The 44,710-nt window shown below is 45.5% G+C and carries 37 protein-coding genes, 4 pseudogenes and 1 riboswitch; of the genes and pseudogenes, 19 read left to right on the plus strand and 22 right to left on the minus strand.

Going from position 1 to position 44,710, the window contains the following annotated elements; all coding sequences use genetic code 11:
* A pseudogene (locus K6G33_RS05880) lies at positions 1 to 282 on the minus strand (glycoside hydrolase family 11 protein); the annotation flags it as partial.
* A gap of 599 nt (positions 283 to 881) precedes the next feature.
* Here K6G33_RS05880 and K6G33_RS05885 point away from each other — a divergent pair.
* Positions 882 to 2,753, plus strand: a pseudogene (locus K6G33_RS05885) (GGDEF domain-containing protein); the annotation flags it as partial.
* A gap of 282 nt (positions 2,754 to 3,035) precedes the next feature.
* Here K6G33_RS05885 and K6G33_RS05890 read toward each other — a convergent pair.
* The 6 genes and pseudogenes from K6G33_RS05890 to asd form a co-directional block, all read right to left on the minus strand.
* Positions 3,036 to 3,437, minus strand: coding sequence for a PaaI family thioesterase (locus tag K6G33_RS05890; protein WP_296777284.1), 402 nt, complete (start codon positions 3,435 to 3,437; stop codon positions 3,036 to 3,038).
* A 3-nt stretch (positions 3,438 to 3,440) separates the two neighbouring features.
* Entirely contained in the window at positions 3,441 to 4,004 is a 564-nt protein-coding gene (locus K6G33_RS05895; RefSeq protein ID WP_296777285.1) for a GNAT family protein, read from the minus strand.
* Between the two features lie 50 nt (positions 4,005 to 4,054).
* The gene (gene dapB, locus K6G33_RS05900; protein ID WP_296777287.1) at positions 4,055 to 4,804 is read right to left on the minus strand and encodes a 4-hydroxy-tetrahydrodipicolinate reductase; all 750 of its coding nucleotides are present in this window, start codon (positions 4,802 to 4,804) and stop codon (positions 4,055 to 4,057) included.
* 107 nt (positions 4,805 to 4,911) lie between these two features.
* The gene (gene dapA, locus K6G33_RS05905) at positions 4,912 to 5,802 is read right to left on the minus strand and encodes a 4-hydroxy-tetrahydrodipicolinate synthase (protein ID WP_296777289.1); all 891 of its coding nucleotides are present in this window, start codon (positions 5,800 to 5,802) and stop codon (positions 4,912 to 4,914) included.
* 82 nt (positions 5,803 to 5,884) lie between these two features.
* Positions 5,885 to 6,205: pseudogene (locus K6G33_RS05910) on the minus strand (four helix bundle protein); the annotation flags it as partial.
* A 62-nt stretch (positions 6,206 to 6,267) separates the two neighbouring features.
* On the minus strand, positions 6,268 to 7,347 hold the full coding sequence (asd, locus tag K6G33_RS05915) for an aspartate-semialdehyde dehydrogenase (protein ID WP_173449461.1): 1,080 nt from the start codon (positions 7,345 to 7,347) through the stop codon (positions 6,268 to 6,270).
* Positions 7,348 to 7,447: 100 nt separating this feature from the next.
* A riboswitch (Lysine riboswitch) is annotated at positions 7,448 to 7,620 on the minus strand.
* A gap of 146 nt (positions 7,621 to 7,766) precedes the next feature.
* Here asd and tgt point away from each other — a divergent pair.
* The 9 genes from tgt to K6G33_RS05960 all read left to right on the plus strand — a co-directional run bounded on the left by tgt (position 7,767) and on the right by K6G33_RS05960 (position 17,724).
* The gene (gene tgt / locus K6G33_RS05920; protein WP_173449462.1) at positions 7,767 to 8,897 is read left to right on the plus strand and encodes a tRNA guanosine(34) transglycosylase Tgt; all 1,131 of its coding nucleotides are present in this window, start codon (positions 7,767 to 7,769) and stop codon (positions 8,895 to 8,897) included.
* Between the two features lie 33 nt (positions 8,898 to 8,930).
* A complete protein-coding gene (locus tag K6G33_RS05925) occupies positions 8,931 to 11,312 on the plus strand; it encodes a hypothetical protein (RefSeq protein ID WP_296777292.1) in 2,382 nt (793 codons plus the stop codon).
* A 50-nt stretch (positions 11,313 to 11,362) separates the two neighbouring features.
* Positions 11,363 to 12,394, plus strand: a complete 1,032-nt coding sequence (gene queA, locus K6G33_RS05930; RefSeq protein WP_296777295.1) for a tRNA preQ1(34) S-adenosylmethionine ribosyltransferase-isomerase QueA — start codon at positions 11,363 to 11,365, stop codon at positions 12,392 to 12,394.
* A gap of 30 nt (positions 12,395 to 12,424) precedes the next feature.
* Positions 12,425 to 12,802, plus strand: coding sequence for a hypothetical protein (locus K6G33_RS05935; RefSeq protein ID WP_296777298.1), 378 nt, complete (start codon positions 12,425 to 12,427; stop codon positions 12,800 to 12,802).
* Positions 12,803 to 12,808: 6 nt separating this feature from the next.
* Positions 12,809 to 13,117 (plus strand): GIY-YIG nuclease family protein, encoded by a 309-nt coding sequence (locus K6G33_RS05940; RefSeq protein ID WP_296777300.1) that lies wholly within the window; start codon positions 12,809 to 12,811, stop codon positions 13,115 to 13,117.
* A gap of 13 nt (positions 13,118 to 13,130) precedes the next feature.
* Positions 13,131 to 14,378 (plus strand): GTPase HflX, encoded by a 1,248-nt coding sequence (gene hflX / locus K6G33_RS05945; protein WP_296777303.1) that lies wholly within the window; start codon positions 13,131 to 13,133, stop codon positions 14,376 to 14,378.
* 333 nt (positions 14,379 to 14,711) lie between these two features.
* A complete protein-coding gene (locus K6G33_RS05950; protein WP_296777306.1) occupies positions 14,712 to 15,992 on the plus strand; it encodes a methionine gamma-lyase family protein in 1,281 nt (426 codons plus the stop codon).
* 135 nt (positions 15,993 to 16,127) lie between these two features.
* Positions 16,128 to 16,469, plus strand: coding sequence for a phenylpyruvate tautomerase MIF-related protein (locus K6G33_RS05955; RefSeq protein WP_296777307.1), 342 nt, complete (start codon positions 16,128 to 16,130; stop codon positions 16,467 to 16,469).
* Positions 16,470 to 16,479: 10 nt separating this feature from the next.
* On the plus strand, positions 16,480 to 17,724 hold the full coding sequence (locus K6G33_RS05960; protein ID WP_296777310.1) for a dockerin type I repeat-containing protein: 1,245 nt from the start codon (positions 16,480 to 16,482) through the stop codon (positions 17,722 to 17,724).
* 230 nt (positions 17,725 to 17,954) lie between these two features.
* Here K6G33_RS05960 and K6G33_RS05965 read toward each other — a convergent pair whose 3' ends face one another.
* From K6G33_RS05965 to K6G33_RS05990, 6 genes are all read right to left on the minus strand, one after another.
* A complete protein-coding gene (locus K6G33_RS05965; protein ID WP_296777312.1) occupies positions 17,955 to 24,878 on the minus strand; it encodes an Mbeg1-like protein in 6,924 nt (2,307 codons plus the stop codon).
* A 19-nt stretch (positions 24,879 to 24,897) separates the two neighbouring features.
* A complete protein-coding gene (locus tag K6G33_RS05970) occupies positions 24,898 to 25,713 on the minus strand; it encodes a hypothetical protein (protein WP_296777314.1) in 816 nt (271 codons plus the stop codon).
* A gap of 13 nt (positions 25,714 to 25,726) precedes the next feature.
* Positions 25,727 to 26,134 (minus strand): hypothetical protein, encoded by a 408-nt coding sequence (locus tag K6G33_RS05975; protein ID WP_296777316.1) that lies wholly within the window; start codon positions 26,132 to 26,134, stop codon positions 25,727 to 25,729.
* Between the two features lie 244 nt (positions 26,135 to 26,378).
* A complete protein-coding gene (ispF, locus tag K6G33_RS05980) occupies positions 26,379 to 26,855 on the minus strand; it encodes a 2-C-methyl-D-erythritol 2,4-cyclodiphosphate synthase (RefSeq protein WP_296777318.1) in 477 nt (158 codons plus the stop codon).
* A gap of 63 nt (positions 26,856 to 26,918) precedes the next feature.
* Positions 26,919 to 27,647, minus strand: coding sequence for a CPBP family intramembrane glutamic endopeptidase (locus tag K6G33_RS05985; protein WP_296777321.1), 729 nt, complete (start codon positions 27,645 to 27,647; stop codon positions 26,919 to 26,921).
* Positions 27,648 to 27,665: 18 nt separating this feature from the next.
* Positions 27,666 to 28,874 carry a cation:proton antiporter gene (locus K6G33_RS05990; RefSeq protein WP_296777324.1) on the minus strand — a complete coding sequence of 403 codons (1,209 nt, stop codon included), beginning with the start codon at positions 28,872 to 28,874 and terminating at the stop codon, positions 27,666 to 27,668.
* A gap of 285 nt (positions 28,875 to 29,159) precedes the next feature.
* Between K6G33_RS05990 and rpsF the strand changes: the two genes are divergently transcribed.
* Genes rpsF through rpsR form a run of 3 tightly spaced genes read left to right on the plus strand, consistent with a single transcriptional unit; the run spans position 29,160 to position 30,283 of the window.
* Positions 29,160 to 29,456: a 30S ribosomal protein S6 gene (gene rpsF, locus K6G33_RS05995; RefSeq protein WP_028519262.1), complete on the plus strand. Its 297-nt coding sequence runs from the start codon at positions 29,160 to 29,162 to the stop codon at positions 29,454 to 29,456.
* A gap of 29 nt (positions 29,457 to 29,485) precedes the next feature.
* Positions 29,486 to 30,001 carry a single-stranded DNA-binding protein gene (locus K6G33_RS06000; RefSeq protein ID WP_296777327.1) on the plus strand — a complete coding sequence of 172 codons (516 nt, stop codon included), beginning with the start codon at positions 29,486 to 29,488 and terminating at the stop codon, positions 29,999 to 30,001.
* Positions 30,002 to 30,040: 39 nt separating this feature from the next.
* Positions 30,041 to 30,283, plus strand: a complete 243-nt coding sequence (gene rpsR / locus K6G33_RS06005; protein WP_028519264.1) for a 30S ribosomal protein S18 — start codon at positions 30,041 to 30,043, stop codon at positions 30,281 to 30,283.
* A 94-nt stretch (positions 30,284 to 30,377) separates the two neighbouring features.
* On the opposite strand, the gene K6G33_RS06010 is transcribed toward rpsR, so the two are convergent.
* The gene (locus K6G33_RS06010; protein ID WP_296777329.1) at positions 30,378 to 30,596 is read right to left on the minus strand and encodes a DUF378 domain-containing protein; all 219 of its coding nucleotides are present in this window, start codon (positions 30,594 to 30,596) and stop codon (positions 30,378 to 30,380) included.
* Between the two features lie 136 nt (positions 30,597 to 30,732).
* Here K6G33_RS06010 and K6G33_RS06015 point away from each other — a divergent pair, with 136 nt between their 5' ends.
* Together K6G33_RS06015 and K6G33_RS06020 are read left to right on the plus strand one after the other, a co-directional pair.
* Entirely contained in the window at positions 30,733 to 31,380 is a 648-nt protein-coding gene (locus K6G33_RS06015) for a nuclease-related domain-containing protein (protein WP_296777331.1), read from the plus strand.
* Between the two features lie 32 nt (positions 31,381 to 31,412).
* Positions 31,413 to 32,954, plus strand: coding sequence for a glycosyl hydrolase 53 family protein (locus K6G33_RS06020; protein WP_296777334.1), 1,542 nt, complete (start codon positions 31,413 to 31,415; stop codon positions 32,952 to 32,954).
* A gap of 168 nt (positions 32,955 to 33,122) precedes the next feature.
* Here the strand turns inward: K6G33_RS06020 and K6G33_RS06025 are convergent, their stop codons facing one another.
* The 6 genes from K6G33_RS06025 to K6G33_RS06050 form a co-directional block, all read right to left on the minus strand.
* A complete protein-coding gene (locus tag K6G33_RS06025; RefSeq protein ID WP_296777336.1) occupies positions 33,123 to 33,767 on the minus strand; it encodes an HAD family hydrolase in 645 nt (214 codons plus the stop codon).
* A 4-nt stretch (positions 33,768 to 33,771) separates the two neighbouring features.
* A complete protein-coding gene (gene hslO, locus K6G33_RS06030; RefSeq protein WP_296777338.1) occupies positions 33,772 to 34,644 on the minus strand; it encodes an Hsp33 family molecular chaperone HslO in 873 nt (290 codons plus the stop codon).
* A 39-nt stretch (positions 34,645 to 34,683) separates the two neighbouring features.
* Entirely contained in the window at positions 34,684 to 35,451 is a 768-nt protein-coding gene (locus K6G33_RS06035; protein ID WP_296777339.1) for a class I SAM-dependent methyltransferase, read from the minus strand.
* Between the two features lie 46 nt (positions 35,452 to 35,497).
* Positions 35,498 to 36,487 carry a hypothetical protein gene (locus tag K6G33_RS06040; RefSeq protein WP_296777340.1) on the minus strand — a complete coding sequence of 330 codons (990 nt, stop codon included), beginning with the start codon at positions 36,485 to 36,487 and terminating at the stop codon, positions 35,498 to 35,500.
* Between the two features lie 99 nt (positions 36,488 to 36,586).
* The gene (gene secA / locus K6G33_RS06045) at positions 36,587 to 39,349 is read right to left on the minus strand and encodes a preprotein translocase subunit SecA (RefSeq protein WP_296777341.1); all 2,763 of its coding nucleotides are present in this window, start codon (positions 39,347 to 39,349) and stop codon (positions 36,587 to 36,589) included.
* 491 nt (positions 39,350 to 39,840) lie between these two features.
* Positions 39,841 to 40,002 carry a hypothetical protein gene (locus K6G33_RS06050; RefSeq protein WP_296777342.1) on the minus strand — a complete coding sequence of 54 codons (162 nt, stop codon included), beginning with the start codon at positions 40,000 to 40,002 and terminating at the stop codon, positions 39,841 to 39,843.
* 258 nt (positions 40,003 to 40,260) lie between these two features.
* Between K6G33_RS06050 and K6G33_RS06055 the strand changes: the two genes are divergently transcribed.
* Positions 40,261 to 40,806 (plus strand): 4'-phosphopantetheinyl transferase superfamily protein, encoded by a 546-nt coding sequence (locus K6G33_RS06055; RefSeq protein ID WP_296777343.1) that lies wholly within the window; start codon positions 40,261 to 40,263, stop codon positions 40,804 to 40,806.
* Between the two features lie 208 nt (positions 40,807 to 41,014).
* Complete coding sequence (locus K6G33_RS06060; protein ID WP_028516792.1) at positions 41,015 to 41,260, plus strand: IreB family regulatory phosphoprotein; 246 nt, start codon at positions 41,015 to 41,017, stop codon at positions 41,258 to 41,260.
* A 62-nt stretch (positions 41,261 to 41,322) separates the two neighbouring features.
* On the opposite strand, the gene K6G33_RS06065 is transcribed toward K6G33_RS06060, so the two are convergent.
* Positions 41,323 to 42,276: a glycoside hydrolase family 25 protein gene (locus K6G33_RS06065; protein ID WP_296777344.1), complete on the minus strand. Its 954-nt coding sequence runs from the start codon at positions 42,274 to 42,276 to the stop codon at positions 41,323 to 41,325.
* A gap of 218 nt (positions 42,277 to 42,494) precedes the next feature.
* Between K6G33_RS06065 and K6G33_RS06070 the strand changes: the two genes are divergently transcribed.
* The gene (locus K6G33_RS06070; RefSeq protein ID WP_296777345.1) at positions 42,495 to 42,755 is read left to right on the plus strand and encodes a TIGR03905 family TSCPD domain-containing protein; all 261 of its coding nucleotides are present in this window, start codon (positions 42,495 to 42,497) and stop codon (positions 42,753 to 42,755) included.
* An 8-nt stretch (positions 42,756 to 42,763) separates the two neighbouring features.
* Entirely contained in the window at positions 42,764 to 43,195 is a 432-nt protein-coding gene (locus K6G33_RS06075) for a MarR family winged helix-turn-helix transcriptional regulator (RefSeq protein WP_296777346.1), read from the plus strand.
* A gap of 477 nt (positions 43,196 to 43,672) precedes the next feature.
* Here the strand turns inward: K6G33_RS06075 and K6G33_RS06080 are convergent.
* Positions 43,673 to 44,710, minus strand: a pseudogene (locus K6G33_RS06080) (phage tail tape measure protein); the annotation flags it as partial.

The raw sequence follows: 44,710 nt of genomic DNA on the forward strand, positions 1-44,710 counted from the left end.
TCCGAAAGCCTTATAGTTCTTCTTCTGACTATCATAGTTCTTTCCCATACGTGCAAGGAAATTCTCGATGCCGCTCCATGAGCAGGTGAAAGAACCTGCGGAAGGCTTCCAAGAGAAGTTGCCCTGACCGTTCTGATTCCAAACTTCCCAGTCGAATCCGCCTATACTGCCTTTATCCTGATAGTCGGCAGCATGAACAGCAGGGATCGCAGGAACACTTGAAGCGATCATAAGTGCTGTAACACTTGCACTGACCAACTTCTTAAAGATGTTCTTTTTCATGTAGATCATTCCTCACTTTCATTACGTCATAATAATGATTTCCTTAAACAACTAAGGAAAAGCGCAGGAGCACGATCCTGCTCCTGTGTCCCTCCTCTTCCTCAGCTTCTGCTTCTATTTTATTACTTTTCTGTGAACTATTCAAGTCAAAATTTGCTAACAATTTGAGCTCTTGCTCATTTTTTGCTCTTTTTGTACATATTTATCTTCATACATTGCGCATTTTTATACATTCTAATGTGAATCGGCTCCAAATAGGCGTTTTCAGCTATATATCGGCGTTTACATATTGTATTTTTGTTCCAAGATATTACTGTTTCGAGCCTGTTTATCATGCCGAGGATATAACATTTTATGCTAAAAATTTCCTTTGAAATACCATGATTATTCACATTTAGAGCATAATTGGCTGTACAAATCAAATGATTAAATACGAGTTGTAGTACTTTTAATTATTATATATTTTTCTCTGTCGGTCTGCACAAACAAAAACTGCATTTCATGTGACTTTCTACAAAATTCTCTCAAACTCTTTATTTTTCACATAAAAGTGTTATAATATAGATAGGTGTTTAAACTATTTATTATGAGGGGATAATATGGCTTATGACAAAATAAAAAAGGTTGCTGTTGTCGTTTCAGCTCTTGACGAAGAATATCAGTACAACATTTTGCGCGGCATAAATCGCTTCGCCCACGAAAAAAAGCTGAATATCTCCTACTTCGCCGCTTTCGGCGGAATGGTCAGCAGCAAAAAATTCGACATCGGCGAATACAGCATTTACGATCTTATTGATTATGCCAAATTTGACGGCATCCTACTTATGCTCAATACCTTCGGCGACGCTGACATGAGAGCTAAAATAGTTAGCAGGATAAGTGCCTCGGGCAAGCCTACTGTCGTATTTGAAAGCAAGGAAAATCCCGATTTCTACGATATAAGCATCGACAACTTCTCGGTCATGAAGAAGCTCGTCAACCATATCATACAGTTCCATGGTGCAAGGACGCTGAACTGCATCACGGGTCCTCTCGCAAACACCGAAGCCCGCGTAAGATACGATGCATTCTGCGCCGCAATGGAAGAAAATGGTCTGAAAGTCGAGAAGGAGCGCGTCTTTTACGGCAATTTCCGAAGCTATGACGGCAAAAAGGCTATAGAACAGTTCGCCGAAACAGGTCTGCCGATGCCCGATGCTTTCATATGTGCAAACGACAGCATGGCTCTCACGGTTGTCTCTTCGCTGGAAAAACTGGGCTACAAAGTCCCTGACGATGTCATGGTCACCGGCTTCGACAATACATTCAACGCAAGGAACTCCTTCCCTGCTCTCACAACTATAAAGCGCCCACTGGTTCAGGCAGGTTACAAGGCTTGCAGTCTCCTCTATGACATTATGGAAGGCATTAATACGCCGAAAAGCATCGTTCTCGATGCTGAGCCTGTTTTCTCGGAAAGCTGTGGCTGTTCGCAGGAAACTGCCGACGATCTCAGGGAGTACAAAAAACGTACTTACCGGCAGATCGAGAATACAAACAACAATATCCACGCCCTGAATCGCCTCACCGCAGGTCTTGCAGAAGCCGAGACAGCTTCCGCAGCGCAGAATGTGCTGAGGCAGTGTGTAAGCGACCTTGAGCTTGATAAGTTCTGCCTGTGTCTCAGCGAGGACTGGCAGGATTCCTTCTCAGCCGCTCACCACGTTTACACGGGGACAGGCTACTCAAAATACATGACCGCCCCCTTCATATGGGAAAAAGGCGAATGCAGGCACGTTTCGCTTTTCCCGAGCAGCGATATGTACCCCGAAGGCTTTGGCAAAGGCGGAGATATAAACTATTTCCTGCCACTGCACTTCGGCGACCGATGCCTCGGCTATTACATAATCACTAACAGCGATTTCCCTACATCAAGCCTGCTGTGCCATACCCTTACCATGAACCTGAGCAACTCTGTGGAAAACTTTCGCAAGCTCTACCACCTCAACAAGGCTATGGACGAACTCAACCGTCTTTACGTAATCGACCCTCTGTGCAGCATCTATAACCGCAACGGCTTCATGAATATCACCGACGATATGTTCAAGGAATGCGTCGCTCACAAGAAAAAGATCATGCTCAGCTTCATTGATATGGACGGTCTGAAATATATCAACGACAATTACGGCCATAATGAAGGCGATTACGCTATCCAGCGACTCGCAGGAGTTATCAGGGAATGCTGCGGCACTAAAGGCATTTGCGCACGTTTCGGCGGAGATGAATTCGTTATCTTCAGCCCCAACGCTGATGAAAACGATGCCAAGACCATCGAAAGACGCTTCAGCGATTCGCTTGAAAAGGTCAACAAGCTCATAAACAAGCCATATTCCATCTCGGCAAGCATCGGCAGTATCGTCACTATCGCAAAAAAATCCGATACATTATATACTATTATAAATCAGGCTGATGATAAGATGTACGAACACAAAAAACAAAAAAAGCCGCCCGAAAGGACGAGAAGATATGAAAAAGCCGCTGTGGTAACAGCGGCTTTCAATCTATCAAAAATCTATATTTATATAAGGAACGCCTTCTCTTACAAGGCGTTCCCTCTTAAAAAACAGTCCACTGGACTGTTTTTTAATTCACCCTTTGCGAGGCGCTTTGTAACTGTGGGGCTTTGCCCCACACCCCACCAGAGGCGCTGCCTTTGGACTCTGCCAAAGGAACACAGTCCCTTTGGAATCCCGTTATTAGCAAAAGCTAAATTTTTACGCTTTTCTGAATCCAAGACACTGGACAGTTGCAATGGTATTCCCAAGCTCGTCATGTATCTTTACATCATAACAGCATATCGTCCTGCCGTCCTTGACAAGCTCAGCCTCCGCTATGATGCGCTCGGTCTTCGGCACTCCTATGAACGAAGCGTCGCAGTTGAGCCCCACAACGCCCTGCTGCTGCCAGTTTGAAGCAACTGCAAAGGCAAAATCCGCAAGAGTGAAGTATACTCCTCCCATAACTCCGCCGACAGCATTCTTATGATGCTCGTTGAGAACAAGGCTCACCTTTGCATAATGGTCGTCTATCTCGTCGATAACTGCTCCCATTTCAGTCGCAAAACGGTCATTTCTGAACAATTCGCGCACCTTTTCAAGTGTTTCAATATCAGCCATAAATTATCTCCTGTTTTCGTATTCGCTTCTTAGTATTGAGAAAAAATGTCTGCCGACGTACTCGCCGTCCATGAAGAAGTAGTCCCTGAGAGTGCCCTCATATGTCAGTCCGCACTTCTCGATGACTTTCCTTGAAGGCTCGTTGATCGTCTTGCAGCATATCTGAACTTTGTGCAGGTTCATCTTGTCAAAGCCGAATTCAATAACGGCTTTTGCAGCTTCTGTTGCATATCCCCTGCGCTGGAATTCCTGACCGATACAGTACTCTATCTCGGCAAAATGATTCTTGCTGTCCACAAGGAAATATGCTATCTGACCGATGCACTCGCCGCAGTCCTTCTCGATCACAGCCCAGCGGTAGTAGTCCTCACGACTGTAGTTACCGATGTACTTGTCGAGCAAGCCGTTCACCTCTTCTTTAGTACGATAAGTAGGCTCGGCGTACATGATCTGGACCTTTTCATCGCTCGCCCAGTTTCTGAAAACTGCATCGCAGTCGCAATATTCAAATCGTCTGAGTATAAGTCTGTCTGTTTCTATGGCCTGTGTTCCGATGTGTGTCAGCATATTAATTCTCCTTAATAAATTTTCCCCTCATTTTGAGGGGAAATTCTGTCTTATACAAGCTGTGACATATCATAAAGTCCTGCCGGCTTATCCTTGAGGAATACAGCAGCATTTACCGCACCTGCGGCAAAAACGGTCTTTGATGCAGCGGAATGAGAAAGTGTGATAACCTCGTCATTTCCTGCGAAAATAACGTCGTGCTCGCCAACGATAGTGCCGCCGCGTATAGCGTGCATACCTATCTCGGACTTTTCACGCTTCTGACGGCGTGAGTGACGGTCGTAAACGTAATGTTTGGAGTTGTCGAGAGTTTCGTTTATAGCATTTGCAAGCATGATAGCTGTTCCGCTCGGAGCATCTATCTTCTGGTTGTGGTGCTTTTCAACTATCTCGATATCAAACTGGTCGCCCAGCACGGAAGCTGCCTTCTTTGCAAGCTCAACAAGGAGATTGATACCGAGAGACATATTGAATGTAAAGAATACAGGGATCTGCTGTGCAGCAGCCTTTATCTTCGCAGTCTGCTCGTCGTCGTAGCCTGTCGAACCGATAACCAGCGGTGTACCTGTGGAAAGACAGTAATCGAGAAGGCTGTCAAGTAAAGCAGGATTAGAGAAATCTATGATAACATCGGGCTTTACGGGAAGCTGTGCGGGAGTTTCAACTATTGGAAAATCCGCATACTGCTTTGTATAGATATCAACGCCGCCAACAGTCTGACAGTCGTCACGGGCTTCTATGCAGGCATTGATATTTTTGCCCATTTTGCCGTTAGCACCGCAAATAGCAATATTTGTCATGTTTTACACTTCCTTTTTTAATTCGGAATGCGGAATTAGGAATTCGGTGTTAATGTGTCCCTGACGGGACAGATATCAATTCCGAATTAAGCATTCCTAATTCCTAATTACTTGATGAGTTCGTGCTTTGCAAGTGTAGCTCTGAGCTTTGCACTGTGCTCGTCTGTCATCTCGCAGAGAGGCAAACGGCATGGACCTGCATTCCAGCCGACCATATTCATTGCTTCCTTTACAGGGATAGGATTTACCTCGATGAACAGGTCATTCATGAGATCGAGGTACTTGAGCTGGAGCTTCATTGCCTCTGCAAAGTTGTTGTCGAGACAGAGCTGCACCATATCGTGCATTTCCTTTGGTATAACATGAGAAGCAACTGAGATAACTCCCTTGCCGCCAAGTGACATTACAGGAACTACCATATCATCGTTGCCGCTGTAGATGTCTATATCATCGCCGCACTCAGCCGCAAGCTTTGCAACATAGCTGATATTGCCGCTTGCTTCCTTGATAGCAGCGATATTCTTGTGCTTTGCGAGCTCCTTGACAGTTGCAACATCGAAGCCGCAGCCTGTTCTGCTGGGAACATTATAGAGTATTATCGGGATATTTACAGCATCTGCGATCGCTGTAAAGTGTGCGATAAGTCCCTTCTGTGTTGCCTTATTGTAATAAGGTGTAACGTGGAGAAGAGCATCTGCGCCTGCTGCTTCGGCTTCCTTTGAAAGCTCTACTGCGTAGTGTGTATCGTTGCTGCCTGCACCTGCAATAACAGGAACTCTGCCTGCAACGTGCTTTACAGCGAACTTGATACAGTCGCGGTGCTCGTCGTCTGTCATGGTTGCGGACTCGCCTGTAGTTCCGCAGATAACGACAGCATCTGTGCCCTTTTCGATCTGGTCGTCGATAACTCTGCCGAGTTCGTCGTAATTGATAGAACCGTCAGCATTCATTGGAGTGATTATAGCAATTGCTGCACCGGTGAAAATAGTGTTCTTCATAGACTCAATTCCTTTCGTCTAATTCGGAATGCGGAATGCGGAATTCGGAATTGATATTCCAGACCGCATTTCACGATTCCATTTAGTCTTTTTGGTGTTTAGTTATTGCAACAAGAATACTTATAATTTCTTGGCAATCTGAATATATCCCATCAAAGAACCTGTCTTCTATATAACCGCTTTCATTTAATAACTCAAGCCAGTATTCAGTTTCACTTGCTTCTTTGAGAGAAATATTTAATTTTGAATAAAAATCAGCCTTGCTCTGTCCGCGAAGCGCCTCTTTTATGTTAGCACCTATACTTGTACCGCTTCGCAAAAGCTGCTTTGACATAACAAATTCTTTTTTCTCTTTAACGAGATATTGGTAAAGCTTTATACATCTCAGCGCAAATGCTTTACTTTTAGATTCAACAGCATTGTTCTACATACAATAATTCTGAATTACGAATTCCGCATTCCGAATTAATCAAAGTATCCCTTTGCTGCAAGGAGTTCAGCAAGAAGAACGCCGCCGCCTGCTGCACCTCTGAGTGTATTATGTGAAAGGCATACAAATTTATAATCGTACTGTGAATCCTCACGAAGACGACCTGTTGATACTGCCATACCGCCTTCAAGGTTTCTGTCAAGCTTAGCCTGCGGACGGTTATCTTCCTCAAAGTAGTGAATGAACTGCTTTGGAGCGCTTGGGAGCTCGAGTTCCTGCGGAACGCCCTTGAAGTCAGCCCAGAGCTTGAGGATCTCTTCCTTGGAAGGCTTGTTCTCAAAGCTTACGAATACTGCTGCTGTATGTCCGTCAGAAACAGGCACACGGAGACACTGTGTCGTGATGTTTGGAGCTGTTGCCTTTACGATCTCGTTGCCCTTGATCTCGCCCCATACCTTGAGCGGCTCCTGCTCAGACTTCTCTTCCTCACCGCCGATGAACGGGATAAGGTTATCTACCATCTCAGGCCATGTCTCAAAGTTCTTGCCTGCGCCTGAAATAGCCTGATAAGTACAAGCGAGCACGTTCTTCAGACCAAACTTTCTGAGTGGGTGAAGTGCGGGAACATAGCTCTGGATAGAGCAATTGGACTTAACTGCGATAAAGCCTCTCTTTGTGCCAAGTCTCTCGCGCTGAGCCTTGATGATCTCGATGTGCTCGGGATTTATCTCAGGCACTACCATAGGAACATCAGGTGTGAATCTGTGTGCGGAGTTATTGGAAACGATAGGACACTCAGCCTTTGCATAAGCCTCTTCAAGTGCCTTTATCTCGTCCTTCTTCATATCAACGGCACAGAAGCAGAAATCTACCATGCCTGCGATCTTCTCGATATCGTTTGTTGCGTCAAGAAGTACCATATCCTTCATAGCTGCGGGCATTGGAACAGCCATCTTCCAGCGGCTGCCTGCTGCCTGCTCATATGTCTGACCTGCGCTTCTTGGTGAAGCTGCAAGCACCTTTACATTGAACCACGGGTGATTTTCGAGCAGAGTTGCAAATCTCTGTCCTACCATACCCGTTGCGCCTATAATACCTACATTATACTGTTTCATATTGACCTCTCCTTAAAAAAAATGCATAAAATAACAAAAACCGGTTGCAAACCGGCTCATCATGCGTTATAATAGAAATGTTGACATATCATAGAATAAATATGCCGATAGCTCTCCATCAAAAGCATGATGACAGCTGCAAGCCTATTGAGCATACAGCCAGAACTGAATTTACCAAAGACAGTCCTTCGGCGGCATTGCCTTTCGCTGAACACCATCGGACAGGTCGTCCCGTGTGCAGTTACTTTTCGCAGCCGCGCCTCTACCTTGTTTACTATAATAGCACTTTAACTTTGTGTTGTCAATACATTCTTGAAATTTTATTTACGCATAACAAACTTTTTGCGTGATAAGATGAAAAAGCCCACGCCTCGGTCAATAAGCTGACTGACGGCTAAGATCATTCAAAAGGAGCATATATGTTCAAACTTCTTAAAACTGACAATAAAGCCCGCCGCGGAACATTCGAGACTGTCCACGGCACATTCCAGACCCCGTGTTTCATGAACGTTGGTACTGCCGCAGCTATCAAGGGCGGTATATCCTCCGTTGACCTGAAGGGTCTGAAAACTCAGGTAGAGCTGTGCAATACCTATCACCTGCATCTCCGTCCGGGAGACCATATCGTTAAACAGATGGGCGGACTTCACAAGTTCATGAACTGGGACAAGCCCATACTTACCGACAGCGGCGGATTTCAGGTGTTCTCACTGGCAAAGCTGAGAAAGATCAAGGAGGAAGGCGTTTACTTCGCGTCGCATATCGACGGACACCGCATATTCATGGGGCCTGAGGAAAGTATGCAGATACAGTCGAACCTCGCTTCAACTATCGCTATGGCTTTCGATGAATGTATCGAGAACCCCTCCCCTTATAAATATGTTGCCAACTCCATTGAGCGCACCACACGATGGCTGATACGCTGCAAGGAAGAAATGGAGCGCCTCAACAGTCTCCCCGATACCATAAACAAGCACCAGATGCTTTTCGGCATCAATCAGGGCTCGACCTTTGACGACCTCCGCATAAAGCACATGGAGGATATCGCTAAGCTCGACCTCGACGGCTACGCTATCGGAGGTCTTGCCGTGGGAGAAGCTACCGAGGAGATGTACCGCATAATCGACGTGGTAGAGCCGTTCATGCCCGTAAATAAGCCCCGTTACCTCATGGGTGTGGGCACTCCTTCCAATATCATCGAAGCCGTTGCCCGCGGCGTTGATATGTTCGACTGCGTAATGCCCAGCCGAAATGCCCGTCATGCCACTGTTTTCACATGGAGCGGCATAATGCACCTCGGCAACAAGTGCTACGAGACCGACCCGCGTCCCGTCGATGAGCAGTGCGACTGCCCGACCTGCCGCAATTTCAGCCGCGCTTATATCCGCCACCTCTTCAAGGCGAATGAGCAGCTCGCAGGCAGGCTCGCCGTACAACACAACCTCTATTTCTACAACACCCTTACCGAAAAAATACGTGAAGCTATCGACGAGGACCGCTTTGAGCAGTTCCGCGGAAAATACTCACAGCTTCTCGCAACAAGAATATAATATCACGGCAATGCGCCGATCTACGGAGTTTATATGAATACTTTTCTGTTTATACTTATGCTTGCGGTCTCTGCCGCTGTAACCTCGGTTTTCCTTCACGAAATGAAGTGCAGTCTGCAAGGCACTGACCGATCAGCAAAAAAGCTGAAAAATATCCGCAGCCTCTCACGGGGAGCAGCTGTTCTTCTGATATTTATTGCTGCTGCGGAAGCACTCGGTATCATAAAATGCGATACCTATAACGGAGCCTTTACATTCCTCGGTGCGACCGCCGGTCTTTCCTTCCTCATATGCACCCTTAACAAGAAAAAGCGCTCCCATACCGCCGTTACAGCGGTAAAAGCCATTCTCCTCGCGTCCGTACTGGAAGTCACACTGTTCAATATCCCAACATTCCGTATGTGGTTCGGCAGTTACGGCGAAATGAGTTTCTCTGCTAATGAGATCGAAGCTTCCGAAGCCGATATCCGCGAGGGCAGCAGCGATATAGCCGTTGTCGGTTCACGCTCCACTGTATTCACCTTCGAGAATATCAACGAGGAGATAACAAACGTCTGTGTTGACGTTGAGTTCGGCAGCGATACCAAAGCCGCAAAGCTCTACGTTGATGCAATGGACGTTACCCGCACCACAGACTACCGCCTTTCTATAGCCGAGGGTACTCTCGTAAAGGATAAGCCTCACTCCAACTATACTCAGATCCACCTTTCAGGCGCTGTGAGCAATATGAGACTGTCCGTGATGCCGCTCGACAACGGCATCGTATACATCAAAGGCATTACCTTCAACCACCAGATACCTATGGATATCTCCTGGGCAAGATTCCTGCTCATAGTATTCGGCATCTGCTTCTGGCACCTCATGACAAAGAGCAAGACCATGCAGCGCAGCTTCTCGAAAAGCGGAAAGCTCTGCCGCACTGCAGCTGTCATTATCACCGATATCGCCTGCTTTGCTGCGGTCATGATAACCTTTACGAAGCTGGATACCACTTCTATCACCAATATCATGCAGCGAAAAGCAGGCAACCAGATGACGCAGGAGCTGGTAGAAGCCTTTGAACACGGCAGCACCCATCTCCTCGATGCTCCTAAAGATGAGCTGAACAGCTTCGCTACTCCCTACGACAGCGACGCTCTGGACAGAGAGAATATCCCCTACAACTGGGATCATGTTTACTTCGATCAGCAGTACTTCAGCTACTACGGAATCGCTCCCGTCGTACTTGTTTTCCTGCCGTATCACCTTATAACAGGCTATTTCTTCCCCGATGCGATGGCTGTGCTGCTCTTTGCGATAATCGGTATCGTGGGACTTACAAAGCTCTATATGGAGTTTCTCCGCAAGCTCTTCCCGAAAACTCCGGCAGGCATTGCTATTGCTGGGCTTATACTGATACAGACTGTCAGCGGTGTATGGTTCAGCATCGGCAGACCGCAATTCTATGAAATTGCTATGTCCGCAGGCTTTGCTGCTCTGACATGGGCGGTATACTTCATGCTTACGGCTAATATCATCGGTACAGGCAAGATATCCCTCCCGAGAACAGCGATATCCTCACTGATCTTCGCAGTGTCTGTGCTCTGCCGCCCGACACTGGTGCTCTACTGCATAACTGCCGCGCTCTTTATGATATACGCTATGCCAAGAATGAACGAAACACCGAAAAAAGGCAGCGCAAAGCTCTTTACAGCCGCAAGTTCACGGTATCTGCTCTGCGCACTGCTCCCTATGGTCTGCATAGGAATGGTGCAGATGTGGTACAACTACGACCGTTTCGGCTCGCCGTTCGAGTTCGGTATACAGTACTCCCAGACTATCAACGACTTCACAAAGACACAGTTCCACCCACGCCTTTCATGGGTAGCAATATACAACTACTTCTTTAATCCGCCGCGATTCTCGGCAACTTATCCTATCGTCGATACCGAATTCCAGTTCATGAGTGCAGGCGGCTACTTCTACGCCGACCTCAACTCCACACGAAATACTTCGGGTCTTTTCTACCTCGCTCTGCCCATGTTTGCCTACCTTCTTTCCGGAAAAGCTCTCAAAAATATCCCCGGAAGAAAAAACAAACTGGTAAAAACAGCTTATGTCGCTATCCCATGTCTGTTTATCCCCTTCGGGATCGTTGCTTCTGTATGGGAGAGCGGCTACGCTGTCCGCTATATGGCTGACTTTGCGTGGCAGTCGCTCCTCGGTGCTTACGCTGTGCTCTTCTTCATCTACAGCAAGCTTACCGACGAGACAAAGAAAAAACTTGTCTTCCGCTTTATGTGGTTCTCGGTAATGTGGGGGCTTGTCGTTGCGGGAGTTCAGGAATTCAATCAGGCTTTCCGCTACGATGTATACACCAGAGACTTTCCCGAAATGGCTTACGAAGTGCAGAGAATGTTTGCCTTCTGGACATGATGTCCGTATAAAAACACTTACTCTTACTTAAAAAGGAGATCAGAATATAAATGGAACTTCTGAAATCAGATTTTTACTACGAGCTTCCCGAGGAGCTTATCGCTCAGACTCCTATCGAGCCGCGAAATGCCTCCCGTATGATGTGCGTAAACCGTACTACAGGTGCGATAACTCACGATCACTTCTATAATCTATGCGATCACCTCAAAGAAGGTGACTTGCTGGTAATGAACGATTCCCGTGTTATCCCTGCCCGTCTTTACGGTGAAAAGATCGGCAACCAGACTTTTATCGAATTCCTGCTTCTTGAGCAGAAGGGCGATAAGCTATGGGAGATAATCTGCCGTCCCGGCAAAAAAGCTAAAGTGGGTACCCGCTTCTCATTCGGCGGCGGAAGGCTCACTGCCGAAGTTATCGAGGTCAAGGACGACGGAAACCGTATCGTACAGTTCCAGTGCGAGGGAAACTTTTTCACCGCTCTGGAAGATGTGGGACAAATGCCCCTCCCGCCGTACATCAAGGAAAAGCTCGAAAACCGCGAGCGCTACCAGACCGTTTATTCAAAGGAACTCGGTTCTGCGGCTGCTCCTACAGCAGGTCTGCACTTCACACCCGAAATGCTGGACGATCTGCGCTCACGGGGAATAAAGACCGCTTTCGTGACGCTGCACGTCGGTCTGGGAACATTCCGTCCCGTCAAGGAAAACAACGTCCTCGACCATAAAATGCACAGCGAACACTATTTCCTGCCAAAGGAAACTGCTGACCTTATCAATGAGACAAAGAAAAACGGAGGAAGAGTCATCGCAGTCGGCACTACTACCTGCCGTACCCTCGAAAGTGTTGCAAGCTTTTACGGTGATATCTCCGAACACGAGGGATATACAGACATATTTATCTATCCCTCATATAAGTTCAAGTGTATTGACGGACTTATCACAAATTTTCACCTGCCCGAAAGTACGCTTATTATGCTTGTCTCCGCTTTCATGGGATACGAAAACACTATGAACGCCTATAGGACTGCTGTCGAGGAGCGTTATCGCTTCTTCAGCTTCGGAGACAGTATGTGCATACTCTGAAATCTTATTTAAATATGAAGGAGAATAAAAATGGCTGATTTTGATGTTAATGACTTTTTTAAGGGAATTATTGATTCCGAAGAAGGCCCTATAGTGCTCTGTAACCTCGATTACAGAATTATTTACGAGAATCCTGCGGCAATAAAGTATTATGCACCTGCTTCACCTCTCACAGGCAGGCTTCTTGAGACCCTTATGGACGAGGAAATGATGAGCAAGGTCATTATGAGCGTTGAATGGTTCAAAGAAGATGAACAAAACAACCGCGTATTCGCTTTTCATGACGATACCAACAATATGGATATGTATATCCTCGCTATCAGAAACATTGAGGGCGAACTCATGGGATTCTACGGCCGCCGTGAGGATCGCACCCCCGATTCGGGCAAGGAATTTGACCTCGACTGACCCCGAATGTATTATATATACATTTTAAAGTGTGAGGGCGGCTTGCTTTACACGGGTATAACCAACAACATAGAACGCCGTATGAAAGAACACTTTGAAAGAAACGAAAAATGTGCAAAGTTCACTCGTTCACATAAAGCACTGTCGCTTGAAGCTCTCTGGAGCTGTGAAAACCGCAGTCTCGCATCAAAGCTCGAATATCGCATAAAGCAGCTGTCTAAACCGCAAAAGCTCGGACTTATAGGGAATAACAGCTGCTTTTCCCGACTTTTCGGGGAAGATGTCTCAGAGCTCTACAAACGCGAGACTATCTGATAAGGAGTACCATATGTACGAAAACAAGACCGATGACCTCCCTGTAAAAACTGTCCTCGCCTGCGTGGATACAGGCGAATTCGATGCGGAGGCTTCAATAAATGAGCTTGAAGAACTGGCTTCAACTGCTAACGCCGATGTTGTGGGAACTATCATACAGAAGCGCCCTGCCTATGACCCTGCTACCTGCATGGGCGCAGGCAGGCTCGAAGAACTGAAGGAACAGCTCGATGCACTGGAAGCTGAGCTGGTCATCTTCGACCATGAGCTCACAGGAGTTCAGGTGCGCAATATCGAGGAGATACTCGATGTCCGCGTCATAGACAGAACTACCCTGATACTCGATATCTTCGCTCAGCGCGCTCGTACCAAAGAAGGCAAGCTGCAAGTCGAGCTCGCTCAGCAGAAATACCGTCTCCCCCGTCTGACAGGCATGGGCACGGCTCTTTCCCGACTGGGCGGCGGTATCGGTACAAGAGGTCCCGGTGAGACTAAGCTGGAGACCGACAAGCGCCATATCCGCAAGCGTATCAGCTACCTCGAAGCGGAATTGGAAGAACTCAAAAAGCACCGTAACTTCTCGCGCTCACGCCGCAAAAAAGACAGTGTGCTCTGTGCGGCTATAGTCGGCTACACCAATGTGGGCAAGTCCACGCTGCTCAACGCTCTCACCGATGCGGGAGTTCTCGCCGAAAACAAGCTCTTCGCTACACTTGATATAACCTCACGCTCAATCGAGCTCCCTGACGGAAGAAGCGTCATGCTGATAGATACTGTCGGTCTTATACGCAGGCTCCCCCATAACCTCGTCGAAGCCTTCAAGTCAACACTTGAAGAAGCTGCGGCAGCGGATATTATCCTCAATGTGCAGGATCTCTCCTCGCCCGAAATAAAGGAACAGGCTGAGGTAACGGCAAGTCTGCTCAATGAGCTGGGCTGCGATGGCATACCGCAGATATTCGTCATGAACAAGGCGGACGCTGCTGCGTTTACCGATACAGTGTTCGAGAACGATAATACCGTTATGATAAGTGCTAAGGAACATACAGGCTTTGATAAGCTCCTTGAATGTATCATGAAAAACCTCCCTGAGACTGCCAAGCGCATGAAGCTGCTCATTCCATACGATAAGGGCGCTTTCCTCGGCAGGATAAGACAGGACGGCAAGATATTCTCCGAGGAATACGCCGAAAACGGCACTCTCATCGACGCTCTTGTTGACGTGAAGCTCATAAAAGAGGCAGAAAGCTACAAGGTCTGAGTACTTTTCAGCGGAAATGCGTTGACATGAGCGCTAAAAACGGATATAATTTATGTATGATAAATCATAATTTAACGTAATAACTTAATAAACCTATGAACGGGATTCCAAAGGGACTGTGTTCCTTTGGGCAGGTCAAGGGCTGACAGCCCTTGTGGGGTGTGGGGCAAAGCCCCGCAGTTACGAAGGCGCTCCGCAAAGGGTGAATTTCAAAACAATCCAGTGGATTGTTTTGAAAGAGGGAACGCCCTGCAAGTGAGGGCGTTCCCTCAACGGGACGCCGAGGGCGGCGGCCCCTACAAATAGTCCCAAAATCAATCGAAAGGATAAAACATGAATAATAAGATAAACGAATTATACGGCTTCGACAGCAGGCTCTCTGAGCTTGCCGCTCAGGCAGAAAAGAACTGCGCAGAAGCTTTTGAAAAAATAGATGCTAACGCTGAATACTGCGGAGCTAAGGTGCTCAAAGCCTTCTCCGACAACAAGGTCAGCGAACCCTGCTTCTATGGCTCCACAGGCTACGGCTACGGAGATATGGGACGCGAGGTCATCGACAAGGTCTTCGCTCAGGCTCTCGGCGCTGAGGACGCTCTTGTGCGCTTCAACTTCGTATCCGGCACTCATGCCTTGTCTGTTGCGCTTTTCGGAGTTCTCAGAATGGGCGACAAGATCGTTTCCATTACAGGCAAGCCCTACGATACCCTCGAAGAAGTCATCGGCATCAGCGGCACAAAGGGTAACGGCTCTCTTATGGACTACGGCGTTGAGTACGGTCAGGTAGACCTCAACGACGACGGAACTCCTAAGCTCGACGAGATAACCAAAGCTGTCAAGGACGCTAAAGTCGCTTACATACAGCGTTCACGCGGCTATTCTCTCCGCGGAGCTTTCACGATAGCCGATATCGAAAAAATGATAAATGCCGCTAAAAAAGGCAATCCCGATATCATTGTAATGGTTGACAACTGCTACGGCGAGTTCGTCGAGGACAGAGAGCCTACCGCTGTAGGCGCTGACGTTATCATCGGCTCGCTCATCAAGAATGCAGGCGGCGGTATCGCTCGCACAGGCGGATATATCGCTGGTAGAGCTGATCTCGTAGAGCTCTGCTCATATCGTCTTACCTGCGTCGGCATGGGCAAGGAAGTGGGCTGTACTCTCGGTATGAACCGCGAAATGCTCATGGGAATATTCTTCGCTCCCGACGTTGTTGCAAATGCTATAAAGACCTGCACTTTCGCAAGCGAGCTCTTTACTATGCTTGGCTTCGAGTGCTCTCCACGCAAGGACGACCCACGCGGAGATATAATCACTGCCGTAAAGCTCGGCGATGAGGAACACCTCTGCGCATTCTGCCGCGGTATCCAGAAGGGCGCTCCCGTGGACTCCTTCGTAACTCCCGAGCCTTGGGATATGCCCGGCTATTCAAGTCAGGTCATCATGGCGGCAGGCGCTTTCACCAACGGCGCTTCCATAGAGCTTTCCGCTGACGCTCCCCTCCGCGAACCATTCGCAGTATGGATGCAGGGCGGCATCACCTACACAAGCGGCAAGCTGGGCGTAATGCTCGCAGCTCAGGAAATGCTTTCTGAGGGACTTATAAAATTATAAATCGAAATTCCGTTCACGTTATTTCGATCAAGTTAAAAGTTGAAAGTGCATAGCTGATAGTTAATGTCGCCGCAAGAGGCTTCGCAGCTTTCAGCTCTGAACTCTTAACTAAATAAAAATGAGGAGGAAAATATCATGCCATTCATCGACGTTAAAACAAACGTATCTGTTTCAGAGGAACAGAAAACATCTATCAAATCCGCTATGGGACGCGCTATCACAGCTATCCCAGGTAAATCTGAGAGCTGGCTCATGGTAGGCATTCAGCCTGAATACGACCTCTGGTTCAAGGGCGAGGACGCTCCTGCTGCTATGGTAGAGGTCTCTATCTTCGGCAGTGCTTCTTCAAATGCGCTCGTAACTCTCACAAGCCACATCACTGGCATTCTTACTGACAACATAGGTATACCGTCCGACCGCGTGTACGTCAAATACACAAGTACCAACGAATGGGGCTGGAACGGTTCAAACTTCTGAGGTGATATTTATGAAACTTAAAAGATTCTGCGGCATACTGACAGCAGCTGTTGTATGCGTTTCAGCTTATGTGCCGACTATCGCAGGCAATAAAAACTATGAGCTTACTGCTTCTGCCGACGAGTGGTACTTCGCAGGAAGCACCTGTGACCCACTGCACGATACTTCACGCGACGTTCAGAAAGAGGGCGTTGGCAATCCTTTGAATTTCGGCGAAAGAAATACTCCTGCCGATGCTTCTGCTGCCGAGATCCGTGCCATCAACCACAAAATGACCGTTCAGGAAGTAAAGTATGCTCTCTATAAGGAAATTGACGAGCACTGGGATCTTATCTCCACCCGTCTCGGTCAGACAGACCGCGAAAAAATGTACGCTCTTTTCCTCGGTCTCGGTTCAAGAGAATCCACTCTCGGTGAGGGCAAGATCGGTTCAGACCACGAAACCGCCTACGAAGACGGCTGGGGTGTGAACTCCGCCCACGCTTACGGTACTATGCAGACCGCTGTTACCGCATTTGCAGACTGTGATCCTACATTCATGCCCGAGGACAATGTTCCCGAAATGTTCCAGTACTCATTTACACCGTCCAACTTCTATGACTGCATAATCTCCAATCATATGGGTATCAGAAAGATACTTCACTTTGCAGAAATATGCATCAATAAGGAAAAAATGCACGGCTATCAGGTCATCAGAAACAGTCTCAAAGGCTTCAATACAGGCTGGTGCTACATGGCTGAGGACAGCGGCGCATACAAGACCTACGCTGATGAGATTTGTGCAATGGCACAGTTCTACTACTATGAGGGACACCTCTACGATAACGTGTTCACATGGACAGCGGCAGGCGGAAATATGGCTAAATACCGCGAAGGTAATCCGTGGGACTGGTGGGGCGACGGCGAACCGAGTATGGCTCCTATAGAGAACAAGCCGCCGACAACTACTTCAACCACTACGACTACAACGACTACAACTACTACCACAACTTCAACTACTTCAAAACCTGTAGCAAAGCCCGTCTACGGCGATGCAAACTGTGACAGGGATGTCGATATGGCTGACGTTGTAATCATAATGCAGTCACTGGCTAACCCTGACAAGTACGGCAAAAACGGCTCTGACAAGCATCACATCACCGAGCAGGGACTTACAAATGCCGACGTACAGGGAAATAACGGCGTATCTACCGAAGATGCACTGGCGATCCAGCTTTATCTCCTCGGAAAGTACAAGTCACTTCCCATAGACTGAGTAAAAGTTCGGATACTCATATAAAAAGTTTTGCCCCGAAGCATTCAAAGTGCTTCGGGGCATTTTTGCAGCTCATGAACACAGGTCAGCTCCCTTGCAGGGCTAACAGTTCGATTCTGCTTGGTAAAAAAATGCCATAGTACTTCTGACTTCAGATCAGAAATACTATGGCTTATTACTTCTATATGAATAGCTTAGGTACGGGTGGTCTTATTTGTGTTCCCTTGAACTTATGAATTGATAAGAAGCTGATCGAGTGCAGATGTGTCTGCTGTGATATCGCCGATATTGATACCGTCGGATACCTGACTGTCATTGCTGAATGCCGACATATTCTCTACAAGCAGCATGGTCTGGATATTTGCTATATCCGAGATATCCTTGCTCTCTTCACCAATGACCGCACTGTCGTTTACATCAGAGATCACTGTGTTTTCAGCAGTAATTTCGCCGCCGAAAATATCATCGGAATAAATATCGCTGAGATATTCTGTGAATGTCTGCTCGATGTCTTCTTCCTCAACGGTATCAGGCTGCTTTGTGAGCACGAGTTCCCATGTGTTCTTGTCCACATAACCCTCTGCACCGTCTGCAAAACTGAATGTGTAGGTAGCCTGTCCCCACTTGAAGTTGCTTACCGTGAGAACGTCCTCTGTATCGTTTACAGAGATAAGGAGGTTTGAACCCCACTGGTCAGAAACTGTGATCTCGTCGGAATTGATGTCCTTGAATACAACAAAGCTGTGATCGCTGCCCCACTCGTTGACAGAATCCTGACCGTAGCCCTTGCCGAAGATGTATGTATCCTCGCCGTTGCTTCCTGCAAGTGTGTCATTTCCTGCACCGCCGTCAATAATGTCATCGCCATTAGTTGCGTAGATATTATCATCTCCGTCAGTACCAATGATCGGAGCTGCCTTAGCATTGATATCAGACTTGCCAAGAACTGTTCCGTCGTCAAATACGAACTGATAATTGCGGTCGAGATAATCCTCATAGAAGGACTTGACGATAAGCTTATCTCCTGTTTCATCGCCAAAGCTGATCGAGAGGCTGTTATCGTTTTCACGTACACTGTTCATATCCTCTGCGCTATAGCCGTGGATAACGATAGTGCAGCTGTCTGCTGATGCTTCAATAGTATCAACATCATAACCCATACCGTAAACGTAAGTGTTAGCGCCTGTGCCTCCGTTGAGAATATCATCGCCTGCTCCGCCGTCAAGGATATCATTGCCTGAACCGCCGTTAAGCTTATCATTTCCGTCACCTGCGATAATGCTCCAGCCGCTGTTGTCAACAGCAAAGAGCTGATCATCGTCAGATGTGCCGTAAACAGGTGCATTTACTGCTTCGATCTGATGCTGTTCAAGAACAGTTTCATCATCAAATACGAAATTGAAGTCGCGGTTGCTGTTGAAGTTGAAGAAGCCTTCGACAATAAGTCTGTCGCCTGTATCCTCACCAAAGTCGATAACAAGATCGTTATTCGGCATTCTGGTATTATGCATATCCGCTGTTGTATAGCCGTGGATAACAATTGTATTCAGGTCGCCCGAAGCATGGATAGTATCAACATCATAGCCGATATCAAAGATGTATGTATCTCCGCCGTGGTCGCTCTGGAGGAAGTCATTTCCTGCGCCGCCGTCAAGAACATCTGAACCGCCGCCTGCACGGATCTGGTCATCACCGTCACCGCCATAGAGGAAGCTGTTGTTGTCGCCGTCGTAGATAATGTCGTTGCCGTCGCCGCCGTAAATTGTATTTATACCATTGCCGCCGTAAAGTGAATCATCACCCTCGCCGCCTTCGATATAATCGTCGTCATTTCCGCCGTAGATAGCGTCGTCACCGTCTTCACCGAACATACGGTTATTGCCGTTGCCGCCGTTCATAGTATCGTTGCCGCTGCCGCCCATGATAAGATCTGCAAGCTCGCCGCCTGTGAAGTTATCATCACCGTCACCGCCGTACATATTGTTTATGCCGTTGCCGCCGTGGAATACATCATCTCCGTCGTCACCGTACATATTATTAACGCCTTCGCCGCCGACAAATACGTCATTTCCTGCGCCGCCGTAGAGGTTATCATTGCCGTTCCCTGCTTCGAGGTAATCATCGCCATCGTCGCCGTAGAGAGTATCATCTCCGTCGCCGCCAAACAGTGAATCATTTCCGTCTTCGCCGCGAACAAAATCATTTCCTTCGTCAGCATAGACTGTATCGTCGCCGTTTCCGCCGTAGATCTCATCGTTACCGTCATTGCCTGCGATAACATCGTCACCGTCTTCGCCGTAGAGCTTGTCAGCACCTGCACCGCCGAGAACAACATCATTGCCGCCGCCTGCATTGATAACATCATTACCGTTTCCGCCGTCAAGGTGGCTACTTCCGTTGCCGTCTGTAATGGTATCGTCGCCGTCTTCACCGCGGATTATATTTGTGCCGTTTCCGCCTGTGATAGTATCGTTGCCTTCGCCGCCGTAGATGAAGTTGAGGTTGTCGCCGCCTGTAATAGTATCATCACCTGCGCCGCCTCTGATGATATTGAAGCCGTCGCCTGCTGTGATAGTATCGTCGCCGTCAGTTCCTTCGATCACCTGACGTGAATCACCGCCGCCGAGTATCTTGCTATCGCCGTCGAAGACGAAGTCATAATTCTCAGGAACATTGATAAAGTCAGGAAGGCTGATAGTCTCGCCTGTTTCTATATGTGTGAGTACGATGCCGTTGTTTATATCTACGCTGAGAGTGTAGTCATCAGCGCTTATCTCGTCGCCGAATATAAGTGCGCTCAGACCCTCTGAATCGTAAATGACATCATTGCCGTGATCTGCATTGATGTAGTATGTATCTCTGCCCTTTCCGCCGTACAGTATATCATCACCTGTACCGCCGCTGAGAGAGTCGCTTCCCTCGCCGCCGTAAAGTGCATCATTGCCTTCACCGCCATTGAGGATATCGTCACCCTTATCACCATAAAGAACGTCATCGCCTGCTCCACCGCTGAGAGTATCGTTTCCGTTTCCGCCATAAATAACGTCATTGCCTGCGTCTCCGCTGACGGTATCATTTCCTTCTTCACCGTAGATCAGATCATCGCCGGCACCTGCACTGATATTGTCATCTCCGTCACCGCCGTAAACGATATCGTTTCCTGCATCAGCATCTATATTGTCGCTTCCGTCCTCGCCATAAATTATGTCGTTTCCTGCACCTGCACTGATCTTGTCATTTCCACTGCCGCCGAAGATAGTATCATTGCCTGATGAAGCATTTATAGTATCATTTCCGTCACCTGACCAGATGATCTCGTTTTCCGATGTTCCGTTGACAGTATCATTGCCATCAGAACCGATAACTACAACTGCATTGTTGTAACGTGCAACTGTTTCAGCCGACTCAGGGTGAGCACTTACGAACTGAGATACAAAATTTGTACCGTAAACGTTGTCATAAGCTTTGAGATATGAGCAGATGCTGCATATGATATCACTTGCTTCACCGTTTGTATCAGTCTGCTCTCCAAGTACTGCACTGAGCTCTTCAAGATTGAATACACGCTGACCGTTTTCATTTACAGTGACAGATACTGTATCGAGTATATATGCTGCCTTGCTGTCTCTGTTGAGAAGATTGAAATAGAGCTCCTCGAACTTTGCATACATCTTCTTCAGTATCGCAGCAGCATTGGTATTAGGATTTGTGCTGTTTCCTGCACCGATGAACGATTCAACGCCCATGATAGTTTCAATAACGTGCAGGTCACGGGCATCAATTGCGCTGCCTCTTGAATTGCTTGCTATATTGTCGGCTCCTGATATATGATAGAGTATCTTCTTTGTGAGGATACGCTTTTCAACATAATCCTCCGATGCCTTGAATGTATCAACAAGATTCGTGAGGTAGCCGTCTGTATCATGCTCAAGTGCGTAAGTTACACTGTGAAGGTTGCCGAATGATGTAAGATCATCATCAACGCCCTCTGTGTGGAGCTCCTGTGTATCAAAAGTCGAAGCCTCGAACCAGTGCTCGGAGATATTGTGCTTAACGCCGTTGATCATGACATCAGCAAAGAGCTCCTTATTAGGTGCGTCCTCAGGCTCTCCTTCGGGAGAATGCGATACTGTGCTTATTGAGGTTATGCCAAGCTCAGCAAGTGTAAAGAGCTCCTTCTTAGCAAGCTCTTCTTCAGTATCAGACACAGGGAAATACGTAACACCGTTATGATCCTTGTCGATCCATACACGAAGGTCAGCAAAATGAGCATCCTTTGCATTTACAACGTTGTCGTTGTTGGTATCGAATGTTTTGAGTACCTCAAAACCGTCTGCAGATCTCTTTCCGCTTGGAAGTATTACCTGATCGCTGAACAGCTCAGAACCGTTCGTGATCTTATTATCCTCATCGCGGTTATATACAAGGAAACCGTCCACAGTATCTATCCATGCGGTCTTTTCTGCAAATCCGTTATTGTCTATATCAAAGTAAACGCCATTCTCTACATTTGTGGTATGAACGCCGTCATTATTGAGGTCGATTATAAGCGGATCACGAGGAGGCTGTGCCTGTCCTGCACTATCATAATCACCCGGAAGTGTTCCTGATGTATCATCTCTGAGTTCGTCCCACGGACCGCCTACGAATGTGCCGCCGCCAGAACCTTGCTTCTTCTCAAGCTCCATGTCTTCATTGAGGATATATGTACCGCTCAAGCCGTCTATCTCAAAGTAGAAGTTTTCGTCATTTGTATAATAGTTTGTAAGCTTCATTGAAGCGCCTGTCTGTTTTGACTTGATAATAACGCTGTTGAGCGATTTTTCAAAACTGATTACTTCCTTGAAGCTCTTCAGATCTGTAGGAACATTTTTGAATAAAACATAGTTGGTTCCAAAAGAATCATTAACATAATCGTGGTCATCAACGTGTCCCTGATTTGATGAACTGCCATATATATCCTTGTTGAATATATATGTATCGTTTCCTCCGCCACCGTATAAATAGTCGGTTCCCGAACCGCCGTCTATAGTGTCAGCGCCTTCATTGCCATAGATAGTATCGCTGCCTGCTCTTCCTTCAATATAGTCGTTATCATTGCCGCCGTAAAGGTAATCTTTGTTATAGCTTCCGTAGATATTATCATTACCGTCTTCGCCGTAGATTATATCGCCTTCTTCAGCGTCTTTGCCATAATCTCCATAGAGATTATCATTACCGCCATTACCGTGGATAGTGTCTTTTCCGCTGCCGCCGTGGATAGTATCGTTGCCTTCGCCGCCTTCTATCGCGTCGTCGCCGTCATCACCGAAGATGTTATCATCTCCGTCATCGCCGTAAAGTAAATCATTGCTTTTACCGCCGTGAATCGTATCATTGCCTTGTCCGCCTGCGATAGTATCAATATCATCACCGCCAAATATGATATCTTTATATCTTCCGCCGATAAATGTGTCATTTCCCTTGCCAAGAAATACGACTGTTTTCTTATTAGGACCTGCGCTATAATTTTTTTCATCATCAGTTACGATGAGATCATATCCATGATCCGAAAGGAGTTCCTTGAGATCATCAAAAGCATCCGGCAGTTCATCAGTTGTTTCGCCGTCTTCAATGAATTCTTCAAGATCAGCTATTATATCTGCTACCCTGCTGTCGTTGTTTACCATTGTCTGGAATTCAACAGTGCGAATATAGTCAAGGCAATCCTTTACTATGCCGTTATTTGCATCATATACACTATTTTCAGCATCTCTTGCTTCTGCATACTTACTTTCAATAGTATCCCACAAATAATAAAAATCATCTTTATCAAGATAATGATCACTAAGGAAATCACCCGCAATATCCCAAATGATCTGTTTGAGAAGATAATCATCTTCTCCATCTTTGAACTGATTGCCAACTAATTTTAAAGCTCCTTCCAAAACCTTTGGAAGCTTGGTATATTCACTATTGGTCGCTAATTCGATAATAAATGACAAAGTATCAAATTTATCCATTCCAAGTGAATAAACTATCTCTCTTGCATCATCAAGATCAAGGTTATTTGAATCAATAAAGCGCATTGTATATCCTATAAGAGTTGCAAGCTGAGGAAGTTTGCCAAATATTGTTGCTTCGATATTTGCATTATCAAGAACCGCTCCCATAATTGATTCTACATAATCAATAAGAGCATCATAAGCGCCTTTGTCATTCAAATTAAGAAGATACGAAACATATTTCTTTAATAGTATTGATTGTTCATTTTCAGAAATAATATCAAATATTGGAGTAACACGTCCTGCAAAATCTATTTCAGTTGCGATCGAATCTCCATCTGTTCTGAAGAAAGAATTCGGGCTGTGATTCTGTGCAACAATGCTTCCTATATCATTCCAATCATAACTTGGAGCTTCAAGACCATAGCCTTCACAATAATACTGATTTGTTCCGGGCAGCTGTTCAAGCAGTATATGCACAAAATCCGTACTAAGAGAGTAATTTGAAATATGACCCGCTCTTTCACTTATTTTATTTGCATATTTAGTAATAAAATCTTTTGAAAAGCCCTGTCCGTCCAAACTTACACATCTTGTTATCTTATCACTGAGGATAGCACAATACATAGCCTTATTGCCGCCCTTTGAGTGACCGGTGACAGTAATATCACTATAAGGCAGGCTGTTTATATAATTCAACGCATCTTCCTGACATGGAGAATCAGTCATTTTAGCCGCTTTTACATCGTCAAGCCATTCATCATAATTGGCTGTTCCAAGAAAAGCAACAACTGCTTCATCAGGTGTTTCATCATCTGTAAAACACAGCGCAAGCTTCTTTGTTCCATTAGGTGAATTAAGAAAATCTGTAAATCTAAGATTTGATATTCTCTCATTGCTGAGAATATATCCTATTACCTGTCCCCATTCTTTTGCACTTATAAAGAAATCAGTATCAATTATGTCATCATTGCCTTTAAGAAGTGCGATCTTATCATCGTCAAATTTACTAAGTATTTCACCAACTGTTTTGCCTTTACTTTTTTCACTACTAAATGTAATACGATTAACTTCGTCTATAGACGCTGCCTCATAAATATCATCACTTGCTTCATTAAAATAAGTGAGCATTTCAATCATACATAGTTCTTCTGCTGTAAAAAATACCATTATTAAATCTCCTCTTTAATTATTTCATATTGATATCGATATCATAGATCATATGATCCCTATCATACATATCGGAATGATTTTTGTATGTCAAGCGGTCAAAATCCTCCTTTCTGATTATCGTAGCTCTGAAATTACATACAAAATCATGTCCATCATTTAAATATGTATCTGAAAAAGCATCTAACTGCGCTTCAGTACATTCTTCATCAGGTACAAATAGTACCGCTGTGGATTCTACTTTATCCTTTACAGTATTTTCATTTATTACATCATCATATTCCATATCTGCTGAGCATGGATAGACATATACTTTAACATTACCTTCTCCAAAATATGCCTCAACATAATCAGTAACGACTTTTTCCATAGCTTCTCTTACCGCTACAAGTATATATTTATCAGAATAATTGCCGTCTCTGTCTTTTTCAACAGTGACAATATTGCGGCTATCTTCCTTGTCATATCCTTTGGGAACAAAAGCTGTTTTTTCCTGACCCATTATCCATGCCGAATCATGAGAAAGGCACTCAAATTCTACACCTTTGTACTTTTCATCAAGATACAAAAATGCATTCTCAATATTCATTATACCTCTCTTCTGATTCGACTCTAACTTGTCGATATCTGTTGGAAGTCCATTTTCTGCAAGTATCGCCTTTTGTCTTTCTGTCAGTACAGAACGGTCAGCTGTTGGTGTTACAGCTGATGTCGGTTCATTAACAGTGGTATCGTCTTTTTTGCCGATAGGCACATAACAGCCGCATAACCCACAATACATTGCAACACTCAATAATAAAACAGTTGATCTAATGTAATGCTTTTTCTTTTTCATAGTTTTCACCTTATCAATTTTGCATTTTAAATACTTCTTCATGAATTGCTTTATACTCATAATTTGTTGGAAGCTCATTTCCGCTTTCATTCAATTTTTGAATTTCTGAATAGAAATCATCATCGAATGAAAAAATGCCGCCCCTGATATAATCGTTTGAGAAGGTCTGAAAACATTTTTCTTCCAGATCTTCTTTTAATTTTGATATAAGACTTTTTTTATACACCGAATCAGTGATATTAACATCGTTTTTATTACTGCTTACTACGTAAAAATCCTTATCATATTTTTCATTCATATATTCAAGTGCGGTCTTTTTAGCTTTTTTAGTATCAAATTCTTTATAAAGATCGTTTTTTTCATCACAGCCGAATAAGATCATAGATAAACTGCAACATATGATAAAGAGTTCCCTTTTCATAACTTTCACCTTATCAAAATTAAATGGTTGGATAAAAACATTTTCTACTGCTCATTATATCATTTTTTTTTTGATTTGTAAAGTTACATCTGTCATTAATTTAAAAGCATCCGCTTATATATTTAATCTATTATCCGTTATTTATTTAGTTGTAAACAGTATCTAAGCGACTTCACTTTTCCTTTTATTATATGCTCAAATCCATGCGGTATATAAAAACGGCGCACCATAGTGCGCCGTTTAATTATTCCTTATACATAAGTGCTACAGCATGAGCTGACATTCCCAGCTTTTCGCCTGTGAAGCCCAAGTGCTCCTCAGTAGTTGCCTTTACGCTTATCTGCGATACATCACAGCCGCAAACCTTTGCGATATTTTCGCGCATAGTCAATATATGAGGCGCAAGCTTGGGAGCCTGTGCGATTATAGTCGCGTCAATATTGCCTATCTCCCAGCCCTCGGCTCTTACTCTGCGGCAGACCTCCGCCATAAGCTTCATGCTGTCTGCGTCCTTGAAGCTGTCGTCGTTGTCGGGGAAAAGATGTCCTATATCCCCCATTGCCAGAGCACCGAGCATAGCGTCCATTATCGCATGAACGAGCACATCAGCGTCCGAGTGTCCGAGAAGTCCTGTAACATGAGGTATCTCAACTCCGCCGAGTATGAGCTTTCTTCCCTCTACCAGCTTGTGAACGTCGTAACCGTGACCTATCCTGAACATATCTTTCTCCTTTCAGAAGGTTACCACCTTCTTTTTTATAGTTGCAACTTTGGTAAAGTATTTTCACATAAAATACAGCATATACAGATAGCAGCCTCCGACAGAGACAACATTGCTCACGCTATGCATTATCATAGGGTAAACAACGCTTTTGGAGCGTACCAAAACAAATCCATATGCAAGTCCGAGGGCAAAAGCATAGCAGACTTGAAACCACGAAACCGTCAACTCTCTGAAGTTGATATGTGCTGCTGCAAATAAAAGGGCTGAAAGAACAACTGCAATAACTCTGTTCTTTTTGCTGTCCGATCTCAAAAAATGAATGTATACTGCTATGGGCAATGCTCTGAACAGTATCTCCTCAGAAGGTCCCGAAATCAGTAACTGAAAAGCAAGGTGTCCTGTTATATTGATCTTATTGAGTTCATAGTCATAAACATTTATGGTATCGGTGATACTGCCGATAATATATATAGTAAGATAATACACAGCAATTACCGAGCAGAAAATAACGGTGTATTTTAATCCTTTGGCATCAAACTCGGGCTGTAGCTTGAACCCTTTGATCTTGCAGGATCGGTTCAGTATGATAATAAGCATGACAGCACATAACATCTGTACTATATGGTGAACCGATATTCGCATAAACAGATCATCGCTGTCGATGACAGAATAATCAAAAAGTCCCGATATATGACCTCCGATAAAACTGAATACATATTGTATAATAAATATTACTGCTGTAATAACACCTACCATAAAGATGTTTATATCACGACTTTTTGCTTTCATTTTTCACCTTATTCTGTATTATTTCGCAGCCTGTACCGCAGCTTCCTTTTCATCGTCATCTCCCAACTTGCTGAAAAGCATCTTCAACACTATCGGAGTTACTATACTTGAAACTATAATAAGAAGTATTACTGCCGTGAAATACGATGAATCAATAATACCGAGTCCCAATCCCTTATTGGTGATAATAAGAGCAACCTCGCCTCTTGTCATCATTCCCGCGCCTATTTTCAGGCAGTCTCCCCAGCTGTACTTAAAGCACCTTGAGACAAGTCCGCAGCCTATGACCTTAGTAAGCATAGCTACGATAACGAAGCCTATGGAGAAGATTATCATGCTTGAATCCACAGTGCTGAAATCAGTTTTGAGACCAATGCCAACGAAGAATACAGGCGCAAAGAACATATAGCCGTTGATACTTACACGGCGATCGATATACTCTGCATCACGAACGTTGCAAAGGATTATGCCTGCTATATACGCACCTGTGATATCAGCGATACCGAAATATTTCTCGGCAATATAAGCCATTGCAAAACACAGCGAGATAGCTATTATCGGAATACGTCTTGTATGAGTATACTTTTCATCGTATAACTTGAAAAGCTTGTATATAACGAAACCTATCACCAGTGAAAGCACGAGGAACAGGAATATCTTGCCCGTAACAAGAAGCGTATTACTGTTGGGGTCCTTGAATCCGAGTACAAATGTAAGGACAATTATGCCGATAACGTCGTCGATTATGGCTGCACTGAGTATGGTCTGTCCAACTCGGCTTTTCAGCTTGCCCATTTCCTTCAGCACCTCTACCGTGATGCCGACAGAGGTCGCAGTCATGATGCAGCCTATAAATACCGCCTTGAAGAACTCGTCCGAGCCAAATTCGGCAAAGCCGTATATACTCATATACAGCAGACTTCCGCCCACAAGCGGCAGGAGCACTCCCGCACAGGCTATCATACAGGCTGCAAATCCCGATTTTTTCAGTTCTTGCAGATTGGTCTCAAGTCCTGCCGAGAACATAATGAGTACAACGCCGATCTCCGCCATCTGACTGATAAAGTCAGTAGGCTTGACAAATCCCAGCAGACACGGTCCGATGATAAGTCCTGCGATTATCTCTCCAACTACCATCGGAGCCTTTATCTTCCTCGCAAGGAGCCCCGCCCCCTTGGCACATATGAAGATGATCGCAAGATCCTTCAGTATAATGTAGGTTTCCATTCAATTCATATCCTTTCGTAAATAAAGGGAGCAGAACTGCTCCCATATACTATTATTATACTATGAAGCTTTACGTTTGTCAATGTTAGCGGCATCATCATTGACATTTCTGCTAAATTTCAAGAAAAAGAACCTGTTTTTCGGTACCAGATAACTAATTTCAAAAAAAGCTTGACAAGCTGCCAATGAAATGATATAATATTTGAGTATCGTGTGTAAACAGATACAATATTATCCTTGCCCGCAGTAAGTTGTCGGGCATGATCCCAGAAGGAGGTGTGCTAAATGGCAAAGGTATCCGCTAAGTATGAAGTAATGGTTGTTTTCAGCCTCAAGAACGGCGAGGAGCCTATGAAGGCTCTCGTAGAAAAGTTCAAGGAGAGAATCGAGCGTCACGCTGAAGCTGTTGAAGTCAACGAGGATTGGGGTAAGCGCAAGCTTGCATATCCTATCGAGGACGAGACAGAGGGTTACTATGTGATCTATACATTCCAGTCACAGCCCGATTATCCTGCTGATCTTTCAAGACGTCTCAACATCACAGACGGCGTTCTTCGTTCACTCGTAACAGTTGTTGAATAATTCTACTTCATTATTTAGGAGGCGCTCAGATGAATAAGGTTATTTTAGTTGGAAGGCTCACTGCCGATCCTGAACTCAGACAGACTCAGAGCGGTGTCGCTTCGTGCAGATTCACTGTTGCTGTTGACAGACGTTTTGCTGACAAGAGTACCGGCGAAAGACAGGCTGATTTCATCAGCTGTACAGCATGGAGACAGACTGCCGAGTTCGTTTCCCGTTATTTCAATAAGGGCAAACTCATCTGCGTTGAGGGTAGCCTCAGAACTGGCAGCTATCAGGACAGAAATCACTCTGATGTAACTCATTACACCACCGATGTTTTCGTTGATAATGTCGAGTTCGTAGGCGGAAAAAATGAGAGCGGCAGCAACGGCGGCGGTTATAATAACGGCGGCTACAATGCTCCTCAGAACAATTACAATAACAATTATTCTGCTCCTCCACAGCAGGCAGCTCCACAGCAGCCGGCTGCTAATGACAGTATGTCTTACGGCAACCTCAGCGATTTTGAGGAAATTCTCAGCGACGGCGACGTTCCGTTCTGAGTAAGTTAACTTTACTTTATTACGATAGGAGGAAAAGTCATGGAAAAGGAAAGAAATTCCCGTCCCTCGAAGAAACCACGCAAGAAGGTTTGTATGTTCTGTGCTGACAGAATCGAGAAAATTGATTACAAGGATCTCGCTAAGCTCAGAAAGTGCATGACCGAGAGAGCTAAGATTCTTCCAAGACGTGTTACAGGCACTTGTGCTTACCACCAGCGTGAGCTTACAGTTGCTATCAAGAGAGCAAGACACATCGCTCTGCTTCCTTACATCAGCGACTAATCATAAAAATTCAAGGGGGGCGTTTTGCCTCCCTTTTTGCATATCCGTATGTAAACGCTCCTTACGGCATCTATGAAGGAGCGTATCATGGGGTCTAACGGTCCGCACGCTGTACGGCGAATTCCTCGTCGGTACGGAAAAGCAGTGATATGCACCATACCGCCGATATCGCCACAAGGATATAGACCGCACGGCTCAATACGCTGTCAGTTCCGCCGAAAAGCCAGCCGACCATATCAAATTCAAATATACCGACCAGTCCCCAGTTTATTCCTCCGATTATGAGAAGAATAAGCGCAAGTTTGTCCCACATATTGAGTACACCTCTTTATTCGGGTTTTCGACGCATTCCGCGCCACACCTCTGACCGCGGTCTGAACCGCGCTTCATTGGTACAAAGCTATTATCACCGCATAATTCTCGTTTATACATTTTTTAAGGAGAAAATTATGGAATATCAAATCATATCTCTTTTCGCCGCGGATAAGATCAACTGGAAGCTTTACGCCGTGATCGCCGCTGCTTTACTTCTGCTCATTCTATATATATGCGTCCATTTCAGCAAGGGCAAGCGCAAAGGCAGAGCTGCCGAGAAAAAAGTGGCAAAGTTTATAAAAAAATTAGGCAAAAAAGATCATATCAGGATCATAAACAATGCTTATCTCCCCCTCTATAATAAAGCCTGCGAGGTCGATCACCTTGTTTTCGGCCGCTTCGGCGTTCTCGTGATCGAAACAAAGGGCATCTCGGGTAAGGTAACAGGCTCGGGCAAGAACCTCACCCATACCATCGGAAGCAAGACCCATAAGTTCTATAACCCTCAGATGCAGAACAAGACTCATATAGACAACGTTATCCACCACCTTAAAAAAGGCGGTTTTGATAAGACTCCTGTAAACGGCGCTGTTGTATTCTCCGACAAGGATATCGAATTCCCGTCAGAGATAGGCATGGATATCAAGGGACTCGAAAAGTATTACAGCTCGCTCCCCGATGCAGGCTGCAATCAGGACGTTCTTTATAACTATTTCAGCGATATGCAGGTAAAAAATCCCTTCAAGAAGATGTGGATAAGAACTCGCAAGAAGAACGACTAAGAAAAACTAAGGATATTAAAAAGGAGTTTATTATGAAGTTCAAAAGTTTTATCACGCTGGCTGCAGCAGCCGCTATCGCCTGCCCTACTGCCATAAGGTGCAGCAGCAAGCCGCTTGCAGCTAATATTCCCTCTGTTACTTTCAGCAATTTCGACAGCCGTATAAACGGCGGTGAACCTATACGCGGCGTAGATATCTCTTCCATCATCTCACTGGAAGAGGCAGGCATGAAATTCTATGACGACAACGGAAATGTTCAGGACATCTTTCAGGTGCTTGCTGACCACGGCGTAAACTATATCCGCGTAAGAATATGGAACGAACCCTATGACAGCAACGGTCACAGCTACGGCGGCGGTCACTCAGACCTTGAAACAGCAGCAAAAATAGGCAAACGCGCTGCTGAGCACGGCATGAAGCTCCTCGCTGATATACAGTATTCCGACTTCTGGGCAGACCCTGCAAAGCAGTATCGCCCAAAATACTGGAAACAGCACGACCATGATACCCTCAAGGGCGAGATATACAAGTGGACTTCATGGGTGCTGAAATACCTTACCGAAAACGGCAGCGACATCGGCATGGTACAGGTGGGCAACGAGACAGAGTGCTATTTCTGCGATGAAAAGGATATGTACAAGATATGTGACCTGTTTTCAAGCGGTGAAAAGGCTGTCCGCGATTTCAGTAAGAATATCCTTATCGCTCATCACTTCGCAAACCCCGGAAACGGCCATTTCGGCTGGTATGCAAAGATAATGAATGAGTGTCACCTCGACTATGATGTATTCGCAACTTCATATTATTCCTACTGGCACGGCTCTCTCGATAACCTCAGGAAAGTCCTCACGGAAATCGGCGATACCTACCACAAGTACGTTATGGTTGCCGAGACCGCCTACCCTTACACAAATGAGGACGGTGACGGCTTCCGCAACAACGCCGGTGACGGTCTGGACAGCTGTGAGATGAAATACGAGGTATCTGTTGGCGGTCAGATAAAGGCACTGACTGATGTTTTCGATACTATCTCAAAATGCAACGGTCACGGTATCGGCGTTTTCTATTGGGAACCTGCATGGCTGGGAGTTCCTGATATACCGTGGGAACAGCAGAAGCAGCTCTGGGACAGCTACGGCTCAGGCTGGGCAACTTCATACGCTAAGGGCTACGACCGCGATGTCACGGAATCAGGCGGTTCTTCCTTCGATAATCAGGCACTTTTCGACTTTCACGGCAAGCCTCTGGAGTCCCTCGACGTTTTCCTCAACATATACCCTCAGAAAAAACCTGTAGTGACTACCACTTCAACGACCACGACTACTACCACAACATCTACCACTGAGCCTGTACGCACAAAGACTATAGTACTCGGTGATATCAATAACGACGGCGTTATAGATGTGTTCGATGTTGTGGAGCTGCGAAAGGCTATTGTTTCAGGGAACAAGTCCGCCGAGCTTGATCTCAACGGCGATAATGAAGTTGGAGTTGCCGACCTTGTGAAGCTCCAGCGCTATATCTTAGGATACGCCGACAATGACCTCACATACAAAACAATTATCGTAAAATAATAGCAAAGCCGCTGCAATTGCAGCGGCTTAACTTATATCCTAACGCCAAAACAGGCTTGCTGTGTGTCAAAAATATTAATCCAATGAAAGGGACTGCGTTCCTTCGGCAGAGTCCAAAGGTGCTTCGCAAAGCGTCCTCTTAACAACGCTCCCGAATCGAATGAGCACTCACTTCAATATTATTTCTGCGATATCTTCGGGCTTCTCGGCAATGTAGTCCGCACCCTCAGCGTTCAGCTCCTCACGTCCGCGGAAGCCCCATGCGCAGCCGATACACTCGATACCTGCGTTCTTTGCAGTCTGCACATCAACATTGCTGTCACCTATCATATACACACGGTTCTCCACATCGGGCAAAGCCGCAAATATCTCAACAAGTATGGCAATATCGGGCTTTGTGGGTCGGTAGTCAACTCCGCCCAGCACCTTGATGAAATCTATATCGGGAAGAAGCTCCTCAACGATCTCCCTTGCCACGTCTTCGGGCTTGTTGGTAGCCACAGCAAGCACGACTCCGCTGTTTTGCAGCTTCTCCAATGTCTCCTTCATGCCGTCATAAAGCTTTGTCTTGTCAAGGTAATGCTCGGAATAGTATTCCTTGAAAAGCTTGTGCAGCTCCGCAGAATTTTCCTTTTTCTCCTCGGGAAGCGCACGTTCGCAAAGCTTCTTAGCGCCGTTGCCGACCATTTTCTTATACGCTTCGTGATCGTGAGCAGGACAGCCCAGACGCTCCAGTCCGTAATTCACAGCGTCGCCCAGATCGCAGATAGTATCGGCGATAGTGCCGTCAAGGTCAAATACAGCCGTTATCATAGCTTCACTCCCCTATCAGTCCGCGTATCTGTTCGGGTGTAAACACATACTCCTTGCCGCAGAAATGGCAGCTTACCGAGGTATCCTTTCCCTCGTCGGCTATGGACTTCAATTCGTCCTTGCCGATACTGATAAGCACCTTTTCTGTACGCTCGCGGCTGCAATCGCACTTATAAACAGGGCGAGCCGTATCAAGTACATTCGGTTCAAGTCCGTCAAGGAGCATATTCGCTATCTCTTCAGGAGTTATACCCTCATCGAGCATCTGAGATACAGGACGTATCTTAGCAACGTTCTTCTCGATGATGTCTATGCACTTCTCATCAGCAAACGGGAGCAGCTGTACAAGAAAGCCGCCTGCTGCTTTTACTGTAAGGTCGGGATTTACAAGGACTCCAAGGCTGCATACTGTCGGTATCTGCTCGCTGGTCGCGTAATAGCTTGCGATATCCTCGGCTATCTCGCCTGAAACCAACGGTATAACGCCTACATACGGCTCTTTCAGTCCCATATCCTTGACAACGGACAGTGTACCGTCCCTGCCCACTGCGCCGCCTACATCAAGCTTTCCCTGAGCATTCAGCGGAAGCTCCACAATAGGATTGTTCACGCAGCTCTTGACATTTCCGCGGCTGTCTGCAACTGCCACCAGCTGTCCGGAAGGGCCGCCGCCGTCCACACGCAAAGTAACGCTGTCATCATCACCCTTGAGCATATAGCCCATGAGAGAAGCTGCCACAGTAAGTCTTCCCAGACCTGCTGTTATTACTGCCGATGTCTTATGTATGCGCTCTATCTCCGAAACGATGTCCTTAGCGTCAAGAACCTCCGCAAAAGCCGAACCGTCGGCAGATATTGCCCTGTATAAATTTCCCATTTCACTTATCCTTCCTGAAAGGTTTATAAAAGTATCCGCTTAGATAGTCTGACCGTTTCTGATACATCTTGCCGCATAAACTATGCGCTGTGAATCAGCCCTCGGTGCTTCAAGGGTATCATCGCCGTACTTGCCCAGCAGCTCAAAGCCGCTCTCCCTGAGCAGACGCTCAATATCCTCCTCGCTGTACGCTTTTTCCGAAAAGCCGTCAGAACTTCGTGAATACATACCGTTTTCCTCAAGCTCGAAGAATTCAAGCTGCATTTTCACTTCAAGGGTATCCTCGTCGAGAGTGTTCTCCCAGACGCAGTAAACGTGCTCGGTCTCATACGTAAAGGTATTGTTTGCAAGTATCTCACGGTGCTTATACGGCGTATTCACGTCGAATATGAACAGTCCGTCCTGCTCCGAGAAAAAGGCAACTCCCTCAAACACCCTGCGCACATCATCGAGGCTTGCAAGGTGGTTTATACTGTCCAGTGCGCAGATAGTGATATCAACTGTACCGAACATATCAAGCTTGCGCATATCCTGACAGAGATACTGTATATTATGTCCGCTGTCGAACTTCTTATCGAGAGCTATCCCAAGCATCTCATCGGAATTGTCAACGCCGATAACGTCGTACCCAAGACCTGCCATGACCTCTGATATACTTCCAGTACCGCAGGCAAGATCAAGGAGAATATTATCCTTTGTTTTTTTGAAGCGTTGAATTATGCCGTGGAAGTATTCTCCACGGCATTTATAATCAATATTTGCGGTAAGCTCATCATAATACCGCGCAAAAGCACTGTATCCGCTCATTTCTCAATCCTTTTCATTAAGTCAGCCGAAAGCAGTACCGCTGTACTTATTCTTCCTCATGAGGTGTATCAGGGTCGGAAGGTTCTATCCTCTGACCGCTGCTGTCCTCAACTCTTCTGCTGCTCTCGATACCATTTTCGTCGTAGTCGATGTACTCGATAAGAACAACGTTCTCATCATTTGTATACTGATGCACGAAGCTTCTGAGCACGAGCTGCTTCTGAGCGTTCCACTCATAGGACTTTGTCTCATACTCTATTTTGTCATCTCTCTTGAAGCACACTTCGAGCATACCGTTATTGGCATCGACGCTGACCTCGTATTTAAGCGCATTCAGCTCATTCCATGAGGAATACACTCCTGTTTCGGGATCATAACGATAGTATCTGCATACCATGTTAAGCCCGTCTTCTTTTTCGTATATACAAAGGTCAGGCAGCGTATCGCCGTCCAGATCCACCTTTTTAAAGAAGTCGGTTATCTTCTTGGACGGGTCTTTTTCAAGCTGCTCCTGTATATATGTCGTATCAACACTCAGGTGCTGATATTCTCTTACTTTACCGTCGCTGTACTCTCTTGATATGCCGATCTTATTCGGTGTCTTTTCGTCAAAGCTCAAAGAGATCGAATCACAATTTTTGGTGTCAAATGAAGGTGCCTGTGTCTGTTCCTGTGTTGGTTCAGCTGTTGTCGGATTGGTATTGTTGTTTCTCGGAGCAACGGGAACAGCTCTTGTGGTACCGTGTACTACACCGTCGCTTCCGCCGTTTGCCCTTGTAGCAGGTTGAACGTTTGATTTCTTAGTTTTATCAGTAGTCGTTCCTGAAACCTTCTCGCCTGCAAGCTTTGTAGTTGTATGTGAACTTTTCTTGCTGTCAGAAGCAGCTTCGCTTTCATAAGTATCATTTTCCCTTGAAGAAGCTTCAACAGTACCTGATACAATGTTGATAGGCTTATCATCAACATTGCTGTCACTTACCTTTCCACAGCCTGTCAGAAGTGCAAGACCGATAACAGGAAGTATGTACTTTTTCATATTGTCACCTCAAAAAACTTTCTATCTCATTAAAAAGAGTCTGCCCGCTTACGACATTCCGGCAAATCGTATAGGGGCGGAGTATACCGCCCCTATTTATCAGTTATTTGCCATATCCTTTGCTTTGCAGCATTTCTTATACTTTTTGCCGCTTCCGCAGGGGCAAGGATCATTATCGCCTATTTTCTTTGAACGGAGAGGTTCATCTGAGAAGCTTCCGTCGCCTGCGCCTGCATTTGGAGCATCAGGCTGAGCAACCTGCTCACGCTCAGGAGCTTCATTTGTCTGGAGCTTAACTGTGAGCAGCATACGGATAGTATCCTCGCGGATAGACTCTACCATTGCATCGAACATCTCAAAGCCTTCGTAACGATACTCGATAACAGGGTTCTTCTGACCGTACGAACGAAGTCCGATACCCTTCTTGAGTTCTTCCATATCGTCGATATGAGCCATCCACTTTGTATCAACGACCTTGAGGAGGATAACACGCTCAAGTTCACGCATTACCTCAGCGCCGTACTCAGCTTCCTTAGCCTGATAGATCTCTCCTGCCTTGGTGCTGAGAGCGTTTACGATATCAGCCTTTGATACTTCTTCAAGCTCGCCTTCCTCAAAAACAAGATCCTCAGGTCCGATGAGCCAGCCGAGGAAGTGATCCCTCAGACCAACAAGGTTCCAGTCGTCCTTGATCTCATCGTCAACGAGATAGGTATCAACTGTAGAAGCGATAAGATCTTCCATCATCTTGAGAATGCTCTCGTGGAGGTCTTCTCCGTCGAGAACCTGAGCTCTCTGCTTGTAGATGATCTCACGCTGAGTATTCATAACGTCGTCGTAGTTGAGGACGTTCTTTCTGATGCTGAAGTTCTGACCTTCTACCTTCTTCTGTGAAGACTCGATTATCCTTGTGAGCATCTTGCTCTCGATAGGAGTATTCTCGTCAACATTAAGTGTCTTCATCATATTTTCAAGACGGTCACCTGCGAAGATACGCATGAGGTTATCCTCGACAGAGAGGAAGAAGCAGCTCTCACCCTCGTCGCCCTGACGGCCTGAACGTCCGCGGAGCTGATTGTCGATACGTCTTGATTCATGTCTTTCTGTACCGAGGATATAAAGTCCGCCTGCTTCCTTGACAGCAACAGCCTTCTCCTTTACCTCAGCATTGAACTTGTCATAAAGCTCACGGTAGAGCTTTCTTGCTGCGATGATCTCTTCATTGTCTGTGTCAGCAAAGCCGATAGCCTCTGCGATGATCTCCTCCGGTATCTCACGCTTTCTCAGTTCAGCTCTTGCAAGGAACTCAGCGTTACCGCCGAGCATGATATCGGTACCACGTCCTGCCATGTTGGTAGCGATCGTTACAGCGCCGTACTTACCTGCCTGTGCAACGATCTCAGCTTCCTTTGCGTGCTGCTTAGCGTTGAGGACTTCGTGCTTAATGCCCTTTCTCTTGAGCATTGCGGAGAGAAGCTCCGACTTCTCGATAGATACGGTACCAACGAGGATCGGCTGTCCTTTTTCGTGACATTCGATGATCTTGTTTATGATAGCGGCATACTTGCCCTTCTCTGTAGTATATACCTGATCGTTATGATCTATACGTATAACAGGCTTGTTAGTAGGTATAGAGATAACGTCGAGCTTGTAGATCTCCTTGAACTCGTCTTCCTCAGTCATAGCAGTACCTGTCATACCTGAGAGCTTTGTATAAAGACGGAAGAAGTTCTGGAATGTAATTGTAGCAAGAGTCTTTGACTCGCTCTTGATCTTAACGCCTTCCTTAGCCTCGATAGCCTGGTGAAGACCGTCATTGAAACGACGGCCCATCATAAGACGGCCTGTGAATTCGTCAACGATAATGATCTCGCCGTCCTTGACAACGTAGTCGATATCGTTCTTCATAACGCCGTTAGCCTTGATAGCCTGATTGATGTGGTGGAGAAGGGTCATATTCTCGGAATCCATGAGGTTCTCTACTCTGAATGCCTGTTCAGCCTTCTTTACACCGCGCTGTGTGATAGTAGCTGTCTTAGCCTTTTCGTCGATGATATAGTCAGCGGTATCGTTGATAGACTCCTGATCCACCTTGTCGTCCATTTCAACGACTGTAGTGGAAGTAAGGGTCTTTGCGAAACGGTCAACGATAGCGTAGAGGTCTGTGGACTTGTCTCCGCGTCCTGATATGATAAGAGGAGTACGCGCTTCGTCGATGAGGATAGAGTCGACCTCGTCCACGATAGCAAAGTTTGGAGCTCTCTGTACGCGCTCTTCCTTGTGAGTTACCATGTTGTCACGGAGGTAATCGAAGCCCAGCTCGTTATTTGTAGCATATGTAACGTCGCAATTATATGCTGCACGGCGCTGGTCGTTATTAAGTCCGTGGAGGATACAGCCGACTGTAAGTCCCAGCCAGCGGAGCACCTTGCCCATTTCTTCAGCCTGAGTCTTAGCAAGGTAGTCGTTTACGGTAACGACGTGAACGCCGAGACCTGAAAGTGCATTGAGGTATGAAGCTACGCAGGCAACGAGTGTTTTACCTTCACCTGTCTTCATCTCGGCGATACGTCCCTGGTGAAGAACGATAGCACCGATTATCTGTACAGGATAAGGCTTCTTTTCAAGAACACGCCATGCAGCTTCTCTTACAGTTGCAAGAGCCTCGGGGAGGATATCGTCGAGAGTTTCGCCGTCCTCAAGTCGCTCTTTGAATTCAGCTGTCTTTGCTTTAAGTTCAGCATCAGAAAGCTTCTGATACTCTTCGTCGAGTTCAAGTACTTTATTTTTAATAGGCTCGATACGCTTCAACTCACGATTTGAGTAAGCGTTCGCGCCAAAAACGTTTTTGAATAAACCCATTTTTGCTTTCCGCCTTTTCATTTTATAGTGTAGGTCTGATAGTATAAATACACATAATATATTTTACAACAAACGACACTGTTTGTCAATACCAAAAGGCAATGTTTCAGTGTGTATACAGTTCATTTTTACTATGTTCAGCTATGATTTTCAGCGTATGCAAAAAAGTGTTACCTTGGCAGGCATCTCGGCATATCTGTAAATACGAGCTTCCAAAAAACATATATAACAACTAAAAACAACACAAAGGCTATAATGCCTATTATGTATTTTCCGTCTATTTCAAGCTTTTCACGCAGCAATTCCGCCAGTATTATCACTGCTGCGACTATTACAGTCAGAATCAGCGGAAATAAAATATTTATCACCTTTTAATATTTGTCAGCTTGATTTTTTAACATTTGCCTTATATAATGATATCATAAATCACATGATTTTACAAGATGACATTTGTCACTATCTATTGTAAAAAAATCATGATTTCATTCATATTATCCCATCTTTCCAATACCAACAATACCTTCATGAATGTAGTCCAGAAAGCCAAACACTATAAGTGCAAGTAATGCCATAAGCCCTATACCAATCAACAGCTCTATGACTATCTTGCGAGTGATCTGTGCGCCTGTTTGCCCCTTGAACTTCTCATCCATTATATGATTCACCAGCGAAGCTATAAATAAAATAACACATCCTATTATACGCAACATATTTCCTACCTCCAATAATCCATTTTCCCAGCATTGTTCATTATGTATGAACAAATATCACATGATTTTCCATGTAATGATAATAGCATACCTCATTCATTTTATAAAGATAACGTTTGTCACTTTATCAGTGACATTTGTCACTATCTATTGTAAAAACATCATGAATATGCTATAATTTATACGGTGATAACTATGATTATGATATCTATATTGGAGATAGACAGACGCGATCTCCACGAACACGCTCATAATATGCTGCGTGAAGCCCTGAAGCTCAGATGTGTGGACTATAACGCGGATACTCCCGTCATAAAAGGCAGGCTCGGAAAGCCTTCCCTCGCCGAGCGTCCCGATATACACTACAATATCTCCCATGCAAACGGTATAGCTGCCTGTCTGGTCTCTGACTTCGAGTGCGGCATAGACTGCGAAAATGTCAGAGCTTTCCGCCCGAATGTGATGAAGCGAGCTTTTTCGGATAAGGAGCGCAAACTGGTGGAGGAAACTCCAGAAAGTGAGCGCGATATCCTCTTTTTCCGCATATGGACTCTGAAAGAAGCTTACGTCAAGGCTCTCGGCATAGGCATATCCTATCCGCTGAACACTGCGGAATTCAGCTTCAGCGGCGACGAGATAATCTGCGACCTTGAAGGCTGCCGTTTCCGACAGTACATAATCGACGGCGGCAAATACATAGTGTCTTCCTGTGAATTGAAAGATCCGCCCGAAGATCCGACCTTATAACACTATGGCACATCTGTGGAAATTGCCCTTACAGCCGCATTTTGGCTGTGCAAAATCAATAAAATCCGAAACAAAATTCGTTCAAATCGGGAAAAATTCTTGTTTGCCCTTGCATTGCCGCTCGTTTTAGGGTATAATAATTATAAGCTTCTTGTTTGATCCATTTGCGTTTCACCTGAAGTATTCTACAAATCGGGAGGCTGATATTATGTTTGATAAAACCATGACTTTCTCCGTCAATGAGGACAGAGAAGCGGAACTCAAGAAAAATCTTACCATCATCTATGATGCTCTTACTCAGAAGGGATACAACCCTGTTAATCAGATAGTAGGCTATATTCTTTCGGAAGATCCTACATACATTACGACCTACAACAACGCAAGAAGTCTTATTCGCCACATCGACCGTGACGAGCTTTTACAGGTTCTTGTAAGATCGTATCTTAACGCATAAAATATAAAGGACGGTCATTGACCGTCCTTTTTTGCTTTTTATACAGCCTACGGGCTGTTTTTTTATGCTCCGTAAGGTCTGAAACAGATGTTGAGGTCAACATCTCCCTCAATGCCCGGGATCCTGCCTGTGTTGGAATACTGCCATATCTTGAAATCATAGTAATATGACGGGCTGTCACTGTACTCCGCAAGCCAGAAGTCGTAGTCCTTTATCCTCGGCAGGTCAAGCTTATGTGTTGCTGTACCTGTGTTCTGATATATCATAGGCGTATAGCCCGAGTCCTTTATCCTTTCGCAGAAGGACACGCAGCAGTCTGCAAGAGCTTCAACACTTACGTCATCGGTACGCGCATTGTCTGTATATACCAGCTCCCAGTCGTAAACTACGGGATACGTTATATTATAGCCGTGAAGTGCATCAATAACAGCATCTGCTTCCTCGATAGCTTCATCGGCATTTGTTGCCTGTGAGTAGAAATATGCGCCCACCTTTATGCCTGCTTCCTGAGCTCCTTCAAGGTTGCGCTGGAACGCCTCATCATACGAAACTATTCCGTCGCCGTATGTACGGTAGCCTACACGTATAAACGCAAAATCTATGCCTGCCTGCTTTACCTGCTCCCAGTCTATCTCGCCCTGAAACTGGGATACATCAATGCCTGTAGTCGATATTACCTCGCCGTTTTCGCTGTAATATGCATAGCCGTTGCGCATGATAAGATTGTTCAGGTCAAGTGTGCTTGCAGGAACGTCCTGATATACAGGAGCAAATATCTCGCCGTATGTATTGTCGTGCATGAGTATCTTTTTGCCGTCAAGCTGGTAGAAAGTCTCCTCTTTTTCTATAACAGCTCTCCTGCGGACTTCGCCCTTGGACTTTGAGTTTGCCGGAACAGCCTCTCCTCTTCCGCGTATCAGTCCTACCCATATCAATGCGAGAGTCAGTAGCAATATCAGGATAGCTTCGACTATCGCTATACTTTTGAATCTAACACGTTTTTTGTTGTCTGCCATTGTTTCCTCCATTTGTTATGTATTTATCTATATGTATATAATATCACATTCATCGAACTTTGTAAACATTATTTCACACGAAATATCATAACAGTTTCGTCACATTCACAACTTTTCACATATTTTTCAGAAAAAAGCTCTTGACAAATGCGCTTTTGTAATGTAAAATTAAATTGAACTCAATCAATAAATCCTTTATTTCCAGAAGGAGGATAATTATGGATTATACTTACAAAACTCAAATGGTTTGCGCTCAGGAGATAAGCTTCCACATCGAAGGAAATGTTATAACAAATATCTCGTTCCTCGGCGGCTGCAACGGCAACCTCAAGGCTATCTCAAAGGTTCTCGACGGCTGGACTGTTGAACAGATAGAAGCTAAGCTCAAAGGCAACACCTGCGGCAGAAGACCTACTTCATGTGCAGATCAGCTCTGTCTCGCTGTACGTGAAGCTTACGAAAAACAGCAGAACGCCTGAGGTGCAGAATGGGCAGATATGACGCTCTGAAACTGGAAAATCAGCTTTGCTTCCCTCTTTATGCCTGCGCAAGAGAGGTCATAAAAAAGTATACTCCCCTGCTGAAGGATTTAGACCTTACATACACCCAGTATATCGCAATGATGGTGCTGTGGGAGAAAAAGTCCGTAAGCGTTAAGGAGCTGGGCAGGCTGCTGTTTCTTGACTCGGGCACTCTTACGCCTGTACTGAAAAGCCTTGAAGCAAAGGGGCTTGTACACCGTTCAAGAAGCACCGAGGACGAACGTGTGCTCATAGTTCAGCTGACAGAAAACGGCGCAGCATTGAAAGAAAACGCCGTTTGCGTCCCTGAAAAGCTCGGCAGCTGTATCCCTCTTGAAGCAGATGAAGCGAAGGAACTTTACAGGCTGCTCTATAAACTGCTCGGCAATGATAAATAATTATATGCATATGTATGCTAAAATAAAACTGAGCCAGTTAGCCTCAAAATGATAATAAAAAAATGAGCCACTAAAATAAAAATCCTGTATAATAAGAGAAAGAGCTTGTGTACAGGAGAAACAAGGAGTGGCAATAGCAATGGAGATCTATGAAAAGATCAGATATTATCGTGAGCATACTGACTACAGTCAACGTAATGTAGCGAAGATACTTGGTGTATCACGCAATACAGTAAAGAAATACTGGGAAGGACAGACCGTTCCGTGGGAACGAAAGCCCGGCAGCGGCAGGAAGAACGATATCATTACCGATGAAGTCAAAGCCTTCATAATAAAATGCATAGAATCTGATAAGAAAGCACCACGTAAACAGCACCATACAGCTCATAAGATATATGAACGTCTGGTTGCTGAATACGGCTTTGAGGGCTGTGAAGCCTCTGTAAGGCGAACTGTAGCGGAACTACGCTGCAATATTCATGATATCTTTGTACCGCTGTCATACGAACCAGCCGAAGCTGTACAGGTAGACTGGGGTGAAGCAACAATCATCCTCGATGGCTGCAAACAAAAGATACAGATACCGCTGACAATGCCGTTGATGATATCCGCGCCCCACTGAAATGCCTGAGAGCCGAGGTTTTTGATAAAGTTTACTGCCGCATTGAAGCCGTTGACAATCGTATCCTTGATGGCTGTGATCTTTTCTGTGACCGCAGATTTTACACTGTTCCAGATATTGGAGACAGTGTTTTTTATTGCGTTCATGATCGTGCTGACTGTATTTTTAATGCCGTTCCAGATGTTGGATACTGTAGAGGAAATCGCATTAAGCACGGATGATACGAATCCGCTGATCGCGTTCCACACAGCAGAAATGACCGCATGAATCGCATTCAGCGTATTGGTAATGTGATTTTTGATGCTCTCCCAGATAGAGGAGATCACCGACCAGATGGCGTTCAGAATACCGGAGATGAAGCCGGAGATTGCATTCCATACGGTGGAGATCACATTGGAAATGGTATCCATTACCGTGCTGACAGTGGTAGAGATCGCATTCCAGATTGTCACAAAAAATGTCTTGATTGCTTCGAGAACGATTGTCACAACAGCTTTTATCGTCTCCCATGTGGTAGTGATCTTTTCGTGGATCCAGTCCATAACACGGGAGATGATCACATGGATCGCTTCAAAAATCGTCTCAAACAGGTACCTGAAGGCATCCAGCAGAGGAGAGATGAAATCATAAATGGTCTGCCATACAGTCGTGATAACCGACCAGATGGCATTCAGCACCGTGCTGATTGCTGTATAAATGGTGTTCCATACGAACTCGATAACAGTCCTGATGAGATCGATCTTCTCAGATACGCTGTTGTAGATCGCAGTCCAGATGCCGACAAAGATGTCCTTGATAGCTGTCCATACAGACACAAAGAAGGTTTTGATACTGTTCAGCACACCGGAAATAAAGCCGGTGATATTATTCCAGAGATTGACGAAAAAGTTCTT

The organism is Ruminococcus sp. (assembly GCF_024691275.1).
Classification (GTDB): domain Bacteria; phylum Bacillota; class Clostridia; order Oscillospirales; family Ruminococcaceae; genus Ruminococcus.

Excerpts from the sequence above, each read along its gene's own strand:
- K6G33_RS06015 (WP_296777331.1), top strand. The coding sequence starts at position 30,733 with ATGGAATATCAAATCATATCTCTTTTCGCCGCGGATAAGATCAACTGG.
- hslO (WP_296777338.1), bottom strand. The coding sequence starts at position 34,644 with ATGGGAAATTTATACAGGGCAATATCTGCCGACGGTTCGGCTTTTGCG.
- K6G33_RS06055 (WP_296777343.1), top strand. The coding sequence starts at position 40,261 with ATGATATCTATATTGGAGATAGACAGACGCGATCTCCACGAACACGCT.
- secA (WP_296777341.1), bottom strand. The coding sequence starts at position 39,349 with ATGGGTTTATTCAAAAACGTTTTTGGCGCGAACGCTTACTCAAATCGT.
- K6G33_RS06025 (WP_296777336.1), bottom strand. The coding sequence starts at position 33,767 with ATGATAACGGCTGTATTTGACCTTGACGGCACTATCGCCGATACTATC.
- K6G33_RS05890 (WP_296777284.1), bottom strand. The coding sequence starts at position 3,437 with ATGGCTGATATTGAAACACTTGAAAAGGTGCGCGAATTGTTCAGAAAT.
- K6G33_RS05940 (WP_296777300.1), top strand. The coding sequence starts at position 12,809 with ATGTATTATATATACATTTTAAAGTGTGAGGGCGGCTTGCTTTACACG.
- K6G33_RS06040 (WP_296777340.1), bottom strand. The coding sequence starts at position 36,487 with ATGAAAAAGTACATACTTCCTGTTATCGGTCTTGCACTTCTGACAGGC.
- dapA (WP_296777289.1), bottom strand. The coding sequence starts at position 5,802 with ATGAAGAACACTATTTTCACCGGTGCAGCAATTGCTATAATCACTCCA.
- rpsF (WP_028519262.1), top strand. The coding sequence starts at position 29,160 with ATGGCAAAGGTATCCGCTAAGTATGAAGTAATGGTTGTTTTCAGCCTC.
- K6G33_RS06000 (WP_296777327.1), top strand. The coding sequence starts at position 29,486 with ATGAATAAGGTTATTTTAGTTGGAAGGCTCACTGCCGATCCTGAACTC.
- tgt (WP_173449462.1), top strand. The coding sequence starts at position 7,767 with ATGTTCAAACTTCTTAAAACTGACAATAAAGCCCGCCGCGGAACATTC.
- K6G33_RS06060 (WP_028516792.1), top strand. The coding sequence starts at position 41,015 with ATGTTTGATAAAACCATGACTTTCTCCGTCAATGAGGACAGAGAAGCG.
- K6G33_RS05955 (WP_296777307.1), top strand. The coding sequence starts at position 16,128 with ATGCCATTCATCGACGTTAAAACAAACGTATCTGTTTCAGAGGAACAG.
- K6G33_RS05970 (WP_296777314.1), bottom strand. The coding sequence starts at position 25,713 with ATGAAAAAGAAAAAGCATTACATTAGATCAACTGTTTTATTATTGAGT.
- asd (WP_173449461.1), bottom strand. The coding sequence starts at position 7,347 with ATGAAACAGTATAATGTAGGTATTATAGGCGCAACGGGTATGGTAGGA.
- rpsR (WP_028519264.1), top strand. The coding sequence starts at position 30,041 with ATGGAAAAGGAAAGAAATTCCCGTCCCTCGAAGAAACCACGCAAGAAG.
- K6G33_RS05950 (WP_296777306.1), top strand. The coding sequence starts at position 14,712 with ATGAATAATAAGATAAACGAATTATACGGCTTCGACAGCAGGCTCTCT.
- K6G33_RS06020 (WP_296777334.1), top strand. The coding sequence starts at position 31,413 with ATGAAGTTCAAAAGTTTTATCACGCTGGCTGCAGCAGCCGCTATCGCC.
- K6G33_RS05965 (WP_296777312.1), bottom strand. The coding sequence starts at position 24,878 with ATGGTATTTTTTACAGCAGAAGAACTATGTATGATTGAAATGCTCACT.
- K6G33_RS05895 (WP_296777285.1), bottom strand. The coding sequence starts at position 4,004 with ATGCTGACACACATCGGAACACAGGCCATAGAAACAGACAGACTTATA.
- K6G33_RS05975 (WP_296777316.1), bottom strand. The coding sequence starts at position 26,134 with ATGAAAAGGGAACTCTTTATCATATGTTGCAGTTTATCTATGATCTTA.
- K6G33_RS06010 (WP_296777329.1), bottom strand. The coding sequence starts at position 30,596 with ATGTGGGACAAACTTGCGCTTATTCTTCTCATAATCGGAGGAATAAAC.
- hflX (WP_296777303.1), top strand. The coding sequence starts at position 13,131 with ATGTACGAAAACAAGACCGATGACCTCCCTGTAAAAACTGTCCTCGCC.
- K6G33_RS05960 (WP_296777310.1), top strand. The coding sequence starts at position 16,480 with ATGAAACTTAAAAGATTCTGCGGCATACTGACAGCAGCTGTTGTATGC.
- K6G33_RS06065 (WP_296777344.1), bottom strand. The coding sequence starts at position 42,276 with ATGGCAGACAACAAAAAACGTGTTAGATTCAAAAGTATAGCGATAGTC.
- K6G33_RS06070 (WP_296777345.1), top strand. The coding sequence starts at position 42,495 with ATGGATTATACTTACAAAACTCAAATGGTTTGCGCTCAGGAGATAAGC.
- K6G33_RS05990 (WP_296777324.1), bottom strand. The coding sequence starts at position 28,874 with ATGGAAACCTACATTATACTGAAGGATCTTGCGATCATCTTCATATGT.
- dapB (WP_296777287.1), bottom strand. The coding sequence starts at position 4,804 with ATGACAAATATTGCTATTTGCGGTGCTAACGGCAAAATGGGCAAAAAT.
- K6G33_RS05925 (WP_296777292.1), top strand. The coding sequence starts at position 8,931 with ATGAATACTTTTCTGTTTATACTTATGCTTGCGGTCTCTGCCGCTGTA.
- K6G33_RS05985 (WP_296777321.1), bottom strand. The coding sequence starts at position 27,647 with ATGAAAGCAAAAAGTCGTGATATAAACATCTTTATGGTAGGTGTTATT.
- K6G33_RS06035 (WP_296777339.1), bottom strand. The coding sequence starts at position 35,451 with ATGAGCGGATACAGTGCTTTTGCGCGGTATTATGATGAGCTTACCGCA.
- queA (WP_296777295.1), top strand. The coding sequence starts at position 11,363 with ATGGAACTTCTGAAATCAGATTTTTACTACGAGCTTCCCGAGGAGCTT.
- K6G33_RS05935 (WP_296777298.1), top strand. The coding sequence starts at position 12,425 with ATGGCTGATTTTGATGTTAATGACTTTTTTAAGGGAATTATTGATTCC.
- ispF (WP_296777318.1), bottom strand. The coding sequence starts at position 26,855 with ATGTTCAGGATAGGTCACGGTTACGACGTTCACAAGCTGGTAGAGGGA.
- K6G33_RS06050 (WP_296777342.1), bottom strand. The coding sequence starts at position 40,002 with ATGGATGAGAAGTTCAAGGGGCAAACAGGCGCACAGATCACTCGCAAG.
- K6G33_RS06075 (WP_296777346.1), top strand. The coding sequence starts at position 42,764 with ATGGGCAGATATGACGCTCTGAAACTGGAAAATCAGCTTTGCTTCCCT.